General features: G+C 62.2%; 15 protein-coding genes (1 of these 15 running past the window's edge). 13 read left to right on the plus strand and 2 right to left on the minus strand.

Annotation, left to right across the window (positions count from 1 at the left end):
• Positions 1-38 precede the first annotated feature (38 nt).
• The 8 genes from rpsP to QZ307_RS00040 are packed head-to-tail and all read left to right on the plus strand — an operon-like array spanning position 39 to position 6,773.
• Positions 39-284: a 30S ribosomal protein S16 gene (gene rpsP / locus QZ307_RS00005; protein WP_295994064.1), complete on the plus strand. Its 246-nt coding sequence runs from the start codon at positions 39-41 to the stop codon at positions 282-284.
• A 4-nt stretch (positions 285-288) separates the two neighbouring features.
• Positions 289-543 carry a KH domain-containing protein gene (locus QZ307_RS00010; RefSeq protein ID WP_295994066.1) on the plus strand — a complete coding sequence of 85 codons (255 nt, stop codon included), beginning with the start codon at positions 289-291 and terminating at the stop codon, positions 541-543.
• Entirely contained in the window at positions 544-1,068 is a 525-nt protein-coding gene (locus QZ307_RS00015; RefSeq protein WP_295994067.1) for a 16S rRNA processing protein RimM, read from the plus strand.
• 26 nt (positions 1,069-1,094) lie between these two features.
• A complete protein-coding gene (trmD, locus tag QZ307_RS00020; RefSeq protein WP_295994070.1) occupies positions 1,095-2,027 on the plus strand; it encodes a tRNA (guanosine(37)-N1)-methyltransferase TrmD in 933 nt (310 codons plus the stop codon).
• Positions 2,028-2,069: 42 nt separating this feature from the next.
• Positions 2,070-2,642 (plus strand): signal peptidase I, encoded by a 573-nt coding sequence (gene lepB / locus QZ307_RS00025; RefSeq protein WP_295994072.1) that lies wholly within the window; start codon positions 2,070-2,072, stop codon positions 2,640-2,642.
• Positions 2,643-2,688: 46 nt separating this feature from the next.
• Positions 2,689-3,789, plus strand: a complete 1,101-nt coding sequence (locus QZ307_RS00030) for a glycine--tRNA ligase subunit alpha (RefSeq protein WP_295994074.1) — start codon at positions 2,689-2,691, stop codon at positions 3,787-3,789.
• 1 nt (position 3,790) lies between these two features.
• Complete coding sequence (gene glyS / locus QZ307_RS00035) at positions 3,791-5,878, plus strand: glycine--tRNA ligase subunit beta (RefSeq protein WP_295994077.1); 2,088 nt, start codon at positions 3,791-3,793, stop codon at positions 5,876-5,878.
• A gap of 1 nt (position 5,879) precedes the next feature.
• Positions 5,880-6,773, plus strand: a complete 894-nt coding sequence (locus QZ307_RS00040) for a pyruvate, water dikinase regulatory protein (RefSeq protein ID WP_295994078.1) — start codon at positions 5,880-5,882, stop codon at positions 6,771-6,773.
• Here the strand turns inward: QZ307_RS00040 and QZ307_RS00045 are convergent.
• Positions 6,770-7,768, minus strand: coding sequence for a hypothetical protein (locus tag QZ307_RS00045; protein WP_295994080.1), 999 nt, complete (start codon positions 7,766-7,768; stop codon positions 6,770-6,772). The two genes, QZ307_RS00040 and QZ307_RS00045, sit on opposite strands and share 4 nt — an antisense overlap.
• A 1,785-nt stretch (positions 7,769-9,553) precedes the next feature.
• Between QZ307_RS00045 and ppdK the strand changes: the two genes are divergently transcribed.
• Complete coding sequence (gene ppdK, locus QZ307_RS00050) at positions 9,554-12,271, plus strand: pyruvate, phosphate dikinase (protein WP_295994082.1); 2,718 nt, start codon at positions 9,554-9,556, stop codon at positions 12,269-12,271.
• A gap of 250 nt (positions 12,272-12,521) precedes the next feature.
• Here ppdK and QZ307_RS00055 read toward each other — a convergent pair whose 3' ends face one another.
• Entirely contained in the window at positions 12,522-12,692 is a 171-nt protein-coding gene (locus tag QZ307_RS00055) for a hypothetical protein (RefSeq protein ID WP_295994084.1), read from the minus strand.
• A 171-nt stretch (positions 12,693-12,863) separates the two neighbouring features.
• On the opposite strand from QZ307_RS00055, the gene mtnA reads away from it, so the two are divergent.
• From mtnA to QZ307_RS00075, 4 genes are all read left to right on the plus strand, one after another.
• Complete coding sequence (gene mtnA / locus QZ307_RS00060) at positions 12,864-14,237, plus strand: S-methyl-5-thioribose-1-phosphate isomerase (RefSeq protein ID WP_295994086.1); 1,374 nt, start codon at positions 12,864-12,866, stop codon at positions 14,235-14,237.
• Between the two features lie 470 nt (positions 14,238-14,707).
• On the plus strand, positions 14,708-15,469 hold the full coding sequence (locus QZ307_RS00065) for a ParA family protein (protein ID WP_295994087.1): 762 nt from the start codon (positions 14,708-14,710) through the stop codon (positions 15,467-15,469).
• Positions 15,462-16,259, plus strand: coding sequence for a hypothetical protein (locus tag QZ307_RS00070; RefSeq protein ID WP_295994089.1), 798 nt, complete (start codon positions 15,462-15,464; stop codon positions 16,257-16,259). Before QZ307_RS00065 ends, QZ307_RS00070 begins: the two co-directional genes overlap by 8 nt.
• Positions 16,260-16,853: 594 nt before the next feature.
• On the plus strand, positions 16,854-57,671 hold the 5' portion of the coding sequence (locus QZ307_RS00075) for an LPXTG cell wall anchor domain-containing protein (RefSeq protein ID WP_295994091.1). Its footprint extends 29,259 nt past the window's final position; the window shows 40,818 of its 70,077 coding nt (coding positions 1-40,818); it begins with the start codon at positions 16,854-16,856; its stop codon lies beyond the right edge, outside the window.

Here is a 57,671-nt window from a genome sequence, read left to right on the forward strand (position 1 = left end):
CGTATAGAGAATGAAAGTACAAGAAGGAGTTCCATTTCATGGCAGTCAAGATTCGTCTCGCCCGTCACGGCGCCAAGAAGCGTCCCTACTACCGCATCGTCGTTGCCGATTCCCGCTCTCCGCGTGACGGCCGCTTTATCGAGGAAGTGGGCCGCTACAACCCCTGCGCCCATCCCCATCTCATCCAGTTCGACATGGAGAAGGTGGATCGCTGGCTGGCCGACGGCGCCCAGCCCACCGAGCGCGTTGAGAAGCTGCTGAAGATCGCTCGCGAGAACGCCTAGCATCATGGCTGATCAGACAGAGGATCTCGCCGGTCTGGTCGATGCCATCGTCCGCCCCCTCATCGAGGTGGAAGACGAGCTCGATATTACCGCCGTGGAAACCGAGGACGGCAATATCGTGGTCGAGATTCGCGTGAACCCCGACGACGCCGGCAAGGTTATCGGCCGTCAGGGCCGCGTCATCAAGGCCATCCGTACCCTGGCGCGCGCCGCGGCGTCGCGCTCGGGCAAGCTTGTCGATGTGGAGCTCATCGATTAAATGCGCGGCTGGATTGATATCGCCACGTTGGCGAAACCGAAAAATCTCAAAGGAGGGCTCGTCGCACGAGGTGCGTCGGGCCTTCCCTTTTTGCTGTACCCGGGCCTGAAGCTGGCCCTGGTACCGCCGGTCACGGACGCCCCGCGCACGGTTACCGTCGCCAGCGCCGAAGACCGCGCCGACAACGAGGCACTGGTGTTCTTCGAGGAAGTGACGGACCTGACCGGGGCCGAGGCCATCGCCGGTTGCCACTGCCTGGCCCGTGAGGACGCGGTGGACCTGTCCGTGCTTGAAGATGCGGAAGAGCTTCCCGACTGGGAAGGCTGGACGGTCTACGATCAGGCCGCGGGCCTCGTGGGCACCGTGCGCTCCATCGACGAGCGTGCAACGCAGCCCCTCATTACCGTTGAGCGCCCCGAAGGGGGAGAGGTGCTCATTCCCCTGGCGGAAGACTTCCTGGTCGATCTGGACGAGGAAGGCCGCCGCATCGATATGGCCCTTCCCGCCGGGCTGCTCGACCTGTAGACCCCGCGGTCATCCAAGGAACTCCCATGATCATCGAGACCCTCTCCACGTTCCCCCATATGTACGACTCCGTCATGGGCGAGTCCATGATGAAGCGCGCCCAGGAGAAGGGCATCCTGCAGTTCAAGGCCCACGACCTGCGAGACTGGACCCACGACCGCCACCGCACCACCGACGACGACCCCTACGGCGGAGGCGCCGGCCTCGTCATGAAGTGCGAACCCATCTTCGAAGCGGTTGAGGAAATCCTCGGGATGGAAATCTCGGAATGCAACAGCGCTTCAACCGTAGTAGAGTCCGGCGGGGACACCGGGTGCCCTGACCGAGCGAGTTCCGCAGCGACGAAAACAGCCCAGTGGGCTGTTTTCCAAAGCGAGGACTGTCTGAGCGAATCAGGGTACCCGGTGGCCCCGCCCCCCGGCGATCCTCAGCGCCCAAAGATCGTCTTCCTAGCTCCGCAGGGCCGCACCTTCGACGACGCCTACGCCACCGAGCTCGCGCAAGAAGACCACCTGCTGTTCATTTGCGGCCACTACGAGGGCATCGACGAGCGCGTCTACACCTTGGCCGACCATGTCATCTCCCTGGGCGACTACGTGCTCACCTCGGGCGAGCTGGCCTCCATGGTGGTCATCGATGCTGTGGTGCGCAAGCTGCCCGGCGTGCTGGGCGCGGCCGACGGCCCCATCGACGAGTCCTTCACTAGTGGGCTTCTGGAGTATCCCCAGTACACGCGCCCAGCGAACTTCCGCGGCATGGAGGTGCCTTCGGTGCTTCTGTCCGGCAACCACCAGGCGGTGGCTCAGTGGCGACGTGAGCAGAGCTTGCAGCGCACGGCCGAGCGGCGTCCCGATCTTCTGCGGGCCTTCGAGCGCGAGGGCAAGCTGACGGCCGCTGACCAGAAATATCTGTTGTCTTGGAGCGAGGACTGGCATCCTTCCAGCGAAGGGGTATCATAAACGTTCACGTGTTTTCCATGCTAGGAAGGGGTCTGTCTGCCCATGAACGAAAGCGGCCGCGCCGAGCGTTCCTCCGGTTTCTTGCGTACGCTCATCAGCCTTCTGGGCCTTATTGTGCTCGTTGTCGTGCTGTCGTGGGGGCTGCGTACCTTCGTCTTCCAAGCCTATGAAATTCCCTCCGGATCCATGGAGGAAACCATCATGCCCGGCGACATGGTCTTCTCGGAGAAGATCACCTACTACAGCAGCTCGCCGCAGCCGGGCGACATCGTCACCTTCGCCGATCCCGATCCGGTGCAGGCGGGGCGCATTCTCATCAAGCGCGTCATTGCCGTGGGCGGCCAAACGGTCGATCTGCAGGACGGCCGCGTCTATGTGGACGGTAAGCTGCAGGACGAGCCCTATACGCGAGGCGAGCCTTCTTACCCGCTCACGCCGGAATACGGCACCGAAATCAACTATCCCTACACGGTTCCCGAGGGGGGCCTGTGGGTCATGGGCGACAACCGCACCAATTCTCAGGATTCCCGCTATTTCGGGGCGATCAAGGCATCGACCGTCACCGGAAAGGCGATATTCATCTATTGGCCGCTGGACAGCATCGGGCCCCTGTAGGCCCTGTTCGCGCCGTATCGTTGGACACCCGTTCTGAAGGAGAGCCATGAGTTCGCAAACGGCCACCGCCGAGCAGGAGAAGCTTCCTCCCACATTCCAAGACGTCATCATGAACCTGCAGCGCTACTGGGCGTCCGTGGGCTGCGTGGTGCTGCAGCCCTACGACAACGAGGTGGGCGCCGGCACCAACGCTCCGGCCACCACGCTGCGCTCCCTGGGCCCCGACACCTGGCGCACCTGCTACGTGCAGGGCTGCCGCCGTCCCACCGACGGCCGCTACGGCGAGAACCCGAACCGCGGGCAGTTCTACTATCAGTTCCAGGTGCTCATCAAGCCCTCGCCCGACAACATCCAGGATCTGTACCTGGGCAGCCTCGAGGCCATCGGCATCGACGTGGCCGCCCATGACGTGCGCTTCGTCGAGGACGACTGGGAGAGCCCCACGCTGGGTGCCTGGGGTCTGGGCTGGGAAATCTGGATCGACGGCATGGAGGTCACCCAGTTCACCTACTTCCAGCAGGTGGGCGGCTTCGAGTGCAACCCGGTGCCCGTGGAAATTGCCTACGGCCTGGAGCGCCTGACCATGTTCGTCCAGGGCGTCGACAACATGTACGACATCGTGTGGGCCCGCGGCGACGACGGCGTGGTGTTCACCTACGGCGACGTGTACCTGGAAAACGAGCGCGAGTACTCCAAGTTCAACTTCGAGGTGGCCGACACCGACTTTCTGTTCCAGGAGTTCGCCGATCGCGAGACCGAGTGTTTGCGCACCCTGCGCGCCAACCTGCCGCTGCCCGCTTACGATTCGGTGCTGAAGTGCTGCCATGCCTTCAACCTGCTCGATGCCCGCGGTGTTATTTCCGCCACCGAGCGCATGGCCTACATCCTGCGCGTGCGCACCCTGGCCAAGGCCTGCTGCGCCTCCTACATGCAGAACGTGGTGGGCATGGACGTGAACGATGCCGATTTGCAGGCCATCCTCGATGCGGCTCCCGAAGAGCCCGCAGAGGAAGAGAAGCCCGCGAACGTGGTGCCCGCGGTGCCCGAGCGGCCAGCCGGGGGCGGTTGCCCCTCGTCGCGGGGCGACCATTCCGAGCGCGCCTTCGAGTTCGTGACCCTGCCCGACGCCACTGATCAGGAGGCCTAAGATGTCGAATACCCAAACGCTTGCCTTCGAGATCGGCACCGAGGAAATTCCCGCCTTCGACTTGAAGCGCGCCACCGAGCAGCTGGCCACCCTGGTGCCCGAGGCCCTCGACGCCGTGCGCATTCCCCACGGTTACGTGGCCATCTACACCTCGCCCCGCCGCCTCATCGCCATCGTGGCCGACGTGGCTTCCAGCACCGAGGCGCTGGAGGAGGTCTTCCGCGGCCCCGCTGCCAAGATCGCCTTCGACGCCGACGGCAACCCCACCAAGGCCGCCGAGGGCTTCGCCCGCGGCAAGGGCCTGACCGTGGACGATCTGGAGCGTCGCGACGAGAACGGCACCGAGTACGTCTACGCCGTGCGCCAGGTGCCCGCCCAGGACACCGCCGAGCTTCTGCCCGCGGTGCTGCGCGGCATCATCGACGGCATCAGCTGGCCGAAGTCCTGCCGCTGGGGCACCACCTCCGAGGTGTTCTCGCGCCCGGTGCGTTGGCTCGTGGCCCTGCTGGGCACCACGGTCATTCCCGTGGAGTATGCGGGGCTTGTGGCGGGCAACACCACGCGCGGCCATCGCTTCCTGGCCCCCGGCCCCCATACGGTGACCAGCGCCGACGAGCTCGTGTCCGTGGTGGAGGCCGCCTACGTGGTGCCCACTCAGGAGGCCCGCGAGGCCGTTATTCGCCAGGGCGTTCAGGCCGCCGAGGCCGCTACGGGCTATCGCGCCGAGCTGCCGGCCAAGACGCTCACCGAGGTCATCAACCTTTCCGAGTACCCTACGGTGATGGTGGGCACCTTCGACGAGGAGTTCCTCAAGGTACCCGAGGAAATCATCGTGGACGCCATGCTCATGCACCAGCGCTACTTCCCGCTCTATGACGGCGACGGCAAGCTCACCAACAAGTTCATCGTGGTCTCCAACGGCAATCCTGCCTGCGAGGAAACCATCATCGACGGCAACGAGCGCGTGGTGGCCGCCCGCCTCTACGACGCCAAGTTCTTCTACGAGGAAGACCTGAAGATCCCCCTGGAGAAGTTCGTCGATCGTCTGGACGAAGTGGTGTTCCAGGAGGCTCTGGGCACCATGCGCGCTAAGACCGAGCGCGTGGTGAAGCTGTCGGCCCGCATTACGGTGCAGGCCGGTATCGAGCGCGAGGAGATGCGCGACATCGCCCGCTCGGCCTACCTGGCCAAGGCCGACCTGGTCACCAGCGCCGTCATCGAGTTCACCAGCGTCCAGGGCGTCATGGGCAGCTATTATGCCGCCGCGGCCGGCGAGCCCGAGCGTGTGGCCCGCGCCATTGCCGAGCACTACCGTCCGCGCTTCTCTGGCGACGCCATTCCCACCGACATCATCGGCCAGGTGGTGGCGCTTTCCGACAAGATCGACACCATCTGCGGCCTGTTCGCCGTGGGTCAGGCGCCCACGGGCTCCTCCGATCCCTTCGCCTTGCGCCGCGCCGCTCTGGGCGTGCTGGCCATTCTAGAGGAGACGGGCCTGCCCATCAGCCTGGTGGAAACCATCGACACGTCGCTCATCATCTATCGCGAGGCGGGTCTCGAGTTCGACAACGCCACGGTGCGCCGCGAGATCATCGACTTCTTCATCACCCGCGAGAAGGTGGCCCTGCGCGATGCCGGCGTCGAGGCCGACACCATCGATGCGGTGCTGGCCTGCGGCATCGAGGAGCCCATCGTGCTGGCCCGTCGCGCCCGCGCCCTGGAGGCCGCCCGCACCGAGCAGCGCCAGGTGTTCGAGGACCTAGCCACGGCCTTCGCCCGCGCCAACAACCTGCGCGACATCAAGCTGGGCACGGGCTACAAGCGCGTCCTGCTCACCGAGCCCGAGGCGGCGCTTGACGCGGCCATCGCCACCGCCGAGGAGGCCGTGGCCGACGCCCTGGCCGCCGACCGCTACGAGGAGGCCATCACGGCCCTGGCCACGCTGCGCGCCCCCATCGACGCCTTCTTCGACACCACCATGGTCATGGACGAGGACGCCGAGGTGCGCGGCAACCGCCTGAAGCTGCTCAACCGCTTCGCCAACGTGTTCTCCCATGTGGCCGACTTCGGTCAGATGGCCAAGAAGTAGCATGCATAATTTAACTCCGGCCGAGCGGGCCGCGCGCGTTCCTACCATTCACATTGTGTCCGACTCCATCGGCGAGACGGCCCAAGTGGTGGCGCGCGCGGCCGCGGCCCAGTTCGGCGTCACCACGCCGCACCTGGAAATTTTCTCGAAGGTGAAAAGCTTCGAGGAAGTGCGCGACTATCTGCTTGAGCACTCTCGCTTCCATGAGGAGACGCTGGGCAGCGATCGGCTGCTGGTTATGTACACGCTGGTGAACGCCGATATTCGGGTGCCCTTGGAGGCGTTTTTGGCAGAGCATCCCAACATTGTGGCTGTCGACGTGCTCACCCGGGCCGTGAATGCCGTGGCCGATATGAGCGGCATGGAGCCTGTGGGCAAGCCCGGCATGCTGCGCGTGGTGGACAAGAACTACTTCCGTCGCATCTCGGCCATTGAGTTCACCATCGCCCATGACGATGGGCGCAACCCCCAGGACCTCACCCAGGCGGACATTGTGCTTCTGGGCGTCTCTCGCTCTTCCAAAACGCCGCTTTCCATTTATTTGGCGCAGCAGGGCTATAAAGTGGCAAACGTGCCCTTAGATCCCGCCAGTGAGCCTCCCAAGGAGATCTTCGACGTCGAGCGCACGCGGCTGTTTGGCCTCATGACCACGCCGGACGTGCTGGCGCCCATTCGCCAGCGCCGCATGAAGAAATCCGGGCGCGTGGGTCTCATCTCGCAGCGCTATGCCGACCCAGAGTACATCTACCAGGATTTGGAGCAGGCCCGCGCGCTCATGCGAAAGCTGGGCTGCATCGTCATCCACACCGAGCAGCGCGCCGTCGAGGAAAGCGCCCAAGAGGTGCTGCGCTACTACGAGCGCTCGCATCCCACCGCCACCGAGATTGTGGATTAGGAAGGTATTGCGCCCGCATCGCTGGATTCTGCGAGCCAGTTTTCGGCGAATAGCTCGTCGAGCGACCAACCGCGCCGATAGAGGTCGCGGTGCCGTGCGGGAAAGCGCCTGTCGCGCTGACGCAGGCGCACGCCGCAGCGCTGGGCGACCTCGTGGGCCACGGCTTCCATAGCCAGCGGGCTGCGCAGCTGGGCGGTGGTAACGGTGATGACCGTGATGCCGTCCGCTTCCAGCGCCAACCGTTTCGTGGCATCGCGGGTGGCCTGGCGCCCGGTGAGGTGCTCGGCGTTTGAGTCGTATTCCAGGGCCAGACGGTGTTCGGGCCAATAGCAGTCGGGCACCAGGTTGGCGCGCTGGGCAATGTGCCGAGCGCGCGCCGAGGGCTCGAGGCGGTAGTTCGCGTGGCAGCGCGGAAGCCCGTAGCCGCCCAGGTGGGGAGGCAGTCCCAGGATCATCTGCAGGAATATCTCCGGAGGCGATGCGGTGTTTTCCGCCAGGTAGGGAAGTGCGAGCCGTGCGCTTGCCACGCCGGTGAGCCCCGCGTTCTGGTTGAGGAACTGCTCCATGGTGCGCCTTGTGGCAAGGGGACGTCGCTGGCCAAGACCGCCCGCGGCGTGCGGGTCGATGGCAAAGGAGCTGCACAGAGCGCTTCCGTACAGGATGAGCTCGTGGGTGGTGACGGTCTTCCCCAGCTGCACGAAGCACAGCTCGGGCGAGGCCGCGTAGAGGCCGTTTTCCGCCTGGTAAAACGATCCCGCGGCATAGCGGTAGCGCGAGGTGGCCAGGGCGCAGCGCTCTTTTTCGCGAATCCACGAAGGCACGAGCAAATGGTAGGGCTCCTTCAGCTGCGGCAGCTGTTTTCCCAGGTAGTCAAGCGATTGCTTCGTGGGAATGCAGTCGTAGAGCACCTTGCGATCGCCCTTTCGCTGCTCGTCGATATCGTAGGCAGAAAGCCAATACGCCAGCGCGCTGACCCCTCGTAGCACTAACCGCATAGTCGTCCTCCTTGCGCTCTCGCTGCAGGAAACGCCCGCGCCCACGGGGTTGAGGCCTGCGCCCGGGGCTGATCCGCCCCAGCAGGTGCGGCCACAGGAAGCCCCCGTGCCCGCGGGGTTGAGGCGTGCATCTGCAGCCGACTGTCCCAGCAGGTGCGGCTGCAGGAAGCTCCTGTACCCGCGGAGCAGGGGAGGCCATCGGGTGTACGAGACCCTAGGCCCCCAGGCCCGCAGGCCCCACGTCCGCGGGCCCCGGCTCCACGAACCCGCGAGCTCCTGATCCACGAAGCCCCGCTCCACGAGCCCCTGACCCACGAAGCCCCGGTCCACGAACCCGCGAGCTCTTGGTCCACGAAGCCCCGCTCCACGAGCCCCCGAGGTCGATGATGTTCCCAGTCCCACGGGCACCTCGGGCGCATGAGGCCCCCTGCCCGAGGAGCATGGGAGGCCATCGGGCCTCCGAGCCTCCCGGCGTGCCGGCCCCGGTGCATGGGTCCCTACCAGGGTTTTCCGGGCAATTCCTTTAAGTAATAGCGCCAGTGTAGCGGGGATGCGCGGCACCCCCTTCGGTCATAAACGAACTATGAAGAAAATTTTTGGGAGCAAGTTGCTGAGCCCAAGAAAAGGCAGACGCCCAGGGGAAAGGGCAGGGGGAAAGGGCAGGGGAAAGGGCAGGGGAAAGGGCAGGGGAAAGGGCAGGGGAAAGGGCAGGGGAATCGTCGGCTGTTTGGCCAAATAGATGGTGTTTTCCATTCTTGTCGGCAAAAATGGCTTGTTTTGGCCAAACGGGGATCGATTTCCTTCAATTCTTGCGAAATGCTCGAAGAAGGCGTTTCGCGCTACGCTTGTGAACTGGGATTCTACAGAAGGGGAAATTGAGCGATGGAAATGACGCCTTAATTGGCCAGCAAAATGAAGGGAATCGGGCTTCGTTTGGCCAAAAAATGCTTATTGACGCTGCGCAAATGGAAAACGCCACTTATTTGGCCATTGATAAGGCGTTCGGATGGAAAACGCCCTCTGTTTGGCCAGGCTCTCGGGCTCCCGATGAAAAACGCCACTTATTTGGCCATTGATCAGGCGTTCGGATGGAGAATGCTTCCTGCTTGGCCGCGCTTTCGGATTCCTGATGGAAAGTGCCCCGCATTTGGCTGTGCTCCTGTGCCTCGGGTGAAAAGTGCTTCTTGCTAGGCTTCGCTCCTGGTCGGGGGTGCGAGTGGGATTCGCAGCGGCCGGGGCGCTTGTCGCTGAGGACTTTTCGTTCTCTCGTCTGCCGCCGAGGGGCTTCGCTCCTGGTCGGAGGAGGGGGGCTGCCAGCGGGATTCACGGTGGGCGCCGCCTGCGCCCCTGCCTCCCGCTGAGGAGCTCGTTCCTGTAGGCTGCGCCCCTGCCTCCCGCTGAGGGGTTACTACGCTCCAGCCTGCCGCTGAGGAGTTTTTGCGCTCCTGCTGGCGGCGTGGGGGATCTCGCCGCGAAAACTGTGAGGGAATCCCTTATACTGGGTGCCAGTTCATTTTATGGACGTGTTTGCCGTTGTCTCAGATAGGCTGCACTTTTCGGCCCTGGGCGCTTCGCTTGCGTTTGCTCGCGGCGCGCCTTCGGGTTCGGGCGTGCAGCATGCCGTGCGCGCATCAGGCCAGGCCTCGCAGGCAGTAGCGCAGCGGAAGGTTTGCCTTTGCGCGATGCGGCCCCGGCAAACGCAAGCGCCAGAACCGGCTCGGCTGGCCATGGCGGGTAAAGGCAATCGCGTCGCGCGGGCGGCGCACAGCTTTAAGGAGAAGTAAGGTGACAGAAGCAGTGAAGCGCGTCTACGCTTTCGGCAAGGACGCCAACGGGAACAACGTGACCGAGGGCAACACCGACATGAAGTGGGTTCTCGGTGGCAAGGGTGCCAACTTGGCCGAGATGGCCAACATCGGCCTGCCGGTGCCTCCTGGCTTTACCATCACGTGCCAAACCTGCATGGAGTACGCCAACGCTGACAACACCTGGCCCGAGGGCGCCCTCGACACCATCGCCGAGTACCGTGCCGACCTGGAAGAGCGCATGGGCAAGCGCCTGGGCGACGCCGAGGATCCGCTGCTGGTGTCCGTCCGCTCCGGTGCTCCTTTCTCCATGCCCGGCATGATGGACACGGTGCTCAACCTGGGCCTGAACGACGAGTCCATCAACGGCCTCATCAAGCAGACCGACAACCCCCGCTTCGCCTGGGACTCCTATCGTCGCTTCATTCAGATGTTCTCCAACGTGGTTATGGGCCTCGACGGCGACCTGTTCGAGAACGCCATCGTGGCTATGAAGAACGACCGTGGCGTGGCCTCCGACACCGATCTCACCGCTGAGGACCTGCAGGAGCTCGTGGGCGAGTTCAAGGCCATCTTCACCGAGAACGTCGACGGCACCGAGTACCCCAGCCTGGTGGTCGACGGCGAAGTGCAGTTCCCGCAGGATCCCATGGTGCAGCTGCAGCTGGCCATCGAGGCCGTGTTCGGCTCCTGGAACAACCCCCGCGCGGTCCTGTACCGTCAAACCAACAAGATTGCCGACGATCTGGGCACGGCCGTTAACGTGCAGTCCATGGTGTTCGGCAACAAGGGCAACACGTCCGCCACGGGCGTGGCCTTCACCCGCAACCCCGCCAACGGCACCAAGGAGTTCTACGGTGACTACCTGGTGAACGCCCAGGGCGAGGACGTGGTGGCCGGCATCCGCAACACGAGCCCCATCGCCGAGCTCAAGGAAGTGGAGGGCCTGGAAGAGGCCGGCGCCCAGCTGGAGGAAATCTTCGAGGTGCTCGAGAATCACTTCCGCGACATGTGCGACATCGAGTTCACCATCGAGCAGGGCAAGCTGTGGATGCTGCAGACCCGCGCCGGCAAGCGCACCGCCGCCGCTGCGCTGCGCATCGCCATCGAGATGGAGAAGGAGGGCCTCATCTCCAAGGAGGAGGCCATCATGCGTGTGGCTCCCGACCAGCTCGACCAGCTGCTGCACCCGCAGTTCGACAAGGACGCCACCTACGACGTGGTGGCGCGCGGCCTGAACGCTTCCCCCGGCGCTGCCGTGGGCGAGGCCGTGTTCTCGGCCACCGACGCCGTGGAGGCTGCCGAGGCCGGCCGCAAGTGCGTGCTGGTGCGTTGGGAAACCAACCCCGATGATCTGGCCGGCATGATCGCCGCCGAGGGCATCCTCACTTCGCACGGCGGCAAGACCAGCCACGCGGCCGTTATCGCCCGAGGCATGGGCGCCCCCTGCGTGTGCGGCGTTGAGGCTCTGAAGATCGACGCAGCGAAGAAGGAAGCCGCCATCGCCGGCACCGACATCGTCATTCGCGAGGGCGACATGATCTCCATCGACGGCACCACAGGCATTGTGGTGCTGGGCGCGGTGGACCTGGTTATGCCCGAGCTCACCGGCGACCTGGACACCATCCTCGAGTGGGCCGATGAAGTGCGCACCCTGGGCGTGCGCGCCAACGCCGACAACCCCGAGGACGCCGAGCTGTCCCGCAACTTCGGCGCCGCCGGCATCGGCCTGTGCCGCACCGAGCACATGTTCCTGGGCGACCGCAAGCAGATCATCCAGACCTTCATCCTGAACGACGACGAGCTCATCCGCGAGAAGGCCGTGAGCGATCTGTTTGAGGCCCAGGTGGGTGACTTCTATGGCATGTTCAAGGCCATGGACGGGCTGCCGGTCATTGTGCGCCTCCTCGACCCGCCGCTGCACGAGTTCCTGGAGAGCCCGCGCGAGTTGGCCGTGGAAATTGCGAAGATGGAGGCCACCGGTGCCTCTGCTGACGTCCTGGCCGAGAAGCGCGATCTGCTCGAGAAGATCGACGGCTTCGCCGAGCAGAACCCCATGCTGGGCATGCGCGGCTGCCGTCTGGGCATCGTGTACCCCATCCTGCCGGAAATGCAGGTGCGCGCCATCGCCACGGCGGCTGCCCGCCTGAAGAAGGAGGGCCTGAACCCGCAGCCCGAGATTATGATCCCGCTGGTGTCCGTGCTGCCCGAGCTGGCCACCCTGCGCGAGGTGGCCGAGGCTGTCATCGCCGAGGTGTCCGTGGCCGAGGGCGTCGAGCTGGAAATCCCCATCGGCACCATGATCGAGCTGCCCCGCGCGGCCGTCACTGCCAACGAGATTGCCACGGTTGCCGACTTCTTCTCCTTCGGCACCAACGACCTCACGCAGACCACCTTCGGCTTCAGCCGCGACGACGTCGAGGGCGAGTTCGTGCCGCAGTACCTCGATCAGCACCTGCTGCCCTACAACCCCTTCGCCACTATCGATCCCGGTGTGGCCAAGCTGGTTGAGATGGGCGTTGCGCTGGGCCACGAGGGCAACCCCGACCTGGTGTGCGGCGTGTGCGGCGAGCACGGCGGCGATCCGGACTCCATCGCCACGTTCAACCGCATCGGCCTGAACTACGTCAGCTGCTCGCCTTACCGCGTGCCGGTGGCTCGTCTGGCCGCAGCCCAGGCTGCCATCACGCAGCGCTAAGCGACGCAAAAGAGCGTGCTATACGGGGCGGGAACCACGGGTTCCCGCCCTTTTTGTTGTCGGGAGGGATTGTATGGGGCGGTGCAAGGCTGCTAGAATGGGCACCAACGGAGGCTCGGGTTTGACTAGCGGGCAGTGCCGTTTCTGGTGTGAGCCTCGGACGTAGCGGCGTCCGAGGCTTCTTTGCGTCAGGCCTTGCTTTAGGGGACGCAAGGCTGCTAGAATGAGTGCCAACGGAAGCCCGGTTTTGCTAGCGGGCAGCGCCGTTGTTTGTGTGAGCCTCGGACGGGTCAGCGTCCGAGGCTTCTTTATCACAAACTGGTCTTTTCTGCTCGGTGCTTTGGGTATAAAGCTTCACCAAGGCCGTCGCCAACCCTGTAGCAGCGGTCAGCAACTTCATGGCAATCAGGGCAAACTCCATAGGCCATCACCTCCCGTCTTTTTGGACAAGCCAATAGGGTCGGAAGGCACTGCCAGCACGGGACTTACACCGTTGACGCGTTCACGATAGCGCACCATAATTTTCAGTCTAGGACTTGATTTCTTCAGCATGAAGCTGACCTGCACCGATAAATTTCGAAAGGGGAATCCCGTGTTATTGACCTTAGAAAACCTGCCTCGAACCATCGCCGTTGAACGCGTGAACGGCGTGCCCCAGGTGGTCATGGTGGATCAGCGGCTGCTGCCGGGTGAGCTTGCCTACCTGCGCACCTCGGACTGGCGCACGGTGATCGATGCGGTGAAGACGCTGGCCGTGCGCGGCGCGCCGGCTTTGGGCGTAGCCGGAGCGGCGGTGGTCATGCTGCGGGCTTTCGAGTTCGTGGCGGCAAATGAGGCGGATACCCAGGCTGCCGCCAGCTGTCAGACGGCTTCTGAGGACGTGTACGCCTGCCTGATGTGCCAGCGCGGTCCCAGAGCCACCCAAAGCGATTCTGAGCCGCAAAACGGCTCAGAATCGCTTGCCGCCGATGACGGCACGGCGATGAAAGACGCGTTCGGTGCAACTCGGGAAGCGTTGGCGGAGGCCGTGCGCGCCGAGGGCGACGAATCCGTTGCAGCCACCGCATGCGCTGAAGCCACCGAACCCGCTGCCGCCCCCGCTGCGCGCACTTTCACCTGCGAGGCGCTCGATGCGCACCGCACCTTCGTACTCGACGAGCGCGCCTTCGACCCCGAGCTCTTCTCCATGGCTCTCGATTTTGCCGGCAACCTGGCCAAGAACGCGCGTCCGACGGCCGTTAATCTGGGCTGGGGCGTTGATCGCGCTCTGGCTGTGGCCCGTGAGGCGCTCGGGGAGGGGAGGGGTCCTCAAGCGGTGGCAGATGCCCTCTACCAGTGCGTGGTGGACCTCATCGCCGAAGACGAGGCGGTCAATCGCGCTATCGGCCGCAACGGCGTGAATCGTCTGCGCTCCTTGTCCGAGGCGAAGGGGCGCCCCCTGCGCGTACTTACGCACTGCAACGCCGGCAGCCTGGCCACGGCCTTCTACGGCACGGCGCTGGGCGTTATCTATGCGGCAGCTGAAGAGGGGCTCATCGAGCGCGTGTATGCCGACGAGACGCGCCCGGTGGGGCAGGGGGCGCGCTTGACCAGCTGGGAGCTGGCTCAAGCGGGGGTGCCGGTGACGCTCATCTGCGATAACATGGCGGCCAGTGTCATGGCCCAGGGGTTGGTGGACGCGGTGGTAGTGGGCGCCGACCGCATTACCGCCAACGGCGATGCAGCCAACAAAATCGGCACGCTGGGCGTGGCGGTGCTGGCGAAGCATTTCGGCATTCCCTTCTACGTGGCTGCCCCAACGAGCACTATTGATGCCGCCATGGCCACGGGGGCGGACATACCCATCGAGGAACGCGACCCCTCCGAGGTGCTCCCCGAGCCCATTCCGGGCGTGGGTGTGCACAATCCCGCCTTCGACGTCACGCCGGCCGATTTGGTAACGGCGGTGATCACTGAAGTTGATTAGCGAGAAGAGGAAGTCGACTAGCCAGTAAAGGCATCGTGGTCAGAGGCTTTGCCTCCGGTTACACGATCATACTCCGGGCACCTGCTCTGCAGGTGCCTTTTCTTTGCGAAGGATCGATTGTCGAGAGGTTGGTTTTGTGTCACGAGTTGAGAGGCGGCGCGCAGTCCGGCTGGCAGAGGGGAGCAGTTGACGGCCTGAACGCTCGTCAGGAGTTAGCGACCGGAACGTCGGCGCTGCTTGGCAGCCGGACTGTTCAGTGAGGGGTGGCCACCAGGCGCCGTGCCACCGCTCAACCTCTCAATACCAAAGTTATGTAAAGCAAAATTTATAAGGTATAAGACCTATATTAGATATAACATTATATGTTATAGTACGCACTATCAAAAGTGGAGAACTGCGCTCTCTTCCCCTGGGGAAGGAGCACTGCGTTGGGCTGCACGCGGGGGAGCGCGCGGTCGAGAGGAGTGTGCATGATCACCTTGGCGGCAGCGTCGCAAAAAGGCGGCGTGGCGAAGACGACGACAAACTTGGCCATTGGGGCGAAAATGGTACAGGACGGCAAGCGGGTGCTGTTCATCGACTTGGACCCGCAGATGAACCTGTCGACGACGCTTAAAGCGCAAACCACGGGCGTTCCCTCGTCGCTCGAGGTGCTGACGGGCGACGCCACCATTGCCGAGGCCGCTCAGGCCATCGACGGCTACCATGTGGTGCCCGCCAGCCGTCTGAACGGCAAGGCCGATGATCTCATGTCCAGCGTGGGCAAAGACTATCGCCTGCGCAAGGCCCTGGAGGCCGTGGCCGACGACTACGACTACGCCATTCTCGACACGCCCCCGGCCCTGGGCACGCTGACGGTGAACGCGCTTACCGCGGCCTCGTGGGTGGTCATTCCCGCCCAGGCCGACGCCTACTCGCTCGACGGCGTCACCGACCTGGCCGCTACCATCGAGGCCATTCGCGAGTACACCAACCCGAATCTCAATATCGCCGGCATTCTGCTGACGCGCTACAACCCGCGCACCTCCATTTCGAAGATCATCCACGAGGACGCCGAGGCCATGGCCGAAGAGCTGGACACCAAGGTGTTCAAGGCGTGGATCCGCGAGGCCACCGTCATTAAAGAGGCCCAGGCGGTGAAGCAGCCTATCTTCGAGTACGCCCCCTCGGCCAAGGTTACCTACGATTACCGGTTCTTTATCGATGAGCTGATGGAGGACGTCAATGGCTAAGAAAGACTTGCGCGCCCAGATGGACGCGGCTCGCGCGGCAGCAGCCTTTATCGGCGCGGCTCAGGAAAGCGCTGCCCATGAGGAACCCGCCCGTCCCAAGCATCAGGACGAGGCGGCGTCCAGCGAAGAGGTGAAGGGCGAGCCGCCTTTGGAGGATACGGCGGACGTGCCCGACTACTTTACTTTGGAAGATGCGCTCAACGCCTCTTCCATGGGGACGGCCGCGCGCTCGTCCGATCTGAAGCGCTCGGTGGCTGCCTCGGCGGGGGCCGAGGAGACAAAGGAGGCGCAGCCGGCTGCCAAGCGGCGTGCGACAGGTAAGAGCGCTGCCGTTCCGACGCTCGATGCTGAGCTCCATCCTTCAACGCCGCCTGCGGCACCGACGGTGCCCGACATTCTTCCCGATCCGGTGGAGGCCGTGGCGGCCGTCGCCGATTTGGTGGTGGACGACGCCCCGGCGAAGGCCTCGGCGGCGCCTGCTAAGGCCTCGCGCGCTGCCAAGGCGGCGGACAAGCCCAAAGCGCCGCGAGCCAAGCGCGGGCGCAAGAAGGCCGCGCCGGCGGACGAGGTGCTGGAGGCGGAGGCGTCGGGCAGCCGCATGACGGCTCAGGTGCTCGTGCCCATGACAGCCGAGCAGCGCGAGCATGCGGACCTTCTGGCTCAGGTGATGAAGATCACGCGTGCCGAAGTGATGCGCCAGGCGCTTGATGAGTATTGGGAAAACCATCGTTCTGAACTCCAGGCTGCCGTTGCCGCCTACGAAGCGCTCATTCGCAAATTAATGAGCTAATTTTTGTGAAAATTTTCGTTCGTTACCAAAATGTTGTATTTCGTGCACATTAAATGAAATAAACAGATAAACATATAATGTTATAAATTATTAAAGATTTTCAAATAAGCAGTATATAGAATCATTTAATAATTATGACATTAAATAGAATTCTTAATAACGCCACGTCAAGTGGCGTTTTTTAATGTTGAGTCTATGACACAACGTCACTAAATGTTTAATGGATAAAGTTATATAAACATTATATAACTTGGAAAATTTTAAGTTTTGCGAATTCTGGGCAGATTGCTTGGATTTTGGCAAGAGCGAATTGTGGAGAAAAATGGGTCAAATTCGTCTCAATGTAACGCAAAGTCAACAGGAAATGCCCAATTAGAGCCCCACAATTGAAATCGTCTCGACTTTACTTTGTTGCCATTTCGTAGATAATTATCCATGAACAAAAACGCTCTTTGGCATAACTATGCCCAAAAAGCGACCACCTACCAACGAAGTGTCAACAAAAGGCCATTTCAGACCAGGAAAATGGCTTGAGCGGGAAAGCGGGTCGGTCAAACGACCAGCCCGCCAAACCGAAGGAGAGAACGAGTTTTTATGAGCAACGAACGATTCGATAGCAACGAGCGATTCGACACTCAAGCGCATAACGACGCGAAGACGGCGCCGGCAGGCTGCACTCCTGCGGGCCAGCGAGAGGGGGTGTCTACCATGGGTGAGACCAACGATTCCCAGGTCAACGCGGCTGCCGCGAAGATGCTGCATCGCACTCATGCGGAGGGCACGACGAAGGGCGCCGGCAACGGCGTCCCCGGCAATAACGACCCGATGGGAGGTGTCGAGAGCGGCGTGATCAGCCGAAACGCCCCGCGCCAGCTGAACCCCATGGGCAAGGCCCTGGCGGTGGTGCTCTCGGTGCTGCTGGTGGTCACCTGCTGGAACACCTACGCGCTGGAAGAGGCCCGCGACATGATCGTGGGCGACGCTGTTCCCATGAGCTCCGGCGAGGAGATCATCGATGACGAGGGCGGCGACAAGCTGCTCGACGACATCGACAACGGCGACACGGAGCAGGCCTCCAACGACGCCGACGCCAAGGACGGCGAAACCGGCGACGACGCCGCTAAGGCCGACGAGGGCGACGAAGCGTCCGACAAGGACGACGCTGGCGATGCTGACGACGCCATCACCGAGGAGGCCATGCAGGCCTTCTTGCCCGAGGGCCTGGAAGACGCCGACAAGGTGCTGCCGGCCCTGTCCGACAAGGCCAAGGACGCCAAGCAGGAGGGTGTGCAGACCCCCGCTACCACGTCCGAGAACGACCTGAAGGCTCACCTCTCCGAGCGCTTCGGCTTCTCCCTGAACACGGGCAACGCTCTGCAGATGAGCGACGGCGTGTTCCACGTGGACGACACTTCCGTTGATCTTGCGGCCGATTTCGGCAATTTGCCGCTACTGCTGGAGGGCGGCTACCTGGGCGGTTCCGAGGACACCGACTTCGTCACCATGACCTTCGAGGCTCCCTACGTGTACACGAACGCCAAGGGCGAACTGGTGCAGACGCTTTCCCAGGAGGAGTGGAAGGCCGCCAAGGGCGACGAGGCCGGCATGCGCGTGGCGCTGTCCGCCAAGGATATTCCCACCGGCTGGAGCGTGTGGACCGAGCACATGGGCCAGTACCTGAAGCACACCAAGAAGGACTTGGCCGCTGGCTTGTCCGGCACCATCGTGCTGCGCTATGAGGGCGCCCAGGACGAGAACGGCATCACCGAGAAGAAGACGCGCGGACAGCTGGCCGCCGGCGCCGCCATGCCCCAACTGACCGCCACCATCGAGGGCGACGTACCCGCCGACGAGAAGCTGACCGTGAAGGCCGGCTATCAGGTCAACTCCTACACCGCCGGCCGCGATGAGGACGGCAATCGCAAGGCCGACAGCATCCGTTGCGAGCTGGTGGAGAAGAAGGCCGCCGAAGTGACGCTCGTGAACGCCGAGCCGCAGCTGGCCCTGAAGGCGAAGGTGCAGCGCTTGGGCGACGCTCTCATGGGCGCCGAAAAGGGTTACGCTGCGTTCCTCGTGACGCTGACGTCTGCCAAGGGCACCCTCAACGAGAAGGGCTACACCCTGCGCGTCAGCGACACGCCCGACACCAATGAAGGTGTCGGCGCCCTGGACGCTGACGGCATTGTGGCCTTTGATGCGACGGAGGTTAATGATGCCGATCTCGACACGGTGGATCCGTCCGATCCGACGACCATCGAAGCGCTCGGTCGTTCGCTGGCCAGCGTGAAGAAGATCTCCGACGGCGTGGCCGACGTCACCTTCGCTACGGAAGAGGGCGATGCGCTGAGCTACGATGCCGTGAAGAAGGAAGCGAAGGGCGAGCGCGTGCTCTATGTGGCTGTGCCCTACAGCGTCCAGGCGCTTACCACGGCTGAGGACGGCTCATTCAGCGCCGAGGCCGTGAGCCTGCAGCTGACCGCCTCCCTCAACGGCAAAGCCGTGCAGGAGAATAAGGTCGAGAAGGCCGATACCCTCAACGAGACCCTCGAAGACGAAGACACTATATATATAGTAAAGAGCACGACGGAGGAAGTGATCTTCAAGGAGGCCCCCGAGCCGGAGCCCGAGCCTACCGAGCCGGAACCGGCCGAGGGTGACGAGCCCGACGCCACCGAGCCTACCGAGGGCGACGAGCCCGCTGAGGGCGACGATCAGCCCACCGAGAGCGACGCCACCGACGAGCCCGCTGCCGAAGAGGAGCCTGTTACCGAAGAAGAGCCCGAGGAGCCCGTCATCGAGGGCGCCGACCTTACTGAGCCCAACGACGAGCGACTGGGCGAGCTTGAGCACCTGACCGAAATGGCCGGTATCGATACGCTCGAAGGCATCGTCGAGGAAGATGCCAACCTCTATGGCATCGATCCGGTGCAGCTGTCCGCGGCGGTCATGGGACTCGACTTGGCCGACTTCGGCATCAGCCCCTTCGCCATTGCCCCCAAGGGTACCGGCGTGCTGACCGACACCTACTTCAATCCGAAACTGGTTGCCAGCGGCGCCTCTACTAGCTTGGGCGAGAACACCTACTTGGTGAACGAGCGCGACAACGTGCAGCTGTCGCTGCAGTGCGTGGGTAACGGCTCTTCTGGTTACTGGGGCGGCTTCAGCTACTACGGCTCGAACTGGTTCGGCACCTACGAGGAGGATGACGACGGCAACTACGTCTTCACCCGTAGCAAGGACAACGACGATCCCGATTACGCCAACGTGCAAACCGCCGAGGACGCCGTCATCTACGCCGAGGCCAAGGGCACGGGCAAGGAGTACCGCGGCCTGGAGCCCTCCCGCGCTACGCTGTATGACACGTGGGGCTCCCAATATAAAGTAGGGGAGCTGTTCTACCCCGATGTGGAGAGCAGTAACAAGGATCTGCAACTCTCCACCAAACTCGAGGATTACAACGAGCAGATGGACCAGTTGGGCTATGAGAAGATGGCTACGTCCTTTACCCTGCAGGTGCCCTTCCTGTTTACCAACGACAAGGGCGGTATGGACTCCACCTACAGCTACAAGGCATGGAAAGAAGAGGGCGGTACCTATGCGGCCAACGGCGAGCCGAGCACGCTCGAGTGCCCGCTTTTCGCCATCAACTTCGGCAACAACTGGGCCAACGTGAACACCAACTGGTGGGTGGACCTCATCGTGCCGGGCACTACTGAGACCATTCGCCTGAACAAGGTGCTGGACTACTGGGGCAAGGGCGACGAAGCTCAGAAGATGTTCGAGCAGCTGATCGTCGACTACCCGCAGCTGCAGGGCATGAACATCGGCGATGGCCAGCACGGCGGTCTGACCGGTGAGATCAAGTTCACCTGGCACGGCCCTCAGGACAGCACCTCGGGTACGGGCTTCACCGAGCGCGCCAACCTTTCCGGCTACAACTCCAACGTGCCGAATGTGTCGGTGAAGATGCTCGGCAGCATTCCCGAGAATGCCGGCGGTACCATTAACTACGGTGGTTCGGCGGGCATGTACACAAACAGCTCGGGCAAGGCGTACTACCCCCTGGCTGGCCGCGGCAACCGCTTCACGGCTCAGATGGGCGTAGGCTACAACAACACCGTGCGTAAGATCACCCTGTTGAAAACGAACCTGACGTGGGAGACCAAGTACGAGGCCATCTCCGACAACGTGCTGTACGATCGCTACAATTATATGGTGTATCGAGTGACCACTACGAACACCTCGTCCGGTACGGCTGAGATCGACTACCTGGAGTACTTCCTTACGCTGCACAACACCAAGCAGAACAACAACCAGGGCATCACCGAGCAAGACCTCATGCAGTGGCTGCTGCAGGGCAATACTATCGTGCAAAACCCGCTGTATGCCACTCAGGTGGCCAACGCGGCGCGCAGTCTTGCCCGCGAAGGGGAAGAGGCCCACAGCACCCAGTACGTGGGCGTCCCGAACAAGGGCGGCGTGCTCATCTACAACACCACGAACTGGCTCGACAAGGACTATGAGGACCTGGACAAGCGCACGTTCAAGAATCTCGACGCCATCATGGATCGTGCTAATGCCCGCGAGCGCAAGTACACCGAGGAAGTGAATCCGAACACGAACCAGGTGACGAAGCGTACTCTCTCTTACGATACGTCCAAGGACGATCAGTTCGCCGAGGCAGTGGAAACTGGCACGGTGGATCCGGACACCGGCGAGTCCATCGTGAACACGTCCTCCATTCCCTACCAGACGAACAACCAGTCCGGCCTGGTGAACTTCACGGTGTTGGAAGAGGATGGCGGTCACCTGTACCCCAACAGCAACATCAAGGGCAACGGTGACGGTACTTATAGCTTCCTGATGGCGGTGCCTTACACCACCAACATCAATTTGACGGTGGGCGGCCAAGGCGAGGGCTACTACGTCGACCTCGATCCGCTTACTACTATTTACTTCGGTAAGTTGGGTGTGGGCCGTGACTACTCCTGGTCCGACGCCGTGGAGAAGTTCGCAGCCAAGTTCGGTATCGCCCAGGCGGCCTTGGAATCTGAGAAGAACGTTCTGGATCGCTATACCTGGAAGAACGGGAAGGCCGGCACCACCATTGTGGAGCGCGACACGCCCGAGCGCGTCACCTCTACCTCGATGAGCTACCTGGGCTATCCCGTCTCCTATGAAATTGGCAAGTTCAAGACTACGGGCAACATGCCGCTCTATGGAGAAAATGCCGATAAGCTCTCGGCTGGTCCCCAAATTGTGGACACGTTGCCGAGCAACTTCCGTCTGTACAACTTGGAATTCGAGGTAACCACCGAGCACGAGCTGGGCACCGATGTGTATGCTCCCCTCAGCCAGTGGTTCGACATGAACAAGGACGACTTTACCGACGAGCTGCGTCCTGGCACGAACACCGATTCCTCTATCGTGCAGTTCCAGGTGTCCACCCCCAGCGATACCGAGGACGAGGACGACTACTATTGGATCAACATGGGCGAGCCGAAGTACGTGCGCACCGACACGGTGGTCGACTCCAAGACGGGCGACACTACCTACAAGCACGTGTACCGTTTGGGCGGCGACGCCAAGGCCGATAGCCTGGCCAGCTTGATGCAGGGCAAGCAGGACAGCTTGGCCCAGAAGCTGCTGGATCGCGGCATCAACCCGCTGCCGGGCATTACCAACAACAGCATCAACATCGACGGCACCGTGTACAGCTTCACTGGCGGCATTCGCATGATGCTGCGTGCCCCACTCGAGGAGAACCGATCGTTGCCCGTGGCCGTGCGTGTGACGGGTGCCATGACCATCCCCATGGTGGACTACCGTAACGCCTCGCAGGTGAACTACGGTAAGCGCACCTGGAACCATGCCAGCCAGAAGTATGCATCCTCCATGGACAGCAGCACGCGCTCGCTGGCTGCCTACCTGCAGGCCGAGCCGCCCATTCCCACGGTGACGGCCACGCCGGTGTCCATGGCCTCCGAGATGTTCGACGACAAGGCGGCCATCAGCTCCACCAACGCCGACGTTCAGCCCATCCTGTCCCGTTCCGGTTCGGGATGGCGCTTCACGCTGAACAACAACAGCAACTCTGTCATGCAGCCCGCCTCCTTTACCGTGGGCAACGTGTTCGGCGCCAACGAGGCCGCCGGCTTCGACACTGAGCGCGTGGGCATCAGCCAGGCTATCTTGGACAACAGCTCCATCTCGAAGATCGAGATCAACTATCGTTCCGGCGTAGCGGGCTCTCCGAACGCCCTGGAAACCAAGACGGCCACCTACGAGGGCAATGCCCTGAAGACGCTGCTCTCCAGCCGTCAGATGTACAAGGTGAACGGCAAGGAAGTGTGGCAGAAGAATGCTGCCGGCCAGTACCTGGACAGCAAGGGCAATCCCATTGCCGACCAGGACGACAAATCCACGTGGGTGAAGAATGGCGTAGCCATTTTGCCCGTGGACTACTTGAACGGCTACTTTATGTCGATGACCATCTACTTCGACATCGTGGCTGGCAAGTCCATGATCGACTCCTCGAAGAAGATGGTTGTCGAGGTTCTCGGCACCCCTGAAGAGCTGGCCAACATGTCTATGACCGGCACCTTCACCACCCGCTACGAGGAGCTTCTGTCCACCCATAAGTCGCGCAACCGCGAGGCGCGCGCCACCACCAGCTTCACGTCGCGCAAGGCGCCCTACAAGCTGGAAGTGACCACTACCGGTATGCGCGAGAGCCAGGTTCCGGGCGATCCGAACGCGCTGCTGGGCAACTGGGAGTACGTGCGCGACATCAACGGCAAGATCCTGAACCTGGTGCAGGTGTCCAGCGAGAGTCAGATTCCCGCTGGCAAGATCAAGTACACCGTAAACGGCAAGATCTACTACGAGAATGATGCCACGGGCGCGCCGGTTATCGAGAAGCACGACGACGGCAAGACCGACAAGGTGTTCGAGGGCTACATCGGCGACCCGGGCACTGGCTGGCGCATCACTGTGTCCAACGACTCGAACTTCGACATCGGCAACGCCGTCATCAAGGGCGGCTGGGTACTGAAGGAGTCCCAGGGCACGGGCAAGAAGGTCACTTCCACGCTGACCGACCCGCGTCTCATTCCCTTTGTGAACGATGGCCGTACCGACTACGAGGCCGCCTACATTGTGGCCAGTCCGGCCCTGTGGCAGACTACGCCGGTCACCCAGAAGGATGAGGACGGCAACGATGTCACAGTGGAGAAGCGCAAGGGCGGCATGTTTGCCAACCTCGACCTGTACTACTACGACGCCAACAACCTGAACCCCAACCAGGGCGACCCGAAGGTGGTCACCATCGACGGCCTGCTGTTCCGCGCCGCCACCAACACTTTCACCACGGAAGACTTGGAGGCTTTCGCTGACGGCACGAAGACCCAGCCCACCGCGGCCCAGGTGGCTGCGGCTGGCATCAGCGTGACCGACGAGGGCTACGTGGTGGTTTCCCTGGCCGACTGCAACCAGTGGCGCTCCAACTACTACCTGCGCGGCTTCCAGCAGCACTTCGTGAACTTCGGCAGCGGGCTAAAGCAGTCCGACAACGCCTATATGGATGTGTACGGCACCATCGTGAACCAGGACCTGCTGACCCTGGGCGGCGTGTTCTCTACCGACTACGCCAAGGAGAGCTGGAACAGCGCCGTGGACAGCCAGGGCCAGCTGGACGGCATGCCGTATCCCGCTAACGGCACTCCCATCATCGAGGCTCAGGGCAACCTGGCGGCTGACAATAAGCCGGCCAACGTGGGCAACACCACCGGCGTGCTTACCCAGTCGGTGCTGGGCGACGAGTCCGATCCCGAGAACATCATGAACACCGGCGCCAGCGTGCCCTCCCAGAAGGCTTACTACGACTATGAGTCTAGCTACCGCGTGAACCTGGCGAACAACACGAAGTACGCCATGTCCCTGGGTGCCACCGTGAACATCGGCACGCTGCCCAAGCAGAAGCTGACCGACTCCCGTTACGACGACGCCAAGCCGCAGTTCGTGGACTTCGAGACCCATCAGGTCATTCTGTCCAACGAGCTGTTCAAGTCTGACAAGGGCGAGGCGGGCTCGAACCCGGCCGTATACGCCGGCGAGATGATGGACGCCGCTATTACCTACTGGGAGTACGGCACCAACGGCGCCGATGACGCAGTGCAGAAGAAGCTGCAGCTGAAGGAAATCATCGAGTACGTCTACGGCAAGAAGATCAACGCCGACGGCACCCTGTCCGACACGCCGGTGACAGACCTGCCCGATTGGGCCAAGGAGCCGTTGCTGGATGAGGAGGGCAACCCCACTACCGAGACCGTTACCCTGTACAAGACCGACAGCGACGGCCGTCCGGTGAAGAACGCCGCCGGCGAGCATGAGGTTGTCTCGAAGGTGGACACCACCCAGGTGGTCACCATTGATGATTTGGGCAACGTCATCATCAACTGGCAGGCCTGGAACAAGGGCTATGTCACTGACGTGTTCCTGGACTACTCGCGCTTCAACAACTGGGTGTGCAAGGACACCGGCGCCTTCGTGGAGCTGAAGGGCAAGACCACCCATCGCGGTACTTATCAGTTGAACGCCAAGTTCAAGACGAAGCAGGCCATCGAGGACTGGACCCGTTCCTGGACCAGTGCCGTGAAGCTGGCCTCCGAGCTGCCGCCCATTCGTCCGAACTCCGCCATCGGCGCCTACGGCCACGAGGCCGGCGTGGAGACCCCTGGCGTTGAGGGCGTGGCCACCAAGCACGTGAACCAGGAGACGCTGTACAACAACCCGGCGAACTCCGAGCGCGATCGCACCAACTTCAACAGCGTGTACTATAAGCAGTACCCGGCCGTGTCAGGCGAAATCAAGACCGATCGTCCCATTGCTTACCGTGAAGAGCAGAACTCCGGCTACCGCGCCATCGTAACCAATAAGTCCGACTTCCCCATGTACACCGGCGCGAAGCTGACTGTGGGTAACCTGGTGCCCCGCTGGGACACCTTCGGCCATGCTATGGACGAGAACCTGGGCTACCACACCACACACTTCACGCTGTCGCCGGGCCTGCTGGAGAACTCGGTCATCGACAAGATCACCGTGCGCTACTGGCCCATGGTGGGCATCGACCACAAGAAGCTGTCCTCCGGCATTGGTTCGAACTCCAGCGTGAGCGGCGGCATCGTGAATATCGCCCGTACCGATATTGCCAAGGTGGCCGGTTCGGAGGAGGCCGTGTGGAAGTGGGAAGACCTGAAAGCCTACTGGGACAAGGACGGCGACGGGGAGATCGACGAGGGCAATATCACCCTGCCCGACACCTTGTGGCTGGGCGGCGACGCCTACTACTTCGAGGTGCACTTCAAGCGCATTGATGCCCAGGTGACCGAGGCCGACAAGGCCTGGGTCGACCTGTTCGGCTATGCCATCGACTCCTGCGATGTGTCGCTGGGCACCGATCCGTACTACGCTGAGTCTGAGGACCTGTGGCCTGACAAGAACGAGTATGACATTGCCCACTATGGCACTGATCACGCTTGGGGTTGCTGGGGCGGTGCTCCCAATACGGATATCCACTACCTTGGCATCAAGGCTTATGTGGGCAACTACTACGTGGTTGTCCAGGCGGACTCGCGCCTGCATGCCACCTATCCCGACAAGAGCTGGAACTTCCTGACGAAAACGAAGCGCACTACGGCCAATGGCGAGCAGACCTACTCCGACGACCAGGCGCTGCTGTACGCCATCGCCGGTATGCCGAACATGGCTCTGGGCGCCAACGCCTACTTCGACGTGAACAAGACGGCGGACGAGGCTATGAACTCTGCCGCGCCGGCTAACTTCGCCAATGGGGCCAAGGCCTTCTGGGGCGAGGACGGCGCGGGCTACCGCTTCAGCTTCAGCAACCAGAAGAGCGGCGACGCCGGCCGCAAGGTGTTCGAGAGCGAGCTGCGCATCGGCACCACGAATCGCAAGCAGTACTACTACGCCGACGGTACGGTTGACTACGGCGTGCAGCCCACGGGCTCTTCGGTTAGCTACGAGCTGGTTACTAACCGCGACGACGTCGAGGAATACGAGAACGTGGTGCGCGGCTTCCAGACCAAGGACATCATGGTGTCCAAGGACCTGATGGAGGGCGCGAAGATCAAGGAAATCGAGATCCAGTACTTCCCGCGCGGGTTGGCGGCCAGCGGCCCCTTGACGGCGGTGCCCGCCAAGCAGACCAAATACCTGCGCCTGGGCGACACCTACGATCCGAACTTCACCCACAGTGTGCGCGTGAACGGCACTATGACCACCCACTCGGGTGTTCAGCTGCCGCGCAAGGCCTATACGGCTGAAGACGGCACCGAGTACCAGGGCTACATCAACAGCGACGGTCACCTCGTCATTCCGTGGGATGTCTGGGGCAAGGGCTACATCACCAATGTGGTCATTCGCTTCGACTCCATTGAAGTAAACGCCGGCACCAACGGCAAGAGCGCCTACGTGGACTTGTGGGGCGAGGCGAACAACGTGCGCGACATGCCCCTATCCTCGTGGTTCGGCTGCACCTACAAACATGATGAATGGCACTATAAGAAGGACGAGCCAACTCGTCCCTATGGCCAGAACATCGGCAACTACCAGCTGAAGACCTGGGTGAACTATTGGCCGACCACCAACCACACCCAGGGTTTCACTGACGGCTACACCCGCGTGGGCGAGTTCGTGAAGTACGTGTCCAACGGCGCGAGTGCCGGCATTCCCAAGGACAAACCCGAAAGCTGGTATACGGCGGCTCTTATGCCGCAGTTCAAGCGCTGCGTGGCCGAGTGGCAGTCCTACTGGAAGGGCCAGAACGTGTTCCAGTCGGGCGATGCCACGGCCTGGATCTACGGTCGCCCCTACGAGGTGGACGAAGCCATCACGCCCACTACTTTCATGCGCTCCACCGAGCCTGCCTCCGATTCCGGCTATGACGATACCGCCGGCGGTGCTGATCAGACCGACGGCAAGCTGGCACGCAACCAGTCCACCCGTGCCTATCTGGACGATCCGGGCTCGGGCTACCGCTTCACACTCTCCAACAAAGCTACGACCGATGCCTCCGGCTCCATCCCGTTCCGGATGCAGAAGGCCTACTTTGCCACCGAGGCCATCCCCTTCGTGGAGAAGATGGTGCGCGATCCCGAAACGGGCCAGCAGGTGAAGGCGGGTGAGTATGTGAACTTCACCACGGAGTCGGTGGTGGCTTCCAAGGGCCTCTTCGACGCCGTGGCCGGCGGCTCCTACAAGGGAGGCGACAAGACCGGCATCTTCGACTTCAACCTCTATTACCGCGTGTATGGCGCTACCGCCGACGAGAAGCTGTCCATCCCGGGCGACGTTATGATCGCTCTGGCCAAGGGCTCGGAAGATCGCTATGTCACCGATCTGTCGACGGGTCTGCGCACGAAGGACAACGACGGCAACTTCATCACGCAGAAGCTGGTTGAGTCGGAGGACTGGATCGACGAGGTGGGCACCGATGCCGATAACGGCAATCGCTTCACCGCATGGCGCAACGTGACCACCACGGAGACCGACGACGACGGCAACGAGACCACGACCACCGAGAAGGTCGTGGTGGCCTACCGTGATGCCAAGGGCAATGTGGTCATCAACAAGGCGGCATGGGGCGGTCACTACTTCCGCAACGTCGAGACGCATCTGCGCAACTTCAACAACAACGTGACCGACGCCAACACCAACGCCTTCATCGAGTTCTGGGGCGCGGGCACCTATCGTTGGGTGGACGGCCTGTACTCCGGCGAGGCGGCTAACAACAACATCTACGCTACCTTCCGCACCGACTGGTTGACGGGCTGGTGGAACACGAACACCACGAACCGCTACGAGAGCGCGAACAGCACGAGCCGCTACTACATTTATCGCGTGACGGCCGCAGCCACGGGCTTTACCTTGGGTGCGCTGTACGATACCGAGTACAAGAACTTCGACTATCCGGTTACTATCGGCAGCACGAATTACGATAAGTTCTCAACCTACAACCCGTACTCCACCTATCGCGGCTACTGGTTCAACCCCATCATTACCAATGGCGCCACCACATCCAACATTTGGAACCACGCCAACGGCCATCAGTACAAGGATGCCTCCATGGGTGGCAAGGCGCCCTACACGGCCACCACGTACGCCCGTTTGGACGTGGCTCTGCAGCCGGTGCGCCCGGTTATCCGCATGTACTCCTATAAGGATGCGGCGCAGCACAACACACCCATCGCCAACTTGAACCGCTATGCCTACAGCCCGCTGTCCTCTGATGTGAGCGGCACCAAGGCCCTGGCAAGCGACACGGTGGGCAACCAGCTGTTCCCCAACGAGCCGCGCGCCTACTGGCGCGACGAGACCGTGGGCTTCCGCGCCACCGTGACCAATGACTCGCGCTATGCCATGACCAACGGTGCGCAGATTACCATCGGCGAGCCGGGCACCGCCTATCGCGGTGCCGGCGAGATGCGCCCTGTGTCGCAAAACGGCGCCCGTTCGCTCTTGCAGAACCTGGGCTTCCGCACCACGCGCCTGACCCTTTCCAAGAAGCTGTTCGAGGCCGCGCAGCACACCGATGAGAGCGGCAAGACGGTGAACGGTATTCGCTCCATTACCCTGAATTGGTATCCGAAGGACGCGAAGGCCCGCACTATCTACACCCATACCGGTGGCGACAACGCCACGGTGGCCGGCGACACGGTGTACAGCACTACCTACACCGGCGAGCAGGTGGCCCAGTGGTTTGCCGACGGCACTGACTTGACGGGCACCATTACCGTGCCCGGAGAGAACGAGGGCGATGAGCCCACTACCACGACCGGTGGTTTGGAGGGCTCCTCCAACGGCACTTCCGGCGACGGCACCACCACGTCCACCCTGGGCAACGTGGTGAAGAACGACGACGGCTCGGTCACTCTGTCCAGCGCCAAGTGGCTGGGCGGTGACTTGTGCGGCATCGTCATCGAGTACGATTACTTCAACGAGCATCTGACCGGCACCGATGCCTCGGTGGACTTCTTCGGCTACACCATCGACTCTCCCGATGTGAACAAAAAGAACGCCTACAACGAGAACTGGTGCCCCAACCACGGTTGGGCTACCTCTGCAAGTGGCTGCGGCGGCGGCTCGTCGGTGTGTCGCAACTGGGATTGGTTCTACGATCGCATCCAGCAGATTTCCGAGTTCCGCACCGACTACGACGTAGACGCCTGGAACTACCTGTACGGCGACTACACGTCGAACGGCACCACCATCACCAACGGCCGTCACGGCTCGGGCCTGAAGGCCAATACGTGGAACCACTACAGCGCGAACGCTTTTGGCGAGTTGACCAATACTCGCGACTTCGGTGAGCTGCTGGCCCATATGCCTGCTTCCAGCCAGCGTGTCATCGGCAAGTCCTACTTTGTGGAGAATCCAGCTCCGTTGTCCAGCAACGTGGTATTCGCTAACTTGAGCAAGAGCACCACGGCTTGGTACAAGTACTATGGCTCCGGCTACCGCTTCAACTACACAAACTACGGCAACCCGAACTCGACGCAGTCTTACGGCTATACCTATAACCCGGATGGAAACGTATACGACGTGGATAATACCCGTACCCACGGCAACTATGAGATGTTCGACAGCTATATCCTGGTGGGCACCATGCCCAAGGAGAAGGTGCCCGCGGCCGAGGTGGACGACTACGACAACGACCATCGCTACTACGACGCGAAGTACGTGAGCTTGTCCAAGGGCCTGCTGGATGCCATGACCTGGGATCCTGCTACGTGGAATAACGCTACATGGCACGAGACGGCCATGACTGGCAACGGCTTCGGCGGCAACGGCCATGGCAACGCCATCAAGAAGTTCACCATCGTCACTTATCCGTCCACCAAGAACGCCGGTGCCACGGAAGGGGAGGGCGGCGGTTCCTCCGACGGCGAGAGCGAGGGAGAAGGCGACGGTGACGACGAGTCAGAGCCCGAGCCGGCCTTTACGCCGGGTACGGTGACGCTGCCGAGCGGTGCCACGGTGACGACGGTGCTCGAGTCCGACGGTACACCGAAGCTCACCTACACCTTCACCTGCGAGCAGATTCTGGCGGCGGGTGCCACCTATGACGAGAACAAGAACTTGATCATTCCGTCTACGGTGTGGGGCGATGGCTACTTCAGCAGCTTCCGCGTGGATATGTACCACTTCAACGCCGGTGTGCGCGAGGCCAACGACGCCCAGATCGATGTGCTGGGCCGTACCGACGTGGCCGATCGCACCATCGATCTGTACTCCACGTTCAACACCAACTACAAGGAGTCGGGCTACCTGAACAACCAGGCTCAGGAAACGCCGAATGGCACCTGGGACCACACCTCCAATACTTACGTGAACTCCACTTGGATGTATCGTCAGGACTACGGTCGTCTGGTGACGCAAATCGACCCCATCAAGCCCTTGATGGGTGCGCAGACCTACGTGTACGCCGAGGAGCCGGGCGACGTGAACGCCTCCATGACCTGGAGCAAGGACAACAAGCCCAACGAGACCATCGACACTCTCATGGGCTCGAAGAACTCCGGCTGGCGCTTCCCGCTGACCAACAACTCGGCTTACTCTATGGACAGCGCCCGCATCACTCTGGGCTCCACCTATCTGGCCCAGGGCCTGCAGGCCGATAACAAGGGCAGCAACTGGTACCGCCCGAACAGCACCAGCAGCTACTATTGGGCCGACTGGGGCTCCACCGGCTCCACGGGCAACGCGGTGAACGGCAAGAACAACTACGATGGCGGCGGCGTGGTTGTTTCCGGCGGCGGTATCTACGGCGAGCTGGTCGACGGCCAGTGGCGCGGTTTCGATATCGATACGCTGTACTTCAACAACAACGCCGTGAACGCCATGCTGGCCGGCAAGGTGGACGCGAACGCCACCAACCGCCCCGAGGGCATCGCCGGCTTCGAGCAGAAGGGCGCGGGCAAGTACATCGGCTCCACGGTCAACGCCGCCAAGGTCGACGCGCTCTCCGAGGCTCAGATCAAGGAAATGCTGGCCGATGCCACGGTGGACATCTACGCCGTGGGTCGCACCGATACCACCTATTCCAAGAACATTACGGTGCGCCGCCTGCAGGGCGACGGCGTTACCTACGCTGATGAGAACATCACGGTGGCCACGGTGCCCAGCACGCCCTACCTTACGCTGAGCCTGGCCGACTACGTGAAGAAGGACGGCAACGGCAAGTGGGTCATCGCCGTGCCGAACACCGCCTGGTTCACCCACGGCGACGATTGCGAGCACACCGACGGCGTGAACCACAGCGACCTGTCCAGCTGCAAGGACGAGATGTACGTGGTGTCCGCCGTGTTCCACCTGCCTGGCTTTGCCGCCCAGGTGACTCAGACCGACCCGAAGGCCGCCGACTGCGCCGTTATGGAAGTGTTCGGCGTGCCCACCCGTGCCACGGTTATGAGCTTGAACGGCGAGTTCTCCACCGAGTACAAGACCAATAGCTGGAACCGCAACACCTCCACCCGCACGGTGGACGGCGACTACGCCAAGATGCTGCCGCTGACCGCCGAGCCCGAGATCCAGACCTACTTCAATTGGACCGGCGGCAAGACGGCCGAGGACAACCGCGAAGTGGACGCCACCACCCATCGTCCCTTGAGCCCCAACAAGATTATTCAGGAGCGCCTGAACGGCACCGTCACCCACGTGCCCTATCGCTGGGGCGAGGGCAACTACGACCTGCGCACGGCCAACAACGGCAAGCCGCTGTTCAATGCCGATAACCCGCAGGAGGATGCGTGGTACGAGTACATTCTCACCAACAAGTCGAAGTCCACGGCCGATGACGGCTATTTGGACCTGGCCATCAACGGCGTGAGCCGCATGCAGGGCAACTACAACGCCGACGGCGTGCTGGTGCCCGCTTCCAACGGCCTCTTCGCCGAGGACCGCGGCTTCATTGCCGAGGAACTGCAGATTGACGGCTACTACCGCTTCCGCGAGGGCGATGCCAAGCGCGCGAAGCTGCCGGCCAGCGACACCACCACCAAGTACCAGTGGTACAACCGCGCTGGCCGCGTGGCCAAGCTGTGGCTGTATGCCTGGGACACTCCGGTACCCCATGAGGCTTCTACTGACTACACCAGCGGGGGAGTGACCTATCGCCGCTCGGTGGACAAGAACACCGGCGACGTGGTGACCATCAACCTGTCCACCAAGGCTGAGACCTCCCGCGTGAAGCCCGTGGCCGTGGTGACGCTCGACGACGCCACTATTGAGGCCCTGGTGCAGCGTGACGGTTCTGGCAACATTGCCTACACCAATGCCGCCCATTCCAAGCACGAGGTCACGCTGTCTCTGCCCTTGGACGAAGATTCCATCAAGGCCGCGGCCCAGGCCGGCGCCAACATCCAGTTCCGCAGCGACGCCGACGGCGGCTGGGCTGCTCTGGGTAACATCCGCATGGTGTACACCACCATGAACGCTGAGCTCTACGAGACCTATCCGTCCGAGAACACCCTGGACGCCTCCAAGGTGGGCAGCAACACCACGCTGACCGCCCGCATCTACGGCGATGTGCGCACCCACGGCACCCCCACGTCCACCAATCCGGTGAACTTGAACTACAACGACCGCATGTCGTCCACCATGTACTACTTCCCGCTGTCCAGCTTCTACGGCAACATCGACCGTTCCAGCACCAAGCAGCTGATCATCGATCGCTACGTGGGCGCCTCCCAGGCCACGGCCTTCAAGGGCGCGGCCGGTCGTCCGGCCGGCGCGCGCAGCGCCACCACCCAGGAGTACGTGACCAACGGCGGCTCCACCAACGACACCAACAACGGCACGCTGCCCAGCCAGACGGCTACGGTGGCGGTGTCCAACAAGGCCGACGGCACCGGCTACACCTTCACGCTGCGCAACGCCAGCCGCGGCCGCTCCGACAAGGCCACGCTGTCCATGCGCATTGAGAGCGTGTCCATGAAGGCCAAGGACATGCTGACGTCCACCAGCTACGGTGACGATGATCTGGACTCCAACGGCTTCTACACCTACTATGGCGTGGTGCGCGGCTTCAAGACCAAGCAGCTGGATGTGTCCAGCGCGCTGAAGACCATGGGCTCGTTCAAGGAGATGAACCTGACCTTCTACCAGCCCAACGGTGACAAGTTCATCGTGAACATCCCGAAGGACTCGCCGCTTTTGACGGCGAACGCCTCGGGCGCCTATGTGCTGAACTTCCACGATATGTGGGCCGGCAAGGGCACCGTGAACAAGATCGAGAACACGAAGTTCCTGCGCCTGGTTACCACGCCGAACAACAACGGCTACAACGCCACCTCGTGGGTGCCGGCCAACGGTTCCAGCGGCAATTCGGCCCATAGCACCTGGACGGGCACGCCCTACCAGAACTCTACGGCTTACACCATCGATGACTGCTACCTGTATCAGGTCGATTTCGAGTACGACTCCATTGAACCTTCCTGGCGCGCGGGCAAGCGCACCTGGCAGGTGGACGGCGTGTCCGGCACTGCCTGGCAGTCGAACGCCAAGGTGCCCCTGACCGCCGCCAACAACACGGTCACTGACGCCGACGATGCGAATAGCCGCCTGGTGGTTACCGCCACGGGCAACACCGACTGGTACAACTCGGTGGGCAATACCGCGGGCATTTCCAACAGCTTCTCGAACGCGCTGTTCGTGAACGGCACCGACAAGACGCTCACCCCCTGCGTGAACGGCTATCGCACCTACTACAGCACCAACAGCAACGGCACGCGCAACTACAATTACTACTACCCGCACAACCAGCAGCTGCACGCTCGCTGGTTCCTGAAGCAGAAGGGCGCCTTCGATACGCGCGGTACTCGTACCGACGACTATCAGGACAAGACCACCATCAACGACAATGCCAACGATGTGGCCCAGGTGTCCTCGAAGAACTTCCGCTACGACACCATGCGCAAGTGCGCCGCTCTGTCCGTGGCCCGTCCCTACATGGAGACCCATAGCTACGTTCGCTACGGCAACGTGAACAACTACACCGGTGCCACGGTGTCCGGCGACGGCTACGCCTCGGACGGCAACCGCACCGAGGTGACCGTGCCCTACGCCAAGACCTTCAACTTCTGGGCCACGTTCAAGAACGAGTCGGCCATTTCGAAGTTGGACGACACCGATGTGAACATCACCTTCCCCGTGGAGTGGGAGACCTTCAAGACCGATAAGGCCAGCGTGGTGGGCAACAACGGCAACAAGAGCGCCTACACTGGCTTCCATCCCATCAACTACCGCATCTCGGCCAACTTCATCAAGTGCTATCCCGCCGACAAGGTGGGCAAGATCCGCATCTACGGTTACTCGCCGAAGCAGATTGCCGACGGCATTTCCCAGTCGAGCAAGTCGAAGATCGTGCTGTGGCCCTACTACACCGACGTGACCACCACGGAAGGGGAGGGCGACGACGCGGTTTCCACCACGACCAAGAAGCTGGCCGGTTTCGAGCTGGAGTACACCACCGGCGCCAAAGTGGGCGGCGGCTTGCTGCGCGAGCGCAATGCGAGCGGTTATAGCAACGCGGTTGTCGACAAGGCCACGCTGGAGGCCCACGGCTTCACCGTGGCCAACAATCAGGTGCGCATTCCGCTGCAGGCCAACGGCGACTTCTATCTGACCGAGCAGCAGGTGTACGATTTGGGCATCGAGGTTCCCACGATGTTCCAGATGTACTCCTGGAAGGACATGGCCGAAGACATGGTGGGCACGCTGGACAGCCAGAACGTGTACATCCAGGGCTATACCGACAGCAACTTCGAGACCCAGCGTACTATAAACGTAGAAACATATAATCATTTAGACTCGTTCCGCCAGGCTCCTCTCACGCTGCCTGCCGTGTCCGGCGGCAAGTGGGGCAACGGCGACACTATTCTGAACAACACCGCCGACTCCTACACCCTGCGCCGCGCCGACCGCTCGCTCATCTTCGTCTCGAAGATGTTCTACGATGCGGTCAGCCGCAGCGCCTACGCCGACGTCGACTCCGGCGAAGCGGTAGAGGAAAACAACGACCTGGAGGAGAAGTCCGTTCTTGAGCAGGCCGTGGGCAAGAAGTACGAGGATGGCCCCGACCCCTCCATCGAGGGCGTGCAGTTCTATCGCTACAACGAAGACGATGTGTTCGATGGCTACACCGCCATCGCCGAGTCCGATCTGGAGAACTTCCTGCCGGTAGAGCCCGTTACCCCCGAGCCCGGCGAGGATGGCACCACGCCCGAGCCCGAGCCGGCTCCCGATCCTACGCCGGTGTGGATGAAGGAGTCCGACGGCTCCTACACCAAGGTGTTCCTCACCACGCTCGACGGCGCCATTGCCTATCGTCCGGCGGATGCCGATGAAAGCTCCAACGCCCTGTCTGCTGCTGGCCGCACCTTCTACACCTACGACGAGAATGCCGTGTCCGACGGCTATAGCCCGGTGGATGAGAACGACCTGCTGACCGTGCAGGCCACCGACCTGCTGTTCAAGAAGGTGGGCAACAAGTACTACGAAGCTCGCGTGGAGGCCGATGCCGAGGGCAACAAGACCTACTATCTGCGCTCGGTGACGGGCACTAACGCCAACAAGGAGGAGATCGTTACCTACTACGTGGGCGGCGACCCGTCCAAGTCGGTGACCGTCCTGAAGAAGAACGCCCCGGCCAAGTGGCTGCTGCGTTCCAACGACTACATCATCGAGATGACCGAGGAGTTCAGCGACGAGACCGTGGACGAGAACACCGGTCAGACCATCCCGGCCGTACCCGCGGGCTACGTCATCTCGGTAACCATGAAGAGCGAGGCCACCAACACGGCCAAGGCCGTGGTTTCCGTGGTGGTGTCCAAGGGCGAGACCGTCGTGGTGGACGAAGTGGCCGAGCAGGTGGGCAAGGACAAGAACGACGCCATCAACACCTTGAAGGGCCTGAACTACACCATCACGAAGCTGACCGAGGTGTACAGCGACGATGTGGAGGCTGGCAAGGTCATCTCCGTCACGAAGCTGACCGATCCCACCTATGAGGCCAACGACAACGGCGAGAGCACCCTGAAGGAAAACGGCACCGTGGAGATGGTGGTTTCCAAGGGGCCCGACCCCGATCCGTTCAAGGACATTCGCAAGGAGGGCCTGACCGAGACCGAGGCCCGCGCCGCCCTGGAGGCTTTGGGCTACAACGTGCTGGACACCGATTACCAGTACTCCACCACCTTCAAGGACGGCGAGGTCATCGACATCTTCCACATCAAGGACGGCGTGCTGGCCGATCCCGATGATCCGAACAGCGGTTGGAAGATGGAGGAGGCCGTTCCGGGCACTCCGGCGGTGGAGGGTGTGCTGAAAGATCCCGAGCATCCGGAACTGGGCTGGGAAGTAGAGCCCCAGCCCGAGGTGCCCGGCACCGAGGGCTTCGACGGCCGTCCCCAGGCGCGCCTGCAGGTGTCGAAGGGCAAGAGCCCCTCGGACCAAGAGGTAGAGGATCTGGCCACGGCCTACGCCGGCCAGCCGGTCGAGGAAGTGATCGAGAAGCTGCTGGCCGCCGGCTACACGGTAAACCAGGCCCAGACCGTTGAGAAGAACGACGATATTACCGCCGGCCTGGTCATCAAGGTGGTGCGCGATGGCGACTACTCCGAAGATCCGGAGAACCGCGGCAGCGTCACCCTGGTGGTGTCCGACGGTCCCACCGATGCGAAGATTCGCTCGACGCTGTTCAACAGCCTCATGGGCAAGAGCCCCGATGAGGCCCGCGCGGCCCTGCTCGATGCCGGCTACGAGGTGGACGAGCAGACTGACGAGATCTTCAGCGAGGACAAGAAGAACGAGGACGGCACCGTCACTCCTGGCATCGAGGCCGGCAAGGTGGTGACCATCGGCCTGGTGGTGACCGTCGAGGTAGAAGGGGAGGACGGCACCAAGACCGAGGTGGACCAGGTGCTCACTGGCGACGAGGTGTCCACGGACATCAAACGCGCCCGCATCCTGGTTTCCAAGGGCAAGGACACCGGGGCTACCGGTGGCGACGAGCTGGACGTGCCCGAGCTGGGCGGCGTCACCGAGACGGATATTTACGACCAGATGATCAAGGACGGCAAGATCCTGACGGGCACGCCCTCGGCCACCCGTTTCACCAACTGGTCCAACGGTTCCAACGACTCGCACCACTACGGTCATAACGAGTGTTGGGGCTCCTCGCTCGACGAGACCTCGGGCGACTTGGCCATCGGCTACAAGTCCCAGGGCTCGTTCCTGGTGGACTTCCGTCAGGTGGACACGAACCCCAGCGCTCTGGGCAACATCACCGCCTACGGTAGCAACTCCCGCGGCACGGTGACCACGGCCTACCCCGAGACGGCCTTCTTCATGGAGCAGGGCCTGTCCAACTTCTACGCCAACCGTTGCCAGGGCTGCTACAGCAGCTGGGCCTACTACGATAAGAATATGCGCTGGATCTACGGTGCGCCGAACATCGGCAACGCCACGGATTCCAAGACCAACGCGCCGTGGGCCGCTAACCCGGCCAACAACGGCCACACCAATATCCGCGCCATCGCCCACAACCACAATACGTACTACCATCGTAGCGACTACTGCTACGACTATGCCAACGGCAACCCGCACTTCAATACCGTGGGCTCCTACACCTACAACACCGGTGCCCGCTTGGAGATGGTGCAGACCATCTCCGGCGACGGCTTCGACGCCTACTACGTGAAGATCAAGCAGCAGGCGTTGGCCTATCTGAACAAGGTGACCGTGTACTTCAGCGACGGCCAGTCCATGGAAGTGAACGGCACACAGATTCGCACGGAGTACTACGAGTCGTTGAAGAAGGAGAACAACGGCGGTGTGCCCACCTCGGTGCAGACCGACAACCAGGGCAACTACTACTTCCGCCTGAACCTCATGAAGGTGGTGGACGCCCAGGGCAACCCCGTCGACCTGACGAAGGACCCGAAGGCCGCCTACACCAAGCATGAGCCCGATTTCGGCAACAACGCCGAGTACGCCTATCGCGACACCTTCAACGACTACGCCGAGGGCGTGCCTACCTTCAAGGTGACCAAGATCGTCTACGACGTGACCATCAACCAGGGCACCCTGGACACCAACGGCAACCCGAAGGTGACCGATTACGGCAAGTGGTTCAAGGAGACCAACGGCAGCCAGTACATGGCCCCTGGTTCCGCCGAGTGGAACAAGAACATGTCCTTCGAGGTGACGGGTCGCTTCATCAAGACCGACGACGCCGGCAAGGCTACCTCGGCCAATGCCAACAACACGGTGACCTCGACCACCACCATCAACATGACCATCGGTGGCGATTACTCCGGTGCCGCTGCGGGCGATACCGGCAAGAAGCAGGGTAAGGACAATGTGTACGTGCACAAGGCCGCCCAGCGCTACGACTCGCCGGATCAGCGCGCCGACGGCGCCAACGGCAAGGACGACACGGCCCAGAAGAGCACCAACACCTACAACGTCACCTATGACGAGTACGGTCGCGGCTCCTGGGGCTACAAGATCTTCCATCGCTCCGGCGCCTGCTGCCGTTCCGGCTGGTGCTCCTACCACGGCTATCACCATCACTATCACTATTACATCTTCGACGAGGGCAAGATGCGCCACCTGCGCACCTCTTCGCGCATGATCACCTACGAGAGCCGCAACTACGTGCAGAAGTCCATCGACCGCGATCAGGGCTCGCTGGGCTACGCCGGCAATGCATCCACCTCGGTGAACCATTCCGACCAGCGCATCTTCGCCGACGACGAGGCCTACTTCGTGTCGCTGTACCGTATGCCGGCCGGTTCCGACAACACCTCTTACGGCGATCACGACTACAAGCCCTGGGGCAACTACATCTCCGCTGCCGATCAGATGCGCGTGAGCGACACCCTGCCCACCATCTATCCCGATCAGGACACCGAGTACTACGGCTACCTGGGCATGGGCCTGAAGTTCTTCCGCACCTCGAAGGCCGGCACCACGAACAAGGACAGCCACATCACCTCGATGACGGCTTCCAACGTGTGGGCGCACTTGAACCCGCTGACCAACTACGCCGGCATCGAGCGTCCGGGCGTGGAGGGCCAGTCCGAGTCCACGGGCAACCTGTCCAAGGTGTTCATCACCCTGCATACCACGGGGTGGACGAAGAACGCCAGCTGGAGCGAGGCCAACCGCGCCACTGACAACGGCTGGACGAAGGACACCAGCGCCGGTCGCACTATCCGCATCCGCCAGGACAACATGTACCTGGTGACGCCGGTTACCCTGTCGGCTGCCTACGACAGCGCCTCGGCCAGCCAGGTGTACTACCTGGCCGACGGCTCCCGTGTGAAGACCGCGAAGGCGGGCGATACGGTGTACACCGAGACCATGGTGGACGAGACCTTGACTCCCACCACCGATGCCGAGCAGTCACCGGGCCTGAACTACCTGTTCACCAAGGGCCTCGACAAGAACGGCGACGCCGTGGTGTACTTCAAGCGCGTGAACGCTGCGGGCGAGGCCGTGGACTACACCCCCGATTTCATGGACGCCTCGAACTGGACGAGCGCGCCGGTGTACTCCTACACGAAGAAGCAGGTGGCCGCCGACGGCACGAAGACCTTCGACATCTTCCAGGAGACGGCCCGCGAGACCGACCATGCGCCGCTGACCATCCAGCTGAACGAGGGCGAGTTCGTGACCAGCTACACGCTGGATTTGGGCCCCTACGGCGGCGACGCCGACTCCACGGCCGAGACCGCCCGCGCCTATGACGGCGATGCTGGCTCTGGCCAGCAGACCTCCGACTACGCCGTGCTGGGCCGCCCCTTCATCTACAAGGGCCAGAACAACAAGATCTACCAGGCCGGCTCTACGGATAAGGACCGCAAGTACCAGAGCTACATCGACAACGCCATTTCCACGGCGAAGGTGGACTACAACCACTTCTATACGCCCACGGCCTGGCGCGTGTCCAACGACAAGAACCTGTACTCCTACAATAGCTGGACCATTGCGAACAGCTACCGCAAGGAGTTCAATTCCGTGGGTGCCGGCTATCGCTGGGTGCCCCGCAACTCCGCGGTGGACACTGCCTGGATGGTGGGCTACAAGGTAACCTACGGCTACAGCGCCGGTTTGCAGACCGAGAACAACGGCGCCCTGACCTACAACACTGAGAACCCTGACAACCAGGGCGTGCTGTCCGAGTACTACAACACGGTGACGGTCACCGAGCCCAACACCTATAACTACACGGGCTACTGGCCCAGCACGTCGTATCAGAAGTACACCGACGTGAAGCGCATCTGGGACTACGGCGACGAGACCGTGTATTCCTATGCGGGCGGCGCCCAGCAGTTCAACGACAAGACCGACAACCTGACGCCCACGAAGGCCACCTTCGAGGTGCGCTTCCAGAACCGCAAGGACGCCACCACCCAGAAGCCCGGCGTGTCCAACGCCGTGGGCGACCGTCGCGCGGCGCACCTGAACCGCGTGAAGCTGACCAGCACCTTCGATGAGAACATCGGAACGGCCTCCAAGAAGGTGTTCCGTATGCAGAACGTGTACGTGCCGGCTTTCCTCATTAGCAACGACAAGTGCACCGACCACGCCAAGGGCACTTGCATTCCGTACCAGTACACGGCCTACGTGCAGGACGGCGAGGATTACGTCGTCTACACCGGCGAGCGCAAGCTGGACGGCGACAAGCAGGTGACTCCCGATGGTAAGCAGATCTACCTGCGCATCACCGGCGAGGTGTACACCAAGGACGCCGCGGCCTACATCGAGGCCACGGCTTGCGGCGGCCCCGACGCCGATTGCGCGGGCTGCGTGGAGTGCGACGGCGGCTGGTTCAACGCTACCGACTTTACCTTCACCTATGTGGACGCCGCCGGTGCCGTGCAGACGAAGTCTGTTACCTGGGCCGAGCTGAAGGCCGACGGTCGCGTGAGCGGTCCGTGGAAGATCGATCCGGCTACGGCGAAGATCGTCTACGACGCCAGCGGCATGCCCATGGCCGATCCCGATGGCGACTACGTCATCGACTTCGAGAGCTTCTTCCGCGAGTGTGTGGCGGTGGAGGAGAACACCGGTACGGAGGAAACGCCGAATCTCATTACAACATATAAACATTTAAGCATTACGGAAAATAAGGGTATAAACCCGTTGTCCTTCGGCACCTATCAGGGCGCGGACACCACCAATACGAACACCATCAAGGGCTTCGCCAATCAGAACGAGGTGGACAAAACCTACGCGAAGGCCATCTTCACCTCCCTGTCCATCACCTTTGAGGCTCCGAACGCCAGCCGTCGCTTCGACAACACCATGCTGGACTCCGGCCAGTGGCTGACTCGTAAGAGCCAGCGCGACAAGGGCTCCTACACTGGTGCCGAGGCCAGCAACAACATGGTGAACTACGCCTTCAAGTACGACGGTGTGTTCGCCGATCGTCCGGTGGACCTGTTCCAGTCGGCCAAGGCGGCTACCAACACCCTGACCGAGAACAACGTGCTGACCGAGGGCGACAAGGAGAATGCCGCTAACTGGGATTACGATTCGACGCCTACCTTTGGCAAGCAGGCCAGCCAGTACACGGGCACCGATTCCCGCCATAAGCTGACCGTTGACTTGCGCGCCAAGGATCCGAACACCGAGGGCCTGGTGGCCTACGTGGACGCCACGGCCGCCTATCGCGTGAACCACAAGCTGGGCACTATGAACGTGTCCTACGTGCGCGGCAAGAAGTTGGACACCGCCATCAACCACGGCACGGGCTCCCACAGCTACCAGTCCGGCACCGACGCCTGGGGCAATCCGGTGTACTCCACCACGAGCGCGTACAAGTTGAGCAAGGACACGGTATTCGCCTACGACGCCGACGACCGCTCCATGACCAACATCTTTAGCTACGAGCCCACCAACACCGCCAACGACATTCCCGATGGCGCGCTGTACGCTGGCGACTACGTCGAGTACACGCTGTTCGTGGGCGCCGACAAGACCTCGCTTCTGCCCTTGCAGCATCTAGACGCCCGATTCAAGGTGGGCAAGGGCCAGCGCATCGTGGGCTGGGAAGTGGTGTCCGACAAGAATAAGGACGGCAACACCGTCCAGCTGAACACCGTGGGCAACAACACCCGCACCGGTGTGACCGACGACGACAACAACCTGACCACCGACAACCGCTTCTATGACAACGGCTATGGCGCCAACGCTGCTCGCGTGACCGCTACGCTTTTGGGCGAGCCCACCACGCAGACCGACGCTGAGACCGGCGTGACTTCGGTGGTGGATACGGTGACCATGCGCAACGCGCCGGCCTCCACCGATCTGACGAAGATCGCTCACGACCAGAACGCCTCCGTCACCGAGGGTGTGACCGAAACGAGCCTGGTAGAGGCCGCCAACGGCGAGTACAACGCTTCGAACCGCGCGCTGGTGTTCTCGGTGGGCTCGCTCACCCAGCAGACTCAGCCCGGCGAGGGCGTGTACATCCGCGTCATCACCCAGATGACCGACGAGCTGGAGACGAACGCCGACTACAACAGCACCGACAATCTGGCCTTCAACAACGACGCGGAGAAGCCCTCCTATGCGGCCGATCGCGTGCAGGCCGAGTACACGGTGACGGCGGCTCCGCGCCACGGCTACACCCAGTATCGCGTGGAGCAGTCCGATCGCTTCGGCGAGCGCGACTACAAGACCATGGATGACGAGGGTCTCGACCCCATCGATTACAGCCATCCCACCACGGTGACGGCCAACCTGACCAACCGGGTGCAGTACGGCGCTAAGGTGGAGTCCTTCGTGAAGTTCTACAAGCACGGCAACACCGACGGCAAGGGCACCGGCATCCATGCCGAGATTGCCAACAAGGCCGGCCAGGGCCTGTCGGGCAACTACACGCAGGCCGCCGGCACCACCGACCTTTTGGCCGCTACGGCGGGTCGCGATGAGAACGGCCAGGTTACCTCGCTGCTGAATACGGCTTACAACCCGGACAGCTACAGCAAGACCGCCACGTCCAAGCGTGTGAAATCCGTGGCCGACAACCACCAGAACGATGTGACCATCTCGGCCGCCTATGTGAAGCGCTCCATCACGCGTAACCAGACGGCCAACCAGGACGGCAATCCGCTGCGCGTGACCGTGGGCAACCTGAAGAACCCCACGTTCCATACGAACGACGTGCGCGTGACCGTGCGCTTCACCGAGAACTTCGACGCGAAGAACCAGCGTCCCTACGGCACCCAGGTGTTCGAGGTGTACGGCAACAACATCGCCTACCCGGCGAACCTGCCCGAGAACACCACGATGCCCACGGGCGGCGAAAAGCAGAACACGGCGCTGGACAGCATCGATCCCACCCATAGCTTCGACACCATTCTGGCCGACCGCCAGGCCCAGGCCGAGGCTACGGGCAATACGGCCCATCGCGTGAGCAACGGCCGCAAGAACATCAAGATCGAGTACTACGTCCCGCTGAACTCCGAGGGCTCTATCGCCACGGTGCAGGCCATCAAGGCCGAGGCCGGCTACGACGACGCCGTCGATTTCGTGACCGTCGACAGCGCCGTGGAGGGCGCCACCGATGATGAGGGCAACCCCGTCACCGAGAAGAAGATCGTGGGCGCGTGGCTGACCGAGAACCAGGACGTGAAGGCCCTGACGAAGTACATGGAGACCCGCACGAACCACGTGACCGGCACCATGAACTTGTTCACGGGCTTGGACGACGGCACCGAGCAGCGCGGCGTGTCCGACATCAACCTGTACCGCGAGGCCCAGGCCATGCGCTGGACCTACTATGACATTCCGGCCACTTCCGACGGCTGGAACCCGTTCCAGCTCACCAATGTCACCCTGGACGGCGTGGCCCGCTTCAACGACACCCGTACCCTCACCGCCACCTACAAGGATGTGGCCAACTACTTCGAGGGCACCCTGGCCGTCGACGTGGCCTACAGCCACTTCCACAACGAGACCACCACGCTGGACTTCAAGGGCCCGCTGTACACCGATACCACGCTGAATGCGAACTTCGGTCAGAGCGTTTCCACCAACGTGCAGCACGGCGAATGGCGCGTGCACCAGAACGAGTGGAATGCCACGGGCAAGATCCGCGTGTACCGTCGCATCCCGAACGCCCAGTTCCAAAGCCAGGTGTTCCAGACGCGCGACGAGGCCACCGGTGCCTATAACGAGAACGCCGCCCAGAAGACGGGCTACGTGGCAGGGGAGACCTTCTGGTATCGCGACACCCTGGTGAACACCAAGATGGCCCCCAAGCCCAACTCGGTGAGCTCGAACTGGTCCTACAACGATGCGACCAAGACCTATACCGCCGGCAACCTGGGTCGTCACAGCACCACCACCACGATGTCCATGACCTTCACCGTGTACAACACCACGGTGGTGTCGTGGTACCAGCGCGTGGTGTCCGAGAGCAACTACGACTGGATGTACTGGTCCATTAAGCGCGACGACGGCGCCACCATGTACAGCGAAGACCGCATCATGGGCAACCGTGCCGACAACCGCAGCTACACGCTGGCGGCCGGCACGTACACCATTTCGTTCAGCTATCGCAAGGACGGCTCGGTGAACGCCTCGGGCGAGACCTGCTATGTCCAGAACCTCAACATCGCCAACGCCTCGGGCTCCATGCCCGACGTGTCCGGCGACGACGAGACGCGCGAGATCAAGCAAAACCTGTACATCTCCGGCACCACTGAGGATACGGCGGGCGAGGGCGAGATCTACAACCCGGTGTTCTTCGAGCGCATTCCACTGGACTACCTGAAGCAGGCTGCCGGCTACGCTTACGACAGCGCGGCCGATGTGTCCTCTAAGCTGGGCAGCGACATCACCACCGACTATCTGGAGCGCACCATCGCCCAGAACACGAAGTGGGTCAACCGCTACGGCGACGACGTGACCGCCGAGCGCACCCGCGGCCTGAAGGTGAAAGTTACCCTCATGGGCACCTACGAGGACGAGGCCGACGGCACCACCACGGCTCCCGACTACGGCGGATCCATGAACTATATCTCCACCGAGCAGGGCATCTGCCCCAACGGCGGCATCAACAACCCCTGCACCCTGGGCGGAACCAGCAACTACACGGCGGGCAAGGCCTACAGCGATCTGAACCCGCGCGCCAAGGGCGTGTCGAACACTACTACCTTCGGTCTGTTCAAGGTCGAGTGGGTCGTGGATGACCAGTATAAGGATAGCGAGGGCAACGGTGCTATCGTCGACCCGACTGAGAGCCGTTTCCTGCCCGAGAACGAAATGAATACGGGCTCTAACCTGAGCGACTACGAGAAGAGCCTGCGTCCGGTGGATCGTCCCGACTACACCTCTACATGCATGGAAGTGGGCGATACCCTGTCCATCGCCTTCCCGGTGCGCGCTGCCGAGCAGAATCTGCCCCAGGTGTACAAGAACCTGGACAAGTCGAACACCGTGGCCACCAATGCCGACGGCACGCCGAACACCTCCGGCGCCGAGCCGGCCTACCTGCCGCGTCTGGGCGAGTACTACTTCTCCAGCTACCACCTGCATTGCGGCCACACGGGCTGCGCCGCCGGCAGCTTCTTCGTGAACCCGGGCCCGGGCAAGTCCAACTTCGGCCTGTCCAACGCTGTGCTGGATCCCTTCGCCACGGGCAACGTGGAGACGAACCGCCTCATGACCGAGAACGTGCTGATGGACATGGACTCGCTGCTGCGCGAGTCGGCCTTCAGCGCCGACAAGCCCAAGCACGTGGACACCTACGAGATGTTCGCGAAGGCCTACGCCTTCATTCCGGGCACCGCGAACAATTCCACGGGCACGGGCGGCGCCATCGGCGAGAGCGTGGTGGATACTTCCGGCATCAACCTGAGCACCTACGATCGCGGCACCTCGGGCAAGAACAACCTGTTCATGGACGCCGACGTGATCACCGCCAACAACAAGCAGAAGGTGAGCTACCACCTGACCGGCACCCCCACGGCCACCACCAACACCGTGGCCGAGGCCAAGGCCGGGCTGCCGAACCAGTACAGCTACGTGTCTCAGAACACGGCCTCGACGGGCTACACCCGCGACTACTTCCGCTTCGTTACGGCCAGCCGCATCGCCGACGCCCTGTCGTCGATGACCGGCGGCAACGCTGCGAAGACCCAGGACACGGTGGTGCTGATGAGCGACACGACGGCCGATCAGCTGTCGGCCACGCCGCTGATCTGGTCTCAGACCCGCCTGCATATGCAGAAGGCCTGGCTGGCCACCACCTCCGAGATGGTGAGCGACTTCGACAGCCGTACCGGCGCCGATAACGTCAACGACGACTACCAGGCCGCCCGCAAGTACAGCGGCCCCACGCTGGTGTCCACCAGCGCCTCGGGCAGCCGTGCCAACAACACCTCTTTCAGCCTGGGCGCGGACGTGAACTACACCGACCCGAACAAGGACGTGTACAACAACTACGGCAACAACCTGGCCCAGCATCAGATTCAGCAGGATCCGCAGGTGGAGTACGGTCAGTACGAGGACGCCCTCGAGCTTGGCCAGAGCTACACCAGCCAGCTGACCGCCTATAACTACGGCGACCGCAATCTGGACGGCGTGGAGTTCACCTACATCATGCCGCGCGGTGTGGAGCCCGTGCTGAACGACGACGGCACCGTGAAGGTGGATGCCGAGCTGCTGAAGAGCGTGAACGGCATCTCCAAGGGTGTCGGCAAGTCCGCCAACGACGGCGCGCCCTATGTGGCCGAGACCTACGAGGCCATTCCCGCCGATCTGATCGACGTGGAGATCGTCCAGACGCCCTACGGCACCTATCAGGGCTACGACGCTCCCTCGACCAGCCAGGATCCGGCCACCTACCGTACCGGCAACGTGACGACGGCCGCCAACGATTACTCGCGCAACGTGGACGTGTCCACCTACACCGCCATCAACGGCGCCACGGGCCAGCCCTCTGTGCTGGGCCAGGGTGGTACCGACAAGATGGACGGCGACAAGATCGTGGCCGATCCGGCTCAGATGCGCGGCGAAACCTATACGAAGTCCAGCCAGCCCTGGGTCATCAAGGTGACCGTGAAGCAGGATCTGGGCAAGTGGTTCGGCCGCGCCGTGGACAACGGCGCCAACGGCACCGACCCCGATCCCACTACGATGACGGAGTGCTATGCCAAGGGCGGCTACAAGATGCACGTGAACGTGCGCAGCCGTATCTTCGGCAACAACGAGGACGAGGCCTGGTACGATCGCGTGCTGACCGCGCCGTGGGACGACACCGAGAACATCGACCGCACTCTGGATGCCGCTACGCCCGGCTCGGCTGCTGTGGAAGACGACCCGGCCACCGAGGATGTGGACGAGAGCGCCCCGGCCGTGGCCGACAAGAAGCCGTTCAACGCCAGCGCCTACTACCAGATCTACGATGTGGACGTGTACGAGGGCAATGCTGCCCTGCGCAGCCGCCGTCAGAACGTGCAGCCCTTCGGCATGGACTACACCTGGACCCTTATCGCCAAGGGTCGCCTGGGCGTTCATGCTCCGCTGTACGGCCAGTTCTACGGCTCGCCGAACATGCCCGCCATCAACGGCTACACGGTGCTTAACAACGCCGTGATGACCGATGAGGGGCTGGCGGCCAACGATGCCCAGAAGGCCCTGGCCAAGATGGGCCTGCGCGTGACGGCTACGGGCTACGACTCGAACACCTCGCAGGTGAACTACACCGACGCCCTCAAGGGCGGCAAGACCCTGTACGCCCAGACCGGTTCCCATGCCGTGATGCGCAAGCCGCTGGTGCGCGTGTGGAACACCGTGTCGGAGTACGAGCCCACCGTGGGCAAGACCTCCGATGCCGTGCGTGCCGTGAACGAGACCTACTACGTTGATACCGAAGCCGATCGCCGTCAGATCAACGTGCACGTGGAGAACCGCTACTGGCTGAACGACCAGCCGTTCTACTGGCAGTACAACAACGCCGGCAACGTGCACAACGGCACGACCTACAACTCTAAGTACCACAACAACTACGCGGTGGACGGCGGTCAGAAGGGCTCGCTCACGCTGCCCGTGGTAACCGTGGTGCTGCCCTACGGCGTGGCTCCCTACTCGAAGACCACCGGCCAGCCCTACACTATCTCCGGCGAGAACAAGGGTCTGGCGAACAACACGCTGAACGTGGACGATTGGGATCTGGCCTACACCGTGGGCGCCGATGCCACCAACTACGACAAGCTGAACAACGCCACCCATTACTTCTACCAGTACTTCGAGGCCAAGGACGCCACGTTCGAGGCTCTGGCCGAGGGTGAGTCCACGACGGGTCTCGAGCTGTTCAAGAAGGACGTGGTGGATGGCAAGGATACCTACGTGGCTGTGACCGACGCCGCGCAGGTGCCTGCCGGAACCACCCTGTACAAGAAAACCGCCGAGGCCGTGGAGGCCAAGTACGAGGCTATCCCCGCGGCCGACGTGGCCTCGTTCAAGGGCAGCCTGTTCGTGCAGGCCTCGGCCCAGCCGGGCACGGTGGATGACGACGCTGACGGCTATGTGGCCTACGACGGCGTCGACGCCACCGGCTACACGCAGCTGGACTCCGTGAACGGCAACATGACCCGCGCCTGGAAAGAGGCCAACTGGAACGCCACCTACGCCTTCGAGCCCGTCACCACCGACTCCGGCTCGTCGGAGTGGCGCTACGTGCTGCGCTTTGAGCCCAAGGCCGACGGCTACAACGATCCAAACGATCTGGTCACCCAGATCGTGAACAACGGTATGGACACGTTCAAGTTCAACGTGCTCACCTACGACGAGCCGAAGATGGGCCTGGATCCGTCGTCGATGACCAAGAGCTACGAGAACATCCGCGTGTTCGTTACCTCGAAGGTCGACGGCTACAAGTACCTGACCGACGAGGACATCACCGTGGCCAACGCCAGCGCGGCCAACCGCCTGGAGCAGTCCACGGGCACGGGCACCACCACCGTGGTGAACGCCGGCACGGCCAACCCCTTCACCGTGGGCGCCGAGGCTCAGCTGACTCGCGACAAGAAGCTGACCTGGTTGGCCTTCCGTGCCAACCACACCAACTGGTCCACCATCAACTCCAACACTTATAACAACATTTACAAGTCCACGGGCTGGTATACCGCCGACAAGCGCCTGGATGCCACCGAGTCGACCTACTACACCTACACGGCGCTCTGCAGCTGCGGCCATGAGTTTACGGCCACACCTCATACCGAGGGCTTCATTCCCGCGAAGTTCATCAAGGTGGGCGATTTGGTCACCGGCGCTAACACTGCCGAGAAGCTACGCTACAACTACCTGGTGGGCTTCAACGGCCAGTACACCGAGCGCACCGGCAGTACTCGTAGCAGCCAGTCCCTGGGCGCGGTGGCTCCGGCCGCCCTGCCGCTGGTGGGCACCGACGAGCTGAACCGCGACATGTACGGCGAGTTCCTGACCACGCCGCTTGTCCAGGGCAAGGGCCTCCAGGTGGGCGACTACGACTTCGCCGCCAACGCCTACGGCCTGTCCCGTGCCACCACCAACGCGCTGAACCGCGCCGGCGACACGCTTACCCAGCACACTGAGAACTTCGTGAACCGCGTGACGGGCACGGCCCGTGTCCATGACGATACGGGCGTGTACTCCACGGTGAAGCTGCGCACCAAGGTGCCGACGCTGAACGTGTCTTACGAGGTGGAGGCCAACCCGCTGAACCGTCCGAGCGACACGAACAAGAACTACGGCGACAAGGACGCCCTGGGCGACGCCTTCGTGCCCGGTACCACCACTACCGGCGACGGTGCCGACGAGGGCGCCATCATCAATGTGGACGGCTCGGTCATTCTGGCTCCGCACGTGCAGTGGGTCAACAACGAAATGGTGACCACGCGTATCATGCGCGACACCAACCACAACGACCTCATCACGGTTACCGAGACCCAGAAGGCCAACGGCGACGTGGTCACCGAGATGGTCAGCCGCGATGCCAACAAGGTCATGCAGAGCTATGCCAAGCGCGTGGTGTCGGGTCACACCGTCACGCTGACGCTGAAGTCCTACAAGGAGGGCAAAGTCGACTGGTCGCTGAAGAAGACCTTCAACCTGTCCCAGCTGACCGGCGAGGTGGACCTGACTGAGGCCAACCTCTACGACGGCGATTGCGATGCCGGCGGCAAGCTGGTGCTGACCGAGACCTACAAGCGCACCAAGCGCGTTACCTACGGAACCGTTATCGCGGGCGCGCCGCCCGAGAGCGCTGTGGGCCAGACCTTCTTCACTAAGCGCGAGATCTACATCGAGTGCGACAAGGACTACGACGGCACCGTCTACGTCATCGAGGACGGCAAGTACGTCGAAAAGGACAAGTCCACTATCGATATTGATGAGAACACCAAGTACTACCGTTTGGAGGAAGAGTACGACGAGGTAGCCCACACCGAGGCCGAGCTTGACAAGTTCCTGTCCGGCAAGCAGAAGCTGTACGTGGGCGACGGCGATGCCTTCGTGCCCGTTACCCTGTACAAGAACAAGAAGCAGGAAGAGGCAGAGGTCCATCCCTACAGCTACTTCGACTACAAGCCCGAGGCCGTGCCGGCCGAGAGCGCCGTGGGTGCCACCTTCTACACCCTGGACGATGCCACGGGCCGCTTCAAGACCCTGGCGTTGAACAGCGAGACCGAGCTGGCTCACTATGCCGGTCCCACGGCTCCCACGACTTACGTGAAGCAGCTGATGAACGGCAAGGAAGTGTACGTGGCCGCGAAGCTGGCGGCGCTGCCTTGGGGCGACTTCGACGACTACGCCTTCACCTACGAGGGCGAGACCGAGGTGCATGCCGTGGCCGGTGTGAACTTCTACATCAAGAAGACCGAGCTCGTTCCGAATCCCGATTACATTCCGCCCGATCCCGACAATGACAACAAGGATGACGGCGACGGTGACGGCGATGGTTCTGGCGACGGCTCTGGCGAGGGCGATCAGACCCCGGCGGCCCGCGGCGCCGACGGCGCTGGCGAGGGCGGCGAAGGCGGCGAAGGCGGCGGCGAGGAGCAGCCCGACGTGCCCCAGTACATCGAGCAAGTCACCGAGGTGCCGGTGTCGCTGACCGCGGCCAACATCAAGGACTACCTGAAGAAGTACACGCCCGATGCTCCCACCCTGTACGAGAAGGTGACCGTTGACGGCCAGACCGTCGAGAAGGTGGTCAACCTGTACGAGAAGAACATCGCGCCGCGTCAGCGCTATAGCTACACCGTGGCTGGTTTCGGCCGCATGATCCAGGTGGGCGACAACTACTACGTGCTGACCGAGACAACCCTGGACAAGCTGGGCACCAACGGCAAGCCGTTGACCGACACCACCACCGGCGACAAGGTGAAGGAGACCTTCGGCCAGTACAAGGCTGCCGACAAGGCTCCGGATGCCGCCACTGTCGCCGCCGAGCTCGGCCGCATGGGCGCCGAGGGTGCTGACTTCTACACCTACTACATTCCCGACGGCATTGCCGATGGCAACAAGTCCGGCACCGTGCGCGTGGTGGAGGACGGCGTGGTGGTGGAGAAGTCTGCCAACTACATCAACGACGAGGGTAAGAACGCCTCGGCCTTCACCAAGCTGGACAGCAGCGCCGTGAAGCTGGGCGACTACCTGGAGGCCGAGGCCGACCAGCTGTACGTGAAGATGACCAGCAACGGCACCGACCTGTACGTGCCCGTCGAGCTTATCCGCGTGAAAGAGGAGGAGCCGCCGCGCACGCCCGATGAGTACGAGCTGTTCGAGTTCCGCCGCGACCAGACGGTCAGCGACATCCGTATCTCCACCACCCGTTCGGTGGACTTCAAGATCCCGCTGAAGGATCCCGTGGCCACTGATGAGAACGGTGATCCGTTCATCATCCAGAACCCGTTCTACAGCGTGTCCGGCCGTACTCTGGCTTGGGTGGCCAAGAATGATGAGTACTTCCTGTACAACAACATCAAGTACGATCCGACGTTCCTCGAGCAGTTCGGTATGGACAACAACTGGATCGAGCACGAGAGCCTGTTCGTGCCCTCGACGGAAAAGGATGCTTGGCAGTACAACCAGAACCCCTGGTTCGCCGCCACCATCCTGAACAATGCCGATGCGCTCGACCCGACGGAGTACACCGACATCATCGAGGCTCAGGGCAACCTGAAGCATGCCAAGCTGGTGTACGCGCTGCACCTGCCCAGCCAGGTGACGTTCTACGACGACCGCATGCTTACCGACGACAAGGAGCTGGCGCAGAGGGACAAGAAGAACTACAAATGGATCGGCCAGGATGCCACCTTGGGCTACACCGATGACGACTACGCCTTCTACGTCGAGCGCACCTACAAGGACCGTCATGCCACCACGGCCGACCTGACCAAGGAAGAGTGGGTCGTCGACGCTGAGGGCAAGGAGATCAAGGGCGCTACCGAGGCCGACACTGCCAAGGGCCAGGCCGTCATGAAGGTGGAGCGCCTGACGCCCCAGCAGCTGCTGGACAAGGGCTGGACGGTGAAGGTCACCTATCAGCCGAATTACGGCGACAACTCCTACGCCACCACCGGTTCCATCGCCAGCCGCGGCGCCAAGGATAACGCGCACTACGGCAAGGCCGACAAGGACAACCCGCTCGATACTGTGGCCAGCCGCAACCTTATCAACGACGTGCTCTCCGGCTCGACCGAGGAGAACCAGGGTGTGGGCTCCTACACCACCCAGAAGGCCCATGGCCACGACCAAGAAGTAGTGGTTTTCGAGATTGCCGCGCCCGACGATGCCACCGACTCCGAGTTCGCCGAGTTCGACAGCTTGCTGAACGCCTACTATGCCGGTGCTCACGCCGACGGCTACCTGGGCTACGGCGATTCCATGACCTTGAAGGTGAAGACGCGCCTGGACAACCTGGGCGACGAGGACACCGCCATGGACGAGAGCCTCTACAACGACGGCGAGCTGGTCAGCTACAAGGAGCAGATGGCCGCCATCAACGCCTGGGACGGCGATGAGTCGCAGGTGTACGCCACGGCCCACGAGACGAAGCTGAACTGGCTGTCCGATGACCCGAACGACGCCGCCTGGGATCACATCTACGACGGCACCGGCGAGGGTCTGACTCCGGGCGCCAATACCGGCTTCGGCAAGGATGAGAACGGCGACCTCAAGGAAGACGACGTGAAGCCCGGCGCTTCGGCCTCGAAGCCGAAGATGGAGGACATCGCCAAGACCCTCATCGGTACCTCATTCCACGGCCAGTCGGTTAACCGCTTCTATCGCGCCGGCGAGAAGGCCGAGGACCATCAGTACCAGAACCTGAACTACGACCGCGATAAGGACCTGGACGACCTGTACGTCACGGCCACCTCGGGCACGTTCCGCATCCGCAAGCCTTCGGTCAGCGTTCGCGCCGACACCGAGAAGCTGCGCAGCCTGATCTACAACGCCGACATGAACGTGTACACCGGCCAGGACGTGCAGCTGAAGGGCTCCAACAACTTCTACGTCACCCAGGCCATCAACACCGGTGGTGCCGTGAATACCTTCATGGTGGACTGGCAGGTGCCCTTCTGGGCCACGTCCGGAGTGAACGCGGGCGACAACGCCATGACCGTGCACAACGCTCCCTTCGAGTCGAAGGAGTACGCGCTCGGCCGTATTCGCTCGTCGTTCCAGAGCGTGTCCACTGGCGTGTGGGAGGTGCCTGGCAGCGAGTACACCACCAGCTACACCTACAAGGGCCAGCCCATTTCGCTCACGAACGGCACCTACACCACCGATATTCCGAAGGTGGACGAGGAGACCGGCGACATCGTCGTTGACGACGAGGGCAATACCGTCATGGTACCCATGACCTTCCACCCCGACGCCACGGGCAACATGGTGGATGAGAACGGCGTGGTGGACCTCGACTTCGCCGTGAAGCGCACCGGCACTAACAAGGCTGCCGAGACGGAGACCCAGCTGCGCCTGTTCATGTTCGCCCGCGTGGTGTCCGTGGATCGCAACGAGGCCGTCAGCGCCTACAACGAGCAGAACGGCCCGTTGTACAACGACCATGAGAACTTCGCCCTGGCTGGCTCCGACGCCGACCGCGACTACTGGTACGGCGAGGACGATCTGAACGAGATCGGCGACTCCACCGACGGCAACACGGCGGTGCAGCAGCGCTGGGTGCAGATCGGCGATGTGAACGGCTACGCTATCTCCGACAAGCGCAACGAGACCATCGACGACTCGTTCCTGGACGACTATCCGGGCTGCGAGGTGCGCCAGATCCGCTGGGTCATCAAGGCTGTGCCGGCGAGCAACCCGCGCGTGGATGACGACACCCTGTCCACCAAGGTGGCTGTGCCCCACGGCTTCCGCCTGGACGTGGACGCGGTGGCCGATTCCGACAAGAAGCTCTATGACACCAACGACAAGGAAATTCCCACCCAGGGCAAGCAGGAGGCCGACGACTTCGACCCGCTGCGCCTGAATGTGGGCTGGGGCTACCGCACCAACGATGCCGGCAAGGTGCAGATCCTCGACGCCGCCGGCAACTACTATCCGAACACGACGGTGTCCATGCAGCCGGGCGTCACCAACGCCGCGCCGATGATCCAGTTCTCGACGTCGCTGGTGAACACGCCGGCCGTGGGCCAGGGTTCGCTGGCTGGCGCTCCTGAGGCGCCGCCCACCGAGGTGGACCCCGACGTGCACGTGAACCACTTCGTGTCCGCCACGCCGCGCTACGACGACACCAAGTACGTGGAGACCGAGCGCAGCCGCGCCGGCTTCATCCGTACGCCCGAGAGTCCCGTACTGGCGCTGGAGATCATCCAGGGCTACTACGCCGGCTCCAACAACAACGGCTACAAGTGGGTCACCGGTGCCTCCACCATCGACAAGGGCTCGTCGCGCATGATGCGCTACAAGATCATCCTGTCGAACCTGTCCGACAAGCAGATGAAGGCCCTGGGATTCAAGGGCTACGATCAGGACTACTGCGCCAATCCGCAGATCTCCCAGATCCTGCCCTTCATCGAGGGCTTCGGCGCCTCGGTGGATATGGACGACACCAAGCTGAACTACGTCCCGTACCAGCAGATTCTGGACGACTGGAATCTGCCGGAGGGCGAGAAGAAGAAGTACGACTGGTTTGACTGGGGCTACGAGTCCCAGGCCGCGGGCAAGAAGGGCCATCCGAATCTGGACGGCAAGACGCCCATGTGGACTTACTACGTGGCGGAGATGACCGACTACCTGGAGGTGGCCGATCCCCTTCTCCAGCAGATCTCTTCCACACCGCGCATGAACCAGCCCTCCATCGGCAGTGCCTTCAACATGGCCGATAAGGCGGCCAGCGTCGAAGCGGGCTCGAACTACAACCGTAAGATGATGAACTGGCGCTTTACCGGCGAGCAGACCACTAAGGACAAGGAGGACGAGAGCGGCAACATCATCCAGGTGACCGAAACCGACCGCGGCATCCTCGATCCGGGTCAGGGCATCGTCATCGAGCTGATCATGCCCATTCAGAAGGAATCCTCCGACATGCTGTTCGAGGACCTGCTGACTACCGCCGGCTATGGCTACAAGCCGGGCAACTTCAAGCCCTACACGCCCAGCAACACCGACAACGACGGCTCTACCCGCGGCCTGGTGTCCGACACCCGCGACGTGAACTTGGACGGCCAGACCAGCCAGTCCATGGTCATGATGCAGCTGAAAGCCCTGGAGTTCACTGAGGACGCCAACGTGTCCTCCACCAAGACCACCACCTCTCAGATGGAGAACTTGGTGACCGAGCTGACCGGCGGCGCCGCCCCGGTTCCCGAGGGTACGCAGTACAGCTACTACGCAAGCACGGTTAACCCCGAGCGCGATGACACGAAGGCGCGTCTGTACTCGAACAACGTCATCTACGACATCCTGCCCTTCGAGGGCGATACCGAGATCCACAACGGCGAGTCGCCCACCCAGCCGAACTACCGTAACTCGCAGTGGGCCGGCTGGCTGAAGGATCTGGACTCCATCAAGGTGAAGCGCTTCAGCTCCGCTGACAAGAATATGCCGGCCGATGGCCAGGAGCTGCGTGACGGCTCCGAGGTGAACATCTGGGTCGGCCCCTACGAGAAGGACAGCACGGGCAAGATCAAGCTGGCCGACGTGGACAAGCTGCTGTGGACCTACAAGTTCATGGAGTGGACCGAGCTGGGCGAGAACTACCCGGAGGATCCCGAGGACGTCATCGAGCACGAGAACTACCGTTTCGAGGAGTTCCAGAGCGTGCAGTACGGCCGTGCCGACGACAACGGAGACATCGTGCAGTCCGAGGACTCGGTGAAGCGCGGCTACAAGCTGATCAAGCTCTCCGAGCTGAAGGACTACGTGAAGCTGTATCCCGAAGAGGAAGAGGAGCTGACTCGCGGTCTGCGCGCCATCTGGGCTCAGCCCAAGGCCGAGGACTACGTGCGCGAGCGCGGCTACCTGCGCCTGGTCTACGACTTGAAGGCGCCGCTCAACCTGCCCAAGTTCGTGGGTACCAAGACCGGCGATCCGAACGTGGACCTGTTCACCTCTGTGGACAAGAACACCTACGACTCCATGAACGATGCGGAGAAGGCTGAGCATGACAAGAAGCTGGCCCGTGCCAACGAGATGCGCTCCGTTATCCAGTGGAACAGCTTCCTGGATCGCGTGAACCAGACCGACTCCAACGACTTCAGCTCGTGGTACTTCGAGGAGAACGTGAAGGCCGGCGCCTTCATCGATGCCCCGGACAACCGCGGCTACATCGGCGACTATGTGTGGCTCGATCCCGACTGGTCCGGCACCTCCGAGGACGACACCTTGAGCGCTGACGGCAAGAAGCTGCAGACGGTGGACGGCAAGCTGGTGGACGAGGACGGCAACCCGGCCACGAGCGCCTACCAGGAATCCCTCAACGGCCGCAAGCTGCTGCGCGGTGTGGATGCCGAGGGCAACCGCTTCGACAACTCGGTGTACACCGACAAGAACGGCCGCACTCAGAACCGCTTGACCGACCTGGACTACGACCTTGAGGCCGACGATCCGGGTATCAACGGCGTGAAGGTGGAGCTGCTGAACGAGTACGGCGTCCCCGTGAACCGTGACGGCGAGGCCACGCGCCTGATGAACAACCAGTCCACGGGCTGGCAGGACCGCTGGGTCGTGTGCAACGCCCGTACCGGCGAGCCCGAGCGCGACTTCCTTGGCAACCTCATCAACGCCGACTCTGGCGCGCCCTACACGTTCACCACGGAAACCGACTACTACGGCAACCCCGGCTACTACATCTTCTCCGACCTG

Source organism: uncultured Adlercreutzia sp., assembly GCA_910585575.1.
GTDB lineage: Bacteria > Actinomycetota > Coriobacteriia > Coriobacteriales > Eggerthellaceae > Adlercreutzia.

Excerpts from the sequence above, each read along its gene's own strand:
- rpsP (WP_295994064.1), top strand. The coding sequence starts at position 39 with ATGGCAGTCAAGATTCGTCTCGCCCGTCACGGCGCCAAGAAGCGTCCC.
- QZ307_RS00010 (WP_295994066.1), top strand. The coding sequence starts at position 289 with ATGGCTGATCAGACAGAGGATCTCGCCGGTCTGGTCGATGCCATCGTC.
- QZ307_RS00015 (WP_295994067.1), top strand. The coding sequence starts at position 544 with ATGCGCGGCTGGATTGATATCGCCACGTTGGCGAAACCGAAAAATCTC.
- trmD (WP_295994070.1), top strand. The coding sequence starts at position 1,095 with ATGATCATCGAGACCCTCTCCACGTTCCCCCATATGTACGACTCCGTC.
- lepB (WP_295994072.1), top strand. The coding sequence starts at position 2,070 with ATGAACGAAAGCGGCCGCGCCGAGCGTTCCTCCGGTTTCTTGCGTACG.
- QZ307_RS00030 (WP_295994074.1), top strand. The coding sequence starts at position 2,689 with ATGAGTTCGCAAACGGCCACCGCCGAGCAGGAGAAGCTTCCTCCCACA.
- glyS (WP_295994077.1), top strand. The coding sequence starts at position 3,791 with ATGTCGAATACCCAAACGCTTGCCTTCGAGATCGGCACCGAGGAAATT.
- QZ307_RS00040 (WP_295994078.1), top strand. The coding sequence starts at position 5,880 with ATGCATAATTTAACTCCGGCCGAGCGGGCCGCGCGCGTTCCTACCATT.
- QZ307_RS00045 (WP_295994080.1), bottom strand. The coding sequence starts at position 7,768 with ATGCGGTTAGTGCTACGAGGGGTCAGCGCGCTGGCGTATTGGCTTTCT.
- QZ307_RS00055 (WP_295994084.1), bottom strand. The coding sequence starts at position 12,692 with ATGGAGTTTGCCCTGATTGCCATGAAGTTGCTGACCGCTGCTACAGGG.
- QZ307_RS00065 (WP_295994087.1), top strand. The coding sequence starts at position 14,708 with ATGATCACCTTGGCGGCAGCGTCGCAAAAAGGCGGCGTGGCGAAGACG.
- QZ307_RS00070 (WP_295994089.1), top strand. The coding sequence starts at position 15,462 with ATGGCTAAGAAAGACTTGCGCGCCCAGATGGACGCGGCTCGCGCGGCA.